General features: G+C 72.8%; 57 protein-coding genes (2 of these 57 running past the window's edge). 35 read left to right on the forward strand and 22 right to left on the reverse strand.

The annotated features are described in order from the left end of the window. Positions 1-497, forward strand: the 3' portion of a protein-coding gene (locus tag TPA0908_RS21760; protein WP_107155555.1) for a hypothetical protein. The gene continues 157 nt to the left of window position 1, outside the view; 497 of the gene's 654 nt are visible here — the last part of the coding sequence; the start codon falls outside the window, past its left edge; its stop codon occupies positions 495-497. Positions 498-551: 54 nt separating this feature from the next. On the opposite strand, the gene TPA0908_RS21765 is transcribed toward TPA0908_RS21760, so the two are convergent. Together TPA0908_RS21765 and TPA0908_RS21770 are read right to left on the reverse strand one after the other, a co-directional pair. Further along, positions 552-743 carry a DUF5703 family protein gene (locus TPA0908_RS21765; RefSeq protein ID WP_107155556.1) on the reverse strand — a complete coding sequence of 64 codons (192 nt, stop codon included), beginning with the start codon at positions 741-743 and terminating at the stop codon, positions 552-554. An 80-nt stretch (positions 744-823) separates the two neighbouring features. Beyond that, positions 824-1795 carry an aldo/keto reductase gene (locus TPA0908_RS21770; protein ID WP_107155557.1) on the reverse strand — a complete coding sequence of 324 codons (972 nt, stop codon included), beginning with the start codon at positions 1793-1795 and terminating at the stop codon, positions 824-826. Between the two features lie 162 nt (positions 1796-1957). Between TPA0908_RS21770 and TPA0908_RS21775 the strand changes: the two genes are divergently transcribed. Both TPA0908_RS21775 and TPA0908_RS21780 read left to right on the forward strand, forming a co-directional pair. After that, complete coding sequence (locus TPA0908_RS21775) at positions 1958-3010, forward strand: LLM class F420-dependent oxidoreductase (RefSeq protein WP_281940710.1); 1053 nt, start codon at positions 1958-1960, stop codon at positions 3008-3010. Continuing rightward, positions 3007-3843, forward strand: a complete 837-nt coding sequence (locus TPA0908_RS21780; RefSeq protein ID WP_281940712.1) for an undecaprenyl-diphosphate phosphatase — start codon at positions 3007-3009, stop codon at positions 3841-3843. Before TPA0908_RS21775 ends, TPA0908_RS21780 begins: the two co-directional genes overlap by 4 nt. A 54-nt stretch (positions 3844-3897) precedes the next feature. Here TPA0908_RS21780 and TPA0908_RS21785 read toward each other — a convergent pair whose 3' ends face one another. Continuing rightward, entirely contained in the window at positions 3898-4479 is a 582-nt protein-coding gene (locus tag TPA0908_RS21785) for a hypothetical protein (protein WP_281940715.1), read from the reverse strand. A 412-nt stretch (positions 4480-4891) separates the two neighbouring features. Here TPA0908_RS21785 and TPA0908_RS21790 point away from each other — a divergent pair, with 412 nt between their 5' ends. The 4 genes from TPA0908_RS21790 (at position 4892) to mshC (ending at position 8413) form a co-directional block, all read left to right on the forward strand. Further along, on the forward strand, positions 4892-5605 hold the full coding sequence (locus TPA0908_RS21790) for a histidine phosphatase family protein (protein ID WP_281940716.1): 714 nt from the start codon (positions 4892-4894) through the stop codon (positions 5603-5605). A 96-nt stretch (positions 5606-5701) separates the two neighbouring features. Beyond that, complete coding sequence (locus TPA0908_RS21795) at positions 5702-6292, forward strand: DUF3090 domain-containing protein (RefSeq protein WP_281940717.1); 591 nt, start codon at positions 5702-5704, stop codon at positions 6290-6292. Then, positions 6289-7107, forward strand: a complete 819-nt coding sequence (locus TPA0908_RS21800; RefSeq protein WP_281940718.1) for an SCO1664 family protein — start codon at positions 6289-6291, stop codon at positions 7105-7107. The genes TPA0908_RS21795 and TPA0908_RS21800 overlap by 4 nt, the downstream gene beginning before the upstream one ends. A 67-nt stretch (positions 7108-7174) precedes the next feature. Next, on the forward strand, positions 7175-8413 hold the full coding sequence (mshC, locus tag TPA0908_RS21805; protein ID WP_281940719.1) for a cysteine--1-D-myo-inosityl 2-amino-2-deoxy-alpha-D-glucopyranoside ligase: 1239 nt from the start codon (positions 7175-7177) through the stop codon (positions 8411-8413). A gap of 69 nt (positions 8414-8482) precedes the next feature. Here the strand turns inward: mshC and TPA0908_RS21810 are convergent, their stop codons facing one another. Together TPA0908_RS21810 and TPA0908_RS21815 are read right to left on the reverse strand one after the other, a co-directional pair. Further along, positions 8483-9274 carry a GntR family transcriptional regulator gene (locus tag TPA0908_RS21810; protein WP_281940721.1) on the reverse strand — a complete coding sequence of 264 codons (792 nt, stop codon included), beginning with the start codon at positions 9272-9274 and terminating at the stop codon, positions 8483-8485. Positions 9275-9388: 114 nt separating this feature from the next. Beyond that, on the reverse strand, positions 9389-10258 hold the full coding sequence (locus TPA0908_RS21815) for a PAC2 family protein (RefSeq protein ID WP_030504102.1): 870 nt from the start codon (positions 10256-10258) through the stop codon (positions 9389-9391). Positions 10259-10510: 252 nt separating this feature from the next. Here TPA0908_RS21815 and metH point away from each other — a divergent pair, with 252 nt between their 5' ends. After that, positions 10511-14014: a methionine synthase gene (gene metH / locus TPA0908_RS21820; RefSeq protein WP_374709254.1), complete on the forward strand. Its 3504-nt coding sequence runs from the start codon at positions 10511-10513 to the stop codon at positions 14012-14014. Positions 14015-14139: 125 nt separating this feature from the next. Here the strand turns inward: metH and TPA0908_RS21825 are convergent, their stop codons facing one another. Further along, a complete protein-coding gene (locus tag TPA0908_RS21825) occupies positions 14140-15753 on the reverse strand; it encodes a cellulose binding domain-containing protein (protein WP_281940724.1) in 1614 nt (537 codons plus the stop codon). Positions 15754-16240: 487 nt separating this feature from the next. On the opposite strand from TPA0908_RS21825, the gene TPA0908_RS21830 reads away from it, so the two are divergent. Beyond that, a complete protein-coding gene (locus TPA0908_RS21830; protein WP_281940725.1) occupies positions 16241-17743 on the forward strand; it encodes an FAD-binding oxidoreductase in 1503 nt (500 codons plus the stop codon). Positions 17744-17766: 23 nt separating this feature from the next. Here the strand turns inward: TPA0908_RS21830 and TPA0908_RS21835 are convergent, their stop codons facing one another. After that, a complete protein-coding gene (locus TPA0908_RS21835) occupies positions 17767-18522 on the reverse strand; it encodes a helix-turn-helix domain-containing protein (protein WP_281940727.1) in 756 nt (251 codons plus the stop codon). Between the two features lie 203 nt (positions 18523-18725). On the opposite strand from TPA0908_RS21835, the gene TPA0908_RS21840 reads away from it, so the two are divergent. Then, entirely contained in the window at positions 18726-19421 is a 696-nt protein-coding gene (locus tag TPA0908_RS21840; RefSeq protein ID WP_308447840.1) for a DUF4097 family beta strand repeat-containing protein, read from the forward strand. A 32-nt stretch (positions 19422-19453) separates the two neighbouring features. Further along, complete coding sequence (locus TPA0908_RS21845; protein WP_281940729.1) at positions 19454-20278, forward strand: alpha/beta fold hydrolase; 825 nt, start codon at positions 19454-19456, stop codon at positions 20276-20278. A gap of 65 nt (positions 20279-20343) precedes the next feature. Here TPA0908_RS21845 and TPA0908_RS21850 read toward each other — a convergent pair whose 3' ends face one another. The 3 genes from TPA0908_RS21850 to TPA0908_RS21860 form a co-directional block, all read right to left on the reverse strand. After that, positions 20344-21252, reverse strand: a complete 909-nt coding sequence (locus TPA0908_RS21850) for an alpha/beta hydrolase family protein (RefSeq protein WP_281940732.1) — start codon at positions 21250-21252, stop codon at positions 20344-20346. 5 nt (positions 21253-21257) lie between these two features. After that, positions 21258-21593 (reverse strand): YnfA family protein, encoded by a 336-nt coding sequence (locus TPA0908_RS21855; RefSeq protein WP_281940733.1) that lies wholly within the window; start codon positions 21591-21593, stop codon positions 21258-21260. Between the two features lie 140 nt (positions 21594-21733). Then, a complete protein-coding gene (locus TPA0908_RS21860; RefSeq protein WP_281940735.1) occupies positions 21734-22393 on the reverse strand; it encodes an HNH endonuclease family protein in 660 nt (219 codons plus the stop codon). A 261-nt stretch (positions 22394-22654) separates the two neighbouring features. Here TPA0908_RS21860 and TPA0908_RS21865 point away from each other — a divergent pair, with 261 nt between their 5' ends. Continuing rightward, a complete protein-coding gene (locus TPA0908_RS21865) occupies positions 22655-22834 on the forward strand; it encodes a hypothetical protein (protein ID WP_281940737.1) in 180 nt (59 codons plus the stop codon). 4 nt (positions 22835-22838) lie between these two features. Here the strand turns inward: TPA0908_RS21865 and TPA0908_RS21870 are convergent, their stop codons facing one another. Then, the gene (locus TPA0908_RS21870; RefSeq protein ID WP_281940739.1) at positions 22839-23255 is read right to left on the reverse strand and encodes a hypothetical protein; all 417 of its coding nucleotides are present in this window, start codon (positions 23253-23255) and stop codon (positions 22839-22841) included. A gap of 56 nt (positions 23256-23311) precedes the next feature. Here TPA0908_RS21870 and TPA0908_RS21875 point away from each other — a divergent pair, with 56 nt between their 5' ends. From TPA0908_RS21875 to TPA0908_RS21885, 3 genes are all read left to right on the forward strand, one after another. Beyond that, positions 23312-23809, forward strand: coding sequence for a hypothetical protein (locus TPA0908_RS21875; protein ID WP_281940741.1), 498 nt, complete (start codon positions 23312-23314; stop codon positions 23807-23809). 85 nt (positions 23810-23894) lie between these two features. Beyond that, complete coding sequence (locus TPA0908_RS21880) at positions 23895-24644, forward strand: neutral zinc metallopeptidase (protein WP_281940743.1); 750 nt, start codon at positions 23895-23897, stop codon at positions 24642-24644. Between the two features lie 114 nt (positions 24645-24758). Continuing rightward, positions 24759-25397 carry an HAD family hydrolase gene (locus TPA0908_RS21885; RefSeq protein ID WP_281940745.1) on the forward strand — a complete coding sequence of 213 codons (639 nt, stop codon included), beginning with the start codon at positions 24759-24761 and terminating at the stop codon, positions 25395-25397. A 52-nt stretch (positions 25398-25449) separates the two neighbouring features. On the opposite strand, the gene TPA0908_RS21890 is transcribed toward TPA0908_RS21885, so the two are convergent. The 4 genes from TPA0908_RS21890 to TPA0908_RS21905 all read right to left on the reverse strand — a co-directional run bounded on the left by TPA0908_RS21890 (position 25450) and on the right by TPA0908_RS21905 (position 30974). Then, the gene (locus tag TPA0908_RS21890; RefSeq protein WP_281940747.1) at positions 25450-27996 is read right to left on the reverse strand and encodes an ABC transporter permease; all 2547 of its coding nucleotides are present in this window, start codon (positions 27994-27996) and stop codon (positions 25450-25452) included. Then, positions 27996-28763 (reverse strand): ABC transporter ATP-binding protein, encoded by a 768-nt coding sequence (locus TPA0908_RS21895; RefSeq protein WP_107155580.1) that lies wholly within the window; start codon positions 28761-28763, stop codon positions 27996-27998. The genes TPA0908_RS21890 and TPA0908_RS21895 overlap by 1 nt, the downstream gene beginning before the upstream one ends. A gap of 257 nt (positions 28764-29020) precedes the next feature. Then, entirely contained in the window at positions 29021-29704 is a 684-nt protein-coding gene (locus tag TPA0908_RS21900) for a response regulator (protein ID WP_107155581.1), read from the reverse strand. A 352-nt stretch (positions 29705-30056) separates the two neighbouring features. Beyond that, on the reverse strand, positions 30057-30974 hold the full coding sequence (locus TPA0908_RS21905; protein ID WP_281940752.1) for a RecB family exonuclease: 918 nt from the start codon (positions 30972-30974) through the stop codon (positions 30057-30059). Between the two features lie 82 nt (positions 30975-31056). Between TPA0908_RS21905 and TPA0908_RS21910 the strand changes: the two genes are divergently transcribed. The 3 genes from TPA0908_RS21910 (at position 31057) to TPA0908_RS21920 (ending at position 33862) form a co-directional block, all read left to right on the forward strand. Continuing rightward, entirely contained in the window at positions 31057-32199 is a 1143-nt protein-coding gene (locus TPA0908_RS21910; protein WP_374709238.1) for a M50 family metallopeptidase, read from the forward strand. Next, a complete protein-coding gene (locus TPA0908_RS21915) occupies positions 32196-33140 on the forward strand; it encodes a tRNA (adenine-N1)-methyltransferase (protein ID WP_281940755.1) in 945 nt (314 codons plus the stop codon). The genes TPA0908_RS21910 and TPA0908_RS21915 overlap by 4 nt, the downstream gene beginning before the upstream one ends. A 149-nt stretch (positions 33141-33289) precedes the next feature. Next, positions 33290-33862 carry a hypothetical protein gene (locus TPA0908_RS21920; RefSeq protein WP_281940757.1) on the forward strand — a complete coding sequence of 191 codons (573 nt, stop codon included), beginning with the start codon at positions 33290-33292 and terminating at the stop codon, positions 33860-33862. A gap of 130 nt (positions 33863-33992) precedes the next feature. Here TPA0908_RS21920 and TPA0908_RS21925 read toward each other — a convergent pair whose 3' ends face one another. Further along, positions 33993-34286 carry a ferredoxin gene (locus TPA0908_RS21925; protein ID WP_107155586.1) on the reverse strand — a complete coding sequence of 98 codons (294 nt, stop codon included), beginning with the start codon at positions 34284-34286 and terminating at the stop codon, positions 33993-33995. A 176-nt stretch (positions 34287-34462) separates the two neighbouring features. On the opposite strand from TPA0908_RS21925, the gene arc reads away from it, so the two are divergent. From arc to TPA0908_RS21965, 8 genes are all read left to right on the forward strand, one after another. After that, entirely contained in the window at positions 34463-36244 is a 1782-nt protein-coding gene (gene arc, locus TPA0908_RS21930) for a proteasome ATPase (protein WP_107155587.1), read from the forward strand. A gap of 141 nt (positions 36245-36385) precedes the next feature. Next, complete coding sequence (dop, locus tag TPA0908_RS21935; protein ID WP_357303636.1) at positions 36386-37903, forward strand: depupylase/deamidase Dop; 1518 nt, start codon at positions 36386-36388, stop codon at positions 37901-37903. A 106-nt stretch (positions 37904-38009) separates the two neighbouring features. Continuing rightward, positions 38010-38216 carry a ubiquitin-like protein Pup gene (locus TPA0908_RS21940; RefSeq protein WP_073836803.1) on the forward strand — a complete coding sequence of 69 codons (207 nt, stop codon included), beginning with the start codon at positions 38010-38012 and terminating at the stop codon, positions 38214-38216. Between the two features lie 5 nt (positions 38217-38221). Next, positions 38222-38890 carry an endonuclease VII domain-containing protein gene (locus TPA0908_RS21945; protein ID WP_281940761.1) on the forward strand — a complete coding sequence of 223 codons (669 nt, stop codon included), beginning with the start codon at positions 38222-38224 and terminating at the stop codon, positions 38888-38890. Beyond that, entirely contained in the window at positions 38809-39648 is an 840-nt protein-coding gene (prcB, locus tag TPA0908_RS21950; protein ID WP_199199544.1) for a proteasome subunit beta, read from the forward strand. Before TPA0908_RS21945 ends, prcB begins: the two co-directional genes overlap by 82 nt. Positions 39649-39711: 63 nt before the next feature. Beyond that, the gene (gene prcA / locus TPA0908_RS21955) at positions 39712-40545 is read left to right on the forward strand and encodes a proteasome subunit alpha (protein WP_281940763.1); all 834 of its coding nucleotides are present in this window, start codon (positions 39712-39714) and stop codon (positions 40543-40545) included. Between the two features lie 123 nt (positions 40546-40668). Beyond that, positions 40669-42027 (forward strand): Pup--protein ligase, encoded by a 1359-nt coding sequence (pafA, locus tag TPA0908_RS21960; RefSeq protein WP_107155591.1) that lies wholly within the window; start codon positions 40669-40671, stop codon positions 42025-42027. A 60-nt stretch (positions 42028-42087) separates the two neighbouring features. Further along, positions 42088-42312, forward strand: a complete 225-nt coding sequence (locus TPA0908_RS21965) for a hypothetical protein (protein WP_281940766.1) — start codon at positions 42088-42090, stop codon at positions 42310-42312. Positions 42313-42332: 20 nt separating this feature from the next. Here TPA0908_RS21965 and TPA0908_RS21970 read toward each other — a convergent pair whose 3' ends face one another. Beyond that, positions 42333-43418, reverse strand: a complete 1086-nt coding sequence (locus TPA0908_RS21970) for a DUF3866 family protein (RefSeq protein WP_281940768.1) — start codon at positions 43416-43418, stop codon at positions 42333-42335. A 44-nt stretch (positions 43419-43462) separates the two neighbouring features. Then, a complete protein-coding gene (locus tag TPA0908_RS21975) occupies positions 43463-44452 on the reverse strand; it encodes a cation diffusion facilitator family transporter (RefSeq protein ID WP_281940770.1) in 990 nt (329 codons plus the stop codon). A gap of 126 nt (positions 44453-44578) precedes the next feature. On the opposite strand from TPA0908_RS21975, the gene TPA0908_RS21980 reads away from it, so the two are divergent. The 5 genes from TPA0908_RS21980 (at position 44579) to tatC (ending at position 48325) form a co-directional block, all read left to right on the forward strand. Then, positions 44579-45577 carry a helix-turn-helix transcriptional regulator gene (locus TPA0908_RS21980; protein ID WP_281940772.1) on the forward strand — a complete coding sequence of 333 codons (999 nt, stop codon included), beginning with the start codon at positions 44579-44581 and terminating at the stop codon, positions 45575-45577. Beyond that, positions 45574-46584 carry a helix-turn-helix transcriptional regulator gene (locus tag TPA0908_RS21985; protein WP_281940773.1) on the forward strand — a complete coding sequence of 337 codons (1011 nt, stop codon included), beginning with the start codon at positions 45574-45576 and terminating at the stop codon, positions 46582-46584. The genes TPA0908_RS21980 and TPA0908_RS21985 overlap by 4 nt, the downstream gene beginning before the upstream one ends. Positions 46585-46599: 15 nt before the next feature. Then, positions 46600-46842, forward strand: coding sequence for a hypothetical protein (locus TPA0908_RS21990; RefSeq protein ID WP_374709255.1), 243 nt, complete (start codon positions 46600-46602; stop codon positions 46840-46842). A 188-nt stretch (positions 46843-47030) separates the two neighbouring features. Next, entirely contained in the window at positions 47031-47351 is a 321-nt protein-coding gene (gene tatA, locus TPA0908_RS21995; protein ID WP_281940775.1) for a Sec-independent protein translocase subunit TatA, read from the forward strand. A 20-nt stretch (positions 47352-47371) separates the two neighbouring features. Then, positions 47372-48325: a twin-arginine translocase subunit TatC gene (gene tatC / locus TPA0908_RS22000; protein ID WP_281940776.1), complete on the forward strand. Its 954-nt coding sequence runs from the start codon at positions 47372-47374 to the stop codon at positions 48323-48325. Positions 48326-48405: 80 nt separating this feature from the next. On the opposite strand, the gene TPA0908_RS22005 is transcribed toward tatC, so the two are convergent. Further along, positions 48406-49290 carry an ABC transporter substrate-binding protein gene (locus TPA0908_RS22005; protein WP_281940778.1) on the reverse strand — a complete coding sequence of 295 codons (885 nt, stop codon included), beginning with the start codon at positions 49288-49290 and terminating at the stop codon, positions 48406-48408. 151 nt (positions 49291-49441) lie between these two features. Here TPA0908_RS22005 and TPA0908_RS22010 point away from each other — a divergent pair, with 151 nt between their 5' ends. Together TPA0908_RS22010 and TPA0908_RS22015 are read left to right on the forward strand one after the other, a co-directional pair. Further along, the gene (locus TPA0908_RS22010) at positions 49442-50140 is read left to right on the forward strand and encodes a hypothetical protein (RefSeq protein ID WP_281940779.1); all 699 of its coding nucleotides are present in this window, start codon (positions 49442-49444) and stop codon (positions 50138-50140) included. Positions 50141-50243: 103 nt separating this feature from the next. Then, positions 50244-50894 (forward strand): fasciclin domain-containing protein, encoded by a 651-nt coding sequence (locus TPA0908_RS22015; protein WP_107155602.1) that lies wholly within the window; start codon positions 50244-50246, stop codon positions 50892-50894. 56 nt (positions 50895-50950) lie between these two features. Here TPA0908_RS22015 and TPA0908_RS22020 read toward each other — a convergent pair whose 3' ends face one another. Further along, entirely contained in the window at positions 50951-51697 is a 747-nt protein-coding gene (locus tag TPA0908_RS22020) for a hypothetical protein (protein ID WP_281940780.1), read from the reverse strand. A gap of 95 nt (positions 51698-51792) precedes the next feature. Between TPA0908_RS22020 and TPA0908_RS22025 the strand changes: the two genes are divergently transcribed. After that, positions 51793-52719: a diacylglycerol kinase gene (locus TPA0908_RS22025; RefSeq protein WP_281940781.1), complete on the forward strand. Its 927-nt coding sequence runs from the start codon at positions 51793-51795 to the stop codon at positions 52717-52719. Here the strand turns inward: TPA0908_RS22025 and TPA0908_RS22030 are convergent. Both TPA0908_RS22030 and TPA0908_RS22035 read right to left on the reverse strand, forming a co-directional pair. Further along, positions 52682-53608: an EamA family transporter gene (locus TPA0908_RS22030; protein WP_281940782.1), complete on the reverse strand. Its 927-nt coding sequence runs from the start codon at positions 53606-53608 to the stop codon at positions 52682-52684. The genes TPA0908_RS22025 and TPA0908_RS22030 overlap by 38 nt on opposite strands. A gap of 99 nt (positions 53609-53707) precedes the next feature. Next, positions 53708-54472: an HAD family hydrolase gene (locus tag TPA0908_RS22035; RefSeq protein WP_281940783.1), complete on the reverse strand. Its 765-nt coding sequence runs from the start codon at positions 54470-54472 to the stop codon at positions 53708-53710. An 86-nt stretch (positions 54473-54558) separates the two neighbouring features. Here TPA0908_RS22035 and TPA0908_RS22040 point away from each other — a divergent pair, with 86 nt between their 5' ends. Continuing rightward, a protein-coding gene (locus TPA0908_RS22040) for a DEAD/DEAH box helicase (RefSeq protein WP_281940785.1) crosses the window boundary here: on the forward strand, positions 54559-56392 show its 5' portion. 947 nt of this gene lie beyond the right edge of the window; the window shows 1834 of its 2781 coding nt (coding positions 1-1834); the start codon lies at positions 54559-54561; its stop codon lies off the right edge, out of view.

Raw genomic sequence — 56392 nt, forward strand, 5'->3', positions numbered from 1 at the left:
ACGAGCAGTTGCTCGACGCGTTCGGCGAGGTGACGCCCTGGGACGTCGAGTCGATCGACCCGGACGAGGCCGACGAGCGCTTCGGCGCGGTCGAGGGCGGCGAGCCCACCGACCCGCACCCCCGGGTGATCTCGGTGCGGCAGCGCCGCGACTACCGGGTCCCCAGCGTCGCCGCGCTGCTCCGGGTCGCCGAGGCGGCCCGCCGGGAGGGCACCCCGGAGGAGGACGAGCCGGCGCCGGTCGAGGGCGTCGGCGAGGCGGTGCTGGAGCTGTTGCAGAGCGGCGACGGCTCGCTGTCCGCGCTCGACGTGCCGGAACTGGAGCCGCTCGACGGCGTGGTCATGGTCAGCGAGGTCGGCACCCCGGTCGACCTGGAGTCGTTCGACGACGACGACCCGGTCGGCCCGTTCCAGCCGGCCGTCGACGACCGGCTGGTCGGCCGGCTCGACGAGCACCCGTTCCTGGAGGTCGACGAGGAGCACGACCACGCCCACTAGGCCGTGCTCGCCCCGGGGCCGCACCGCACGGCGTGGCCCCGGGGACGGCCCGGCTCAGTACGACAGGCCGGGCTGTGGCTTGTTCACCACCCGGCGTCGCAGCATCACCTGCCGGGTGCCGTCCCGGTAGAGCCGCACCCGGGCCAACTCCCAACCGGAGAACTCCGCCTGGATCGCCAGTTGCGCCGCGGCGGTCAACCGATCGACATTCGAAGGCAACCGCAGCGGCGCGTACTCGTAGTCCATGACATCCATGCTGCCCAGCCCGGCGGCGCTCCGCCACCCCCGGACGGTGACCCCGGTCGCCCCGCCGCCGCCCCGACCGGTCAGCCGTCGCGCTCCGGATACCCGATCGGCACCGCGGAGACGTCGTCCAACGCCGTGACGATCTCGTCCGGCAGCGTCATCCGTTCCACCTGGAGCGCGCCGAGGAGCTGCCCGACCGTGCGGGCGCCGAGGATCGGCGCGGTCACGCCCGGTCGGTCCCGGATCCAGGCCAGCGCCACCTCCAGCGGCGACACGCCGAGCCCGCCGGCGGCGATCGCCACCGCCTCCACGATGCTGGAGCAGCGGGGCTCCAGGTACCTGCCGACGAACCGGTCGAAGTGCGGCGACACCGCCCGCGAGTCCGCCGGGCGGCCGTTGCGGTACTTGCCGGTGAGCACCCCCCGGCCCAGCGGCGACCAGGGCAGCACGCCGAGGCCCATCTCGGCGCAGGCCGGCAGCACCTCGCGCTCGATGCCGCGCTCCAGTAGCGAATACTCCACCTGGGCGGCGACCACCGGGGCGCGCCCCGGCCAGGCGGCCTGCCAGGCGGCGGCCCGGGCGGTCTGCCAGCCGGAGAAGTTCGACACGCCGACGTACCGGGCCCGGCCGCTGGAGACCGCGTGGTCCAGCGCGGCGAGCGTCTCCTCCAGCGGCGTGTCCGGGTCGTACCCGTGCGCCTGCCACAGGTCCACGTGGTCGGTGCCGAGCCGGCGCAGCGACGCGTCGAGCGTGCGCAGCAGGTGCCCGCGCGAGCCGTCCCGGCGTCGGCCGCTGCCCGGCCGCAGCCCCGCCTTGGTGGCGATGAGCAGCTCGTCGCGGTCCACCAGGCTGCCCAGCAGGGAGCCGATCACCGACTCGGCGTCGCCGTCGGCGAACACGTCGGCGGTGTCGACGAGGTTGCCGCCCGCGTCGAGGTAGCTCTTCAGCTGGGCGGCCGCGTCGTCGGCGTCGGTGTCCCGTCCCCAGGTCATGGTGCCGAGCGCGAGCCGCGAAACCGCCAGCCCGCTTCGGCCGAGCGGTCGCTGTTGCATGCGTGAACCTTATTTCGAAGCCGGCGTCACGGATATCCTCGCCGCAGTCAACTTCCCGCGCGACCGCAACCGGGTGTGACGTGTTCGGGCGAGCCGGTCGTCGGTGGCCCCAGCGGCATTGCGTAACCTGATGCGACCTGTGGTGCGGACGGTGGGAGGATCATGCGACTCGGGCTCAGCCTCGGATACCAGACGGCGTGGAGCACGCCCGCCGATCACCTGGCGCTCGCCCAGGAGGCGGACCGCCTCGGCTACTCGGTGGTGTGGGCCGCGGAGGCGTACGGCTCCGACTCGCCGAGCATGCTGGCCTGGATGGCCGGGCAGACGGAGCGGATCGACCTCGGCTCCGCGGTCATGCAGATCCCGGGCCGCACCCCGGCGATGACCGCGATGACCGCGACCACCATCGACGCGCTCTCCGGCGGCCGGTTCCGGCTCGGCCTGGGCGTCTCCGGCCCGCAGGTCTCCGAGGGCTGGCACGGCGTGCGGTTCGCCAAGCCGCTGGCCCGCACCCGGGAGTACGTCGACATCGTCAAGCTCGCGGTGGCCCGCAAGGAGGTCGCCTACGACGGCGAGCACTACACGCTGCCGCTGCCGGACGGGCCGGGCAAGGCGCTGCGGCTGGGCTTCCATCCGCCGCGCGCGCACATCCCGATCTACCTGGCCGCGGTCGGCCCGAAGAACCTGGAGCTGGCCGGCGAGATCGCCGACGGCTGGCTGGCCGTCTTCTACGCCCCGGAGTTCGCCGAGGAGCAGCTCGCCTCGGTCCGGGCCGGGCGGGCCGCCGCCGGCAAGGAGCTGGCCGGCTTCGACGTGGTGCCGTCCGTGCCGGTGGTGGTCGGTGACGACGTCTCCACCTGCGCCGAGCTGGTCCGCTGGTACGCCGCGCTCTACGTGGGCGGGATGGGCAGCCGGAAGCAGAACTTCTACAACCAGCTCGCCACGAGGATGGGCTACGGCGACGCGGCCCGCGAGGTGCAGGATCTCTACCTGGCCAAGCGGCAGCGGGACGCCGCCGCCGCGGTGCCGATCGAGTTCATCGACCGGACGTCGCTGCTCGGCCCGAAGGAGCGCATCGCCGAGCGGATGCGGGAGTACGCCGCCGCCGGCGTGACCACGCTGTCGGTGACGCTGTTCGTGGCCGACCGGGACAGCGGCGTGCAGACGCTGCGTACCGTCGCCGAGGCCCTCGACCTGTCCGGGGTCGGCGAGTGACCTGGATCGAGGCCATCGTCCTGGGCGTCGTCCAGGGGCTGACGGAGTTCCTGCCGGTGTCGTCCTCCGGCCACCTGCGGATCACCTCGGCGATCTTCTTCGGCCGCGACGCGGGCGCGTCGTTCACCGCGGTGACCCAGCTCGGCACCGAGGCCGCGGTGCTGATCTACTTCTTCAAGGACATCTGGCGGATCGTCCGGACCTGGTGCCTGGGCCTGGTGGACCGTTCGGTGCGCTCCAGCCTCGACTACCGGATGGGCTGGTACGTCATCGTCGGCACGATCCCGATCGGGATCCTCGGGCTGCTCTTCAAGGACCAGATCCGCACCGCCGGCCGCAACCTCTACCTCATCTCCTTCACGTTGATCTTCTTCGCCCTGGTGCTCGCGTTCGCCGAGTACTGGGGGCGGCAGACCCGCACGCTGGAGAACTTCCGGATGCGTGACGGCGTCGCGATGGGGCTGGGGCAGGCGATGGCGCTCATTCCCGGCGTCTCCCGGTCCGGCGGCACACTGACCGTCGGCCTGTTCCTCAACCTCACCCGGGAGACCGCGGCCCGCTACTCGTTCCTGCTGGCCATTCCCGCCGTGGTGATCTCCGGCGTGTTCAGCCTGCCGGACGTCTTCGAGCCGTCCGCGCCGGGCACCGCCGCGCCGAGCGTCGCCCAGATGGCGGTGGCCACGCTGATCGCGTTCGCCATCGGGTACGCGGCCATCGCCTGGCTGCTGCGCTACGTCGCGCACCACACGCTCTACCTCTTCGTGATCTACCGGGTGGCGCTCGGCACGCTGGTGCTCTGCCTGCTGCTCACCGGCACGATCAGCGCCACCTGATCCCGACGGACGCCGAAGGCCGGCACCCCACCCGGGGTGCCGGCCTTCGCGGTGTCAGCTGTTCCAGTGCTCGGCGACGAGGTCGGCGGCCTGCTGCTCCCACTGCGCGTAGTGGTCGGGGTAGGCGCTGACCTGGACGGTCTGCGCGGCCCGGGTCAGCGGCATGTCCTGCCAGCCGTCGACCTGCTTGAGGCCCTTGAGGAAGGCCAGGGTGGCGTACTCGGGGTCGGTGATCTGCTCGACCGTGCCCCACCCGGAGGACGGGCGCTGCTGGAACAGGCCCTGCGAGTCGTGGTCGTTGCGGTCGCCGAGGTGGCCGAGGTTCTCCAGCTTCGACTCCTGCAGGGCGGTGGCGATGGAGACGACCGCGGCGCGCTCGTCCATGCCGGCCTTCTTGGTGGCGGCGATGATCGCCTTGACGTTGGCGGTCTGCTCGTCGTCGAGGTCGATGCGGGACTGGGCGCCCTGCACGCCGTGCGGGATGAGCGCGGCGGTGTCGAGCTTCGTCTGCACGGCCACGGCGCTCTCGCGCGGGGTGGGCGTGGTGTCCTGGTGGTTCAGCGGGCCGGCGGCGAGGCCACCGGCGACGGTCAGACCGGCGATACCGAGGATGCTCTTGCGCAGCATGGTGTTCATGGGGGCTCCGTTCGGGGGTCGACGCACCGGGCGGGGTGCGTGGCACCGTCAGGCGCTCGTCTCGGGGGATCCGGCCGGGCCACGGGGCGGGGGCCTCGTCGTGGCTGCCGAACCGGGTGCAACGACCGGCGCCCCACCGTCATTCCCGGGGTCTGCCCGGGGGCGGGATAGCTGCGCGGCCGTTCACCCGGTTACAACGCCGCCCACCCCCCGCCGATTCCGCCCGGCGGGTGTCACCCACCACCCCCGAATCGGACACCCACCCCAAACGGCCCGTCCGCCCCGGTGACCATGGGGTTGGCGGCGTGCGGTGTCCGTTTCGTCACCGTCAACCTCATGATCACCGCAGCGGCGACGTCGGGTGGGGGGTGCGCGGTGGCGGGTCCGCTGTCGGGGGTGGGCACGGCCTAGGGTGGTCAGCGTGGCGACCCTTCTGCTCTTGCGACACGGCCGGACGACCGCGAACGCCGACGGCGGCCTGGCCGGCCGGCAACCGGTCGAGCTGGACGACACCGGCCGGGCCCAGGCCGCGGCCGTCGGCGGGCGCCTCGCCGGGTTGCCGCTCGCGGCGGTGGTGAGCAGCCCGCTGATCCGCTGCCGGCAGACCCTCGACCTGGCGTTGCCCGGCGTCGAGCCGGTGGTCGAGGAGGGCCTGATCGAGTGCGGCTACGGCGCCTGGGAGGGGCAGGCCCTGAAGAAGCTGGCGAAGGAGCCGCTCTGGCCGGTGGTGCAGCAGCACCCCAGCGCCGCCGCCTTCCCGGAGGGCGAGTCGATGGCGGCGATGTCCGCGCGGGCGGTCGCGGCGGTGCGGGCGTGGGACGCGCGCGTCACGGCGGAGCACGGGCCCGAGGCGGTCTGGCTGGCGTGCAGCCACGGCGACGTGATCAAGGCGATCGTGGCCGACGCGCTCGGCGTACACCTGGATCTCTTCCAACGGATCGTGGCCGACCCGGCGTCGGTCACGGCGATCCGCTACACGCCGCTGCGGCCGTTCCTGGTACGGCTCAACGACACCGGCGGCGACCTGTCGACGCTGGTCCCGCCGCCGCGCAAGCGGCGCCGGCGGGCGGTGCGGGCGACCGAGTCGGACGCGGCGGTGGGCGGCGGCGCGGGGGCGGCGCGGTGAGCCGGCCGGCCGCGGCGGCCCGGCGTGTTGCGCTCTGGGCGGATTCGGCGTCGGTGGGCTGCGCGGTGCTTCCGCGCTCCGGATAGGGTCGTGGGTATGACGCACCAGGTGCACGCGTTCGAGCCGCCGGAGCGGTTCGTCGCCGGAACGGTCGGCCCGCCTGGGGAGCGCACCTTCTTCCTCCAGGCGCGTGGCGGCGGCCGGCTGGTCAGCGTCGCGCTGGAGAAGGTCCAGGTGTCGCTGCTCGCCGAGAAGCTGGAGGAGCTGCTCTCCGAGGCGCAACGCCGGTTCGGGGTGAAGCTGCCGGAGGCCGCTCCGGTGGTGCTGGGCGACAACGAACCGCTCGACACCCCGGTCGACGAGGAGTTCCGGGTCGGCACGCTCGGCCTGGCGTTCGACGTGGACACCGCCACCGTGGTGATCGAGGCGATCGCCGTGGGCGAGGCGGAGACCGAGGTCGAGCTGGGCGACGCGGAGACCGACGAGGTCGAGATCGACGAGGAGCCGGACGAGCCCGACGACGACCTCGACCGGCTCCGGGTGCGGCTGACCCCCGAGGCGACCCGCGAGTTCATCGAGCGCGCCAAGCGGGTGGTCAACGCCGGCCGGCCGCCCTGCCCGCTCTGCGGCCAGCCGCTCGACCCGGCCGGTCACCTCTGCCCCCGGCACAACGGCTATCACCGGTGACCTCGTCGGAACTGCAACCCCGACAGGACGCCGCGCAGGCGCTGCGGCTGCTGGCCGACGGCGAGCTGACCCTGGAGGGGCGGCTGGTCGACGCCTCCAACGCCACGCTGCGCGGCGCGGTCGCGCTCGGCGAGACCACCGCGCACTGTGTCTACAAGCCGGTCCGCGGCGAGCGCCCGCTCTGGGACTTCCCGGACGGTACGCTCGCCGGCCGGGAGGTGGCCGCCTACCTGGTCTCCCGCGCCACCGGGTGGGACCTGGTGCCGCCGACCGTGCTGCGCGACGGCCCGTTCGGCCCCGGCTCCTGTCAGCTCTGGATCGACGAGCCGGCGGACGCCGAGCCGCTTGTCGGCTTCGTCCCGGCCGAGTCGGTGCCGCCGCGTTGGTTCCCGATCGCCGCGGCCCGGGACGACGACGGGGCGGCGTACGCGCTGGCGCACGCCGACGACCCGCGGCTGGCCCGGCTGGCCGTGCTCGACGCGGTGATCAACAACGCCGACCGCAAGGGCGGGCACGTGCTCGTCGGCGCCGACGACCGCATCTACGGCGTGGACCACGGCGTCAGCTTCCACGTCGAGGAGAAGCTGCGCACGGTGCTCTGGGGCTGGGCGGGTCGCCTGCTCCCACCGGACGCGGTGGAGATGCTCGACGCGCTGGCCGGCCGGCTCGACGGCGCGCTCGGCGAGGAGCTGGCCGAGCACCTCACGCTCGGCGAGGTCGCGGCGGTCGCGGCCCGGGTGGAGCGCCTGCGGGCCGACGGCCGGTTCCCGCTGCCGCGGGAGGAGTGGCCGGCCATGCCCTGGCCGCCGATGTGAACCGGTGTCGCGTTGATCACCCGAGGGGCGGCACCCGAGCGCCTGACGGATCGTTAGGCTGGCGGTCATGGAGTCTTGGACGGGACACGAGGTGCCACGGCTGCCCGGTGAAGGCGTGCCGCTGAGGTTGTACGACTCGGCGCGGCAGGGCGTCCACCCCTCCCGGCCGGACGGCGTCGCCACCCTGTACGTCTGCGGCATCACCCCGTACGACGCCACCCACCTCGGGCACGCCGCCACCATGATCACGTTCGATCTGGTGCAGCGGATGTGGCGCGACGCCGGCCTGACCGTGCGGTACGTGCAGAACGTCACCGACATCGACGACCCGCTGCTGGAGCGCGCCGAGCGCGACGGCGAGGACTGGAAGGTCCTGGCCATGCGGGAGACGGCGCTGTTCCGCGAGGACATGGAGTCGCTGCGCATCATCCCGCCGGCGCACTACGTCGGCGCGGTCGAGTCGATCCCGGACATCGCCGACCGGGTGCTCGTGCTGCTCAAGGACGGCGCGGCCTACCGGCTCGACGACGGCACCGGCGACGTCTACTTCGACATCTCCGCCACCGGCACGTTCGGCTACGAGTCCAACCTGTCCCGGGCGCAGATGCGGGAGATCTTCCCGGAGCGTGGCGGCGACCCGGACCGCGCCGGCAAGCGGGACCCGCTCGACCCGCTGCTGTGGCGCGGCGCCCGCGAGGGCGAGCCGTCCTGGCCCGGTGGCGACCTCGGCCCCGGCCGTCCCGGCTGGCACATCGAGTGCGCCGTCATCGCGCTGAACCTGCTCGGCGACCGGATCTCCGTGCAGGGCGGCGGCAACGACCTGATCTTCCCGCACCACGAGTGCTCCGCGGCGCACGCCGAGCGGCTGACCGGCGCGGCGCCGTTCGCCGACCACTACGTGCACGCCGGCATGATCGGCCTGGACGGCGAGAAGATGTCGAAGTCCAAGGGCAACCTGGTCTTCGTGTCCCGGCTGCGCGCCGACCGGGTCGACCCGATGGCGGTGCGGCTGGCCCTGCTCGCCGGGCACTACCGCACCGACCGGTCCTGGACCGACGAGCTGCTCGTCGAGGCGCACGAGCGGCTGGACCGCTGGCGGCGGGCCGCCGCCGCGCCGTCCGGCCCGTCGGGCGAGGCTTCCCTGGCCGGGGTACGCGAGCGCCTCGCCGACGACCTCGACACACCGGGCGCGCTGGCCGCGGCCGACGCCTGGGCCACCCAGACGCTGGCCGGCGCCGCCGACGATCCGTCCGCCCCCGCCCTGTTCGCCGACGCGCTCGACGCCCTCCTCGGCATCCGCGTGTAAGGAAGGGCCCCCGGTTAACGCCTCCGGTAGAGAGGGGGCCCCTTCTCACCACCTCACCGGCGGGGCGGATCAGCCGAGGACGAGACCCGGGTCGGGGCTGGGGTCGGGGGCCGGGGCGGGGATCTTGTACTCCTCGGTGAGCGTGGTCATCGGGCCCGGCCAGGTGGCCTGGGCGACCTCGATCGGTTTGCGCCGCTCGTCGTACGCGACGTGCAGCAGGTGCAGCACCGGCGTGTCCGGGCGGATCTGGAGGATCTCCGCCTCCTCCCGGCTGGGCTGGCGGGCGCTGATGGTGTCCGTCGCGGTGACGTAGCGGCGGCCGGTGGCCTCTTCGGCCTCCTGGTAGAGCGGCCGACCGAACGCCTCGGCCCGTTCCAGTGAGCTGCCGGCGGTGTCGGCGGGCAGGAACCAGGACGCGCCGACCTCGACCGGGGAGTCCTCGGTGCGGACCAGGTGCCGCCGGCAGAGCAGCTCGGTGCCGTCGGCGACGCCGAACGCGTCGGCGACCTCCGGCGGGGCGGCGGCGCGACCGACGGAGACGAGCTGCTGGCGGTACCGGGCGGCCAGGTCGGTGTGGTAGCCGCGGAAGCCGCCGTACCGGCCCCGGGCCAGGCGGTTGAGCCGGCGGCGGGTGCCCCGGACGTACGTGCCGGAGCCTGGTTTGGTGATCAGGATGCCCTCGACCCGGAGCTGGTCGACGGCGCGCTGGACGGTCTGCTTGGCCACGCCGAACAGCTCGGCGATGGCCGGGATGGACGGCAGCCGCTCGCCCGGCGCCCAGTCGCCGCGGCGCACCCGGTCCTTGAGCTGCGCGGCGATCTGCCGGTGCGGGAACTCGGCCGCGCCGGGGTTGATCTGCATGTCCGCCTCCTCAGAACAGCTAGGTTCCTAGGATGCCCTAGCGGACGTGACGCCGCCACCCCGAACACGCGAGAAGGCCGGGCCCACGGGGGACCCGGCCTTCGAACGAACCAGCTACCAGGAACCCGCGGTGGGCCCGGCGGAACCGCCCCGACGGCGCAGGTACTTCTCGAACTCCTGCGCGATCTCGTCCCCGGTCAACGGCGTGATGCCCGCGTCGCCGACGCGTTCCTCCAGCTCGCGGACGTACTCACCGAGCTCGGCGTCCTGCTCGGCGGCGCTGCGCACCCGCTGCTCCCACTCGGCCGCCTCCTCGGCCAGGTCGGCCATCGGCACCGGCAGGTCGAGCACCTCCTCGACGCGGTGCAGCAGCGCCAGCGTCGCCTTCGGGCAGGGCGGGTTGTTGGCGTAGTGCGGCACGTGCACCCAGAACGACACCGCGTCGACCTCGGCGCGGGTGCACGCGTCGTGCAACACCCCGACGATGCCGGTCGGCCCGTCGTAGCGGGTGGGAGTGAGCTGGTAGCGCTTGGCCGCGTCGGCGTCGGACGCGCTGCCGCTGATCGGCAGCGGCCGGGTGTACGGCACGTCGGCCAGCAACGCGCCGAGCAGCACCACCCGCTCGACCTCCAGGCTGTGGCAGATCTCCAGCACCTGCTCGCAGAACGTGCGCCAGCGCATGCTCGGCTCGATGCCGCGGATCAGCACCACGTCCCGCTCGGTGCCCTCCGGGCTGGCCACCATGAACCGGGTGGTGGGCCACTCGACCCGGCGGGTCTCCCCGTCGGCCATGGTGATGGTCGGCCGGCTCACCTGGAAGTCGTAGAAGTCCTCCGGGTCCAACTCGGTCACCTGCCGGGCCTGCCAGACCTGTTCGAGGTGCTCCACGGCGGCGGTGGAGGCGTCCGCGGCGTCGTTCCAGCCCTCGAAGGCCGCGATCGCGACCGGTGAGCGGAGTACCGGCAGCCCGTCGAACTCGGTCACGCCGTCACCTCACCCTGCTCGTCGGGAGCGGTGCCGCCCCGTCGCACGGTCGCGTCCCTGATGTCCTTCACGTCCGCCAGCCTACGTGTCGCCGCTGGAGCCGGCCCGTCGGCCGCGCCGGTCACTCGGCCGGACCACCCGGCCGAACCGGATGAAAGGTACGCGGTGATCCGGCCGACATTATGTGGGATGGCGTGATGGGAGTGACCGTGGCGTCGCTCGGCGCACTAACCTGACCGGGTGGCTACTTCGTTGCGCGACCTGCTGGCGGACCGGATCCTCATCGCCGACGGGGCCATGGGGACGATGCTCCAGGCCGCCGACCTCACCATCGACGACTTCGACGGCCTCGAGGGCTGCAACGAGATCCTTAACGTCACCCGGCCGGACGTGGTCCGCGGCGTGCACGAGGCGTACCTGGCGGCCGGCGCGGACTGCGTGGAGACCAACACGTTCGGCGCGAACCTGCCGAACCTCGCCGAGTACGGCATCGCCGAGCGCATCCGGGAGCTGTCCGAGGCCGCCGCGCGGATCGCCCGTGAGGCCGCCGACGCGTACACCACGCCGGAGCGGCCCCGGTTCGTGCTCGGCTCGATGGGCCCCGGCACCAAGCTGCCCACGCTGGGGCACGCCAGCTACGCCTCGCTGCGCGACGCGTACCAGGAGAACGCCGCCGGTCTGATCGCCGGCGGGGCCGACGCGTTGATCATCGAGACCTGTCAGGACCTGCTCCAGGTCAAGGCCGCGGTGGTCGGCTCGAAGCGGGCCCGCGACGCGGCCGGCCGGGACGTGCCGATCATCTGCCAGGTGGCCGTGGAGACCACCGGCACCATGCTGCTGGGCAGCGAGATCGGCGCGGCGCTGACCGCGATCGAGCCGCTCGGCGTCGACCTGATCGGCCTCAACTGCTCCACCGGCCCGGCCGAGATGGGCGAGCACCTTCGCTACCTGTCCCGGCACTCACGCATCCCGGTGTCCGTGATGCCGAACGCCGGACTGCCGGTGCTGACCGCCGACGGGGCGTACTTCCCGCTCGGCCCGGAGGAGATGGCCGACGCGCTGGAGCAGTTCGTCGACGACTACGGCGTGGGCCTGATCGGCGGTTGCTGCGGCACCACGCCGGAGCACATCCGGGTGCTGGTGGAGCGGCTCGGCGGGCGGCGCCCCTCGGCCCGGGCGCCGGAGCCGGAGGCGGGCGTCTCCTCGATCTACCACCACGTGCCGTTCGCGCAGGACGCCAGCGTCCTGATGGTGGGGGAGCGGACCAACGCCAACGGCTCGAAGGCGTTCCGCGAGGCGATGCTCGCCGCCGACTGGCAGGCCTGTGTGGAGATCGCCCGCAACCAGGCCCGCGACGGTTCCCACCTGCTCGACCTCTGCGTCGACTACGTCGGCCGGGACGGCACGCAGGACATGCGGGAGCTGGCCGGCCGGTTCGCCACCGCGTCCACGCTGCCGATCGTGCTGGACTCCACCGAGCCGGCGGTGATCGAGGCCGGGCTGGAGATGCTCGGCGGCCGGTGTGTGGTCAACTCCGTCAACTTCGAGGACGGCGACGGCCCCGACTCCCGCTACGCGCGGGTCATGCCGGTGGTGCGGGAGCACGGCGCCGCCGTGGTGGCGCTGCTCATCGACGAGGAGGGCCAGGCGCGTACCCGGGAGTGGAAGGTCCGGGTGGCCAGCCGGCTGATCGACGACCTGACCGGCCGCTGGGGGATGCGCCGGGAGGACATCCTCATCGACGCGCTGACGTTCCCGATCGCCACCGGGCAGGAGGAGACGCGCCGTGACGGCATCGAGACGATCGAGGCGATCCGGGAGATCGTCGCCCGCTATCCGGGGGTGAACTTCACCGCCGGCATCTCGAACGTCTCGTTCGGGCTCAACCCGGCGGCCCGGCAGGTGCTCAACTCGGTGTTCCTGCACGAGTGCGTCCAGGCCGGTCTGAGTTCGGCCATCGTGCACGCCAGCAAGATCCTGCCGATGTCGCGGATCCCGGACGAGCAGCGCGAGGTGGCGCTGGACCTGGTCTACGACCGCCGGCGCGAGGGTTACGACCCGGTGCAGCGGTTCATCGAGGTGTTCGAGGGCGTCGACGCCGCGTCGGCGCGCGCCACCCGGGCCGAGGAGTTGGCCGCGCTGCCGTTGGAGGAGCGGCTCAAGCGGCGGATCATCGACGGCGAGCGCAACGGCCTGGAGGCCGACCTGGACACCGCGATGGCCGAGGGTCGCACGCCGCTGTCCATCATCAACGACCTGCTGCTGGACGGCATGAAGGTGGTCGGCGAGCTGTTCGGCTCGGGCCAGATGCAGTTGCCGTTCGTGCTCCAGTCCGCCGAGGTGATGAAGACCGCGGTGGCCTACCTGGAGCCGCACATGGAGAAGGCCGACGACGACGGCAAGGGCCGGATCGTGCTCGCCACGGTGAAGGGCGACGTGCACGACATCGGCAAGAACCTGGTCGACATCATCCTGTCCAACAACGGCTACGACGTGGTCAACATCGGCATCAAGCAGCCGATCAACGCGATCCTCGACGCGGCCGAGGAGCACCGGGCCGACGCCATCGGCATGTCCGGGCTGCTGGTCAAGAGCACGGTCATCATGAAGGAGAACCTGGCCGAGATGGCGTCGCGCGGCGTCGCCGAGCGTTGGCCGGTGCTGCTCGGCGGGGCGGCGCTGACCCGGGCGTACGTCGAGGACGACCTGCGGTCGATCTACCCGGGGCAGGTGCACTACGCCCGGGACGCGTTCGAGGGTCTGTCGCTGATGGACCGGGTGATGACGGCCAAGCGGGGCGGCGCGCCGGTGGTGGACCCGGAGCGGGAGGCCGCGCTGGCGGCCCGCCGGGAGCGCCGGGAGCGGCAGCGCGCGCAGGTGCGCGAGGCGCTGCCCGAGCTGGACGACGCCTCGGTGCGCTCGGACGTGGCGGTGCAGGTGGCGGTGCCCACGCCGCCGTTCCTCGGCACCCGGGTGGTCAAGGGTGTGCCGCTGGCCGACTACGCGGCGCTGCTCGACGAGCGGGCCACGTTCCTGGGGCAGTGGGGGCTGCGCGGCGCCCGGGGCGGCACGGGCCCGACGTACGAGGAGCTGGTGGAGACCGAGGGTCGGCCCCGCTTGCGCTACTGGCTGGATCGGCTGATCGCCGACCAGGTGTTGGAGGCGGCCGTGGTGTACGGCTACTTCCCGGCGTACTCCGAGGGCAACGACCTGGTGGTGCTGGACGAGAACGGGCACAGCGAGCGGGCCCGGTTCTCCTTCCCCCGGCAGCGGCAGGAGCGTCGGTTGTGCCTGGCGGACTTCTTCCGCCCGAAGGGCGACCAGTTGGACGTGGTGGCGTTGCAGTTGGTCACCGTGGGGCAGCCGATCAGCGAGTACACGGCGAAGATGTTCGCCGCCAACGAGTACCGCGACTACCTGGAGGTGCACGGCCTGTCGGTGCAGCTCACCGAGGCGCTGGCGGAATACTGGCACCGGCGGGTCCGGTCGGAGCTGGTGCTGCCGGGCGGCGGCACGGTCGCCGACGACGACCCGGCCGACCTGGCCGGCCTGCTGCGCAACGACTACCGCGGCTGCCGGTACGCGTTCGGCTATCCGGCCTGCCCGGACCTGGAGGACCGGGCGAAGGTGGTGCAGTTGCTCGGCGCGGGGCGGATCGGCGTGCAGTTGTCGGAGGAGTTCCAGCTCGTGCCGGAGCAGGCCACCGACGCGATCGTGGTGCACCACCCGGAGGCGAACTACTTCAACGCCAAATAGGGTTCGCGCCCTTGTCCTTGATCCACTCCGCCTCGCCGGAGAAGGGTGTGGCCCCTCCGTCGCCGGAGGGGCCACACCCGGTTCTGGTCAATCTTCAGGGGTGGGGTGGCCCTGCGCCGTAACGGTCAGACGACCGTGCAGGCGATGCCGTTGAGGGTGAAGGCGGTCGGCTCAGTGGTGTTGCCGCTGGTGTTGGCCTGGAAGCCGATGTTGATGGTGGCCCCGGGGGCGATCGCGGCGTTGTAGTCGACGTTGCGGGCGCTCACCTGGCCGCTGGACGGCGAATAGGTGGCACCCCAGCCCGAGGTGATCGACTGGCCCGAGGGCAGGTTGAAGGCCAACGTCCATCCGTTGATCGCCGAGGTGCCGGTGTTGGTGATGTCGATGCTGGCCGTGAAGCCGGAGCCCCAGGAGTTCATCGTGTAGGCGACCCGGGGACCGGTACCCCCACCCGGGGTCGGGGTGACGGTGGGCGTGGGGGTCGGGCTGGGGGGCGGCGTGCCGTTCACGCTGGTCACGAAGGTCGTGATGCTCCGGGCGGGCAGTGTGACGGTGAGGGAGCCGTTCGACATGGTGAGCGCGCCCTGGGGTGCGACGGTCCGGCTCGCGTCGGTCAGCCAGTTCGAGACGCTGCCGGTAGCGGTGGTGCCCGACAGGGTGAACTGCTGGCTCACCGAGGAGGTGTTCTTGTTGACGGCGACGATGACGACGGTGTTGCCGCCCCGGTACGCCGAGACGTAGACGTTCGATGCCGGGTTCGCCGTCGCGTCGATCCGGGTGTACCCGGGCCGGACGAACCGGGCGAAGTGCGCCATCATCGCGCCACGCTTGCTGACCTGGCCGTCCTCCCGCATGGGGCCGTAGCTGCGCCGCAGATACCACCAGACGTACGCCTGGAACTCGGCGTCCACCATGGCGCGGTGGATGTGCTCGCCCACATCGAGCGCCTCGGGCCAGGCGTCGCCCGAGTTGGTGTTGCTGTTCGGGTAGTAGACCTCGGTCATCCACAGCTCTTTGCCCGCACCCTTCTGCTTGAAGAGGGGGTACGGGAAGTTCGAGTACGACGTCCCGTAGAGGTGGGCCCCGATGATGTCAACGTTGGCCAGCGCCGTGGGGTCGTTGAGAATCGGGTCGGACATGGACTTGATGTACTGGAACGATTCGGGTGCCATGACCCGAGTGCTGATCGAGCCGGCGTTCTCCCGCAAGAACTTGACCATCTCGGCGGAGGTCCACCACGTCCAGTCGTGTGCGTAGTCTGGCTCGTTCTGCACGGAGATGCTGTACAGGGGCACCCCGTTGTTGCGCATGTACGTGGTGAAGTCGTTGAGGTGCTGCGCATAGGCGGCGTACGAGCTGTAGCGGAGCCGCTTCGCGTTGGTCTGGCTGCCGCGGGTGAAGGTCTCGATCATGCTGGCGGGCGGGTTCCACGGCGAGGCGAAGACGGTCACCCCGAGTTCGGCTGCGCGCTTCGCCGTCGCGAGGTCACGGCCGAAGTCAGCCGAGCTCTCGCCGACCGGAATCCGCAGAATGGAGAAGCCCAGCCGACCCTCGCCGGTGCCGAACGCCGTTTCCCGCTGGGCGGCCGTCAGGTCGCCGATCCAGGCCGCGTGGGCCATGGCGCCGTAACCCTTGATCGTCTGCCGCTGCGCCGACAGGTTGATGGTCGCCGGCGCGGCCGAGGCTCCGGTGGCTCCCAGCAGCGTGGTCGCCGCTGCCGAGACCGGTACGGCCCCCATGGTTATCAGGACGGCTCTCCGGCTCAGCATTCGCCGCTCGCCGTTGACCGGCCTGTTCTGGTCGTGCGTCATTGTGCGCCCTCCTGGCTGGTGGTGATACGCGCGTGCACCGGTCCTGTCCGGACCGGGTCGGCACCGCCCCTCCAGCGTCGCCCTGGGGACTGCCCTTGACCCCGGCGTCAATGACCCGTCGGCCCTCATCGACTGACGTCGCTGTTAGCGTTAACGGGTCGTTAGTTTAGATTCCGGCCCAATGCGGGTCAAGCGCACGGCGGGTCACTGTGCAGGTGAACAGACGCCCGTTTCGATTCCGGTCACGACTGGACTGCCTGGCCGGGGCGCGCGGCCCTCGATCCCTGACCGGGATGGTCACCCGGACGTGTTTTGGTGCTCTCTTCCGGCTATGTGAAGAAGTGTCCGGTCTTAACGTGAGGTCGCATGCCGGCAAGGGCCCGAAGCCCGTCGGCCCGTCCGAAAGGCGACGACCATGCCCGACATTTCGCGACGCACGTTGCTCCAGGCCACCGCCGCCGTCGGCGCCGGGGCGGTCGTCGCACCGGCCGTGCTCGGCGGGCCCGCCCAGGCGGTCACCGGCACCGACGGCTCCGGGGCGCCCGTCTGGGCCGAGTGCCCGCCGGCGCAGCTGACCGGCCGCATCGTGCGGTTCGGCGACCCCGACTATCCGACCGCGAGCCTCGGCTGGGACGAGCTGTTCGTCCGCAACCCGCTGGTCATCGTGTTCGCGCAGAACACCCAGGACGTGGTGAACGCGCTCGCCTGGTCGCGGCAGAACAACGTCGCGCTGCGGGTACGCAGCGGCCGGCACAGCCTTGAGGGCTGGTCGAACGTGGACAACGGCATCGTGATCGACGTCAGTGAGCTGAAGTCTGCCGACATCAACCCGGCCACGCTCACCGCGCGCGTCGGCGCCGGGCTCAACCAGTTGGAGGCGGTCACCGCGCTCGCCCAGCGGGGCCTCGCGGTGACGACCGGTACGGAGGGCAGCGTGGGCCTGTCCGGGGCGACCCTGGGCGGGGGTTTCGGCTTCCTGACCCGCTGGCTCGGCATGGCCTGCGACAACCTGATCGGGGCGGAGATCGTCGTCGCGTCCGGGGCGAACGGCGCGAAGGCGATCGAGGTGGATCTGCGGAACCGCCGGGACCTGCTCTGGGCGTTGCGCGGGGCGGGTAACGGCAACTTCGGCATCGTCACCTCGCTGACCTACCGGGTGGCCCCGCTGCGCGGCGTCGCCTACCTCCAGGCGACCTGGTCCGGTCTCGACGACCTGCGGGGCGTCTTCGACCGGTGGCAGCGCACCGCGCCGTTCACCGACGTCCGCCTCGGCTCCCAGCTGGAGATCCACAGGTCGCAGATCCTGCTGTTCGGCGTGCTCGTCGAGGGCACCGAGGCGGAGGTGCGGAGGCTGCTGGAGCCGGTCCTGTCGGTCGGCGTCCCGCAGGTCACGGTGCAGATCGGCGGGTGGGGCGACATCTATGCCGGGTTCCAGGTTCCGACCCAGGACGAGCCCGCGAACTGGAAGTTCTTCTCCCAGTTCACCCGCCGGCCGTTCCCGCCCGAGGCGATCGAGACCATCCGCTCCTTCATGGCGGTCGCGCCGACCGATGCCAGCAACTTCTTCACCCAGGCGTTCGGTGTCGGCGCGCAGGCGAAGCAGCCGGTCGGCGGCTCGGCGTTCCCGCACCGCGACGCGATCTTCTACTCCGAGCCCGGCGCGGGCTGGGGGACCCGGGGCGTGCCGGACAGCGGCGACGCCCTCACCCCGGCGGCCCAGGCGTGGATCGCCGAGTTCAGCCAGGCGTTGCGCCCCTACGTCGACGGCGCCTACGTCAACGTGCCGAACATCGGCATGCAGGAGTGGGAGACCGCGTACTGGGGGCCGAACGTCGAGCGCCTCCGCAGGATCAAGGCGATGTACGACCCGCACAACGTCTTCCAGTACGAGCAGAGCATCCCGCCCGCGTCGTGCTGAGCTGGTGCGGTGTGGACACCGCACTAGCCGCGTGCGGGCCCGTCGTCCGGCATGCCCTCCCCGGAGGCCCGGGGCGCGGTGCGGAGGATGTCGCGGGCCTGTTCGGCGGCGCGGGTGATGCTCTCGCTGATGAAGTCGAGGAAGCGGGCGATGTTCTCCAGTCGGGCGGCGGCCGGGGTGTCGGGTCCGAGCAGGGCGACGCCCCGGCGGGCGACGGCGACGAGGTGGTCGTTGGCCCGTGCGCTGGCGATCGTCGCCTGGTAGAAGAGGTCGTCGTCGACGACGTAGCGCTCCCGGCGACTGTCGTCGCGTTCCCGCCGGACCAGGCTCTGCCCCGCCAGGAAGGTGATCGCCTTGGAGACCGAGGCGGGGCTGACCTGGAGGTGCCGGGTGAGGTCGGCCGCGGTGAGACTGCCCTCGTCGCTGGTGAACAGGCAGGTCAGGACCCGGGCCGCCATCGTGGGCAGGCCCGAGGCCATGAGAACGGTGGTCAGCGTCTCCTCGTACTCGGTCATGGCCTCGGCGTCGCGCCCCCGCGGCTGGGGGAGTGACCCCGCCCCGCGGGAGCTGGCGGTCGTGCGCCGCCGGGCGCGACGTTCGGTGGCGCGGTGGGCCAGCTCGGCGCGGTAGGCGGTGGGGCCGCCGTTGCGCATCACCTCGCGGGTGATCGTGGAGGTCGGCCGGTCGAGGCGTCGGGCGATCTCCGCGTAGGCGAGGCTCTCGGCCAGCCCGGCCGCGATCCGTTGGCGTTCCTGCTGGGTGAGTCTGCCCCCCGGCACCGTGATCTCCTCCCGTCCGGCCGTGTCCGCTGGGCAGCATAGCGTTCACCACCAGCCTATTGCAACGAACGTCGGTTGCGGTGTTGCGTTAATTCCAGGTCCGTTGCAACGATTGCACTCACTTGAGCTGGACAAATACAGCTTGGATGCAACGAGGTTGTTGCCGTGTAATAGAAAGCAACGTAGCGTTTCCGGTGTTGGAAATGAGCAACGGAAACCCCTGGGAGAGCTCGATGCAGACGTTCGCCACCCCCGCCCCGATCGCCGCCGTCCTGGACGTCCCCGCCGGTCGCATCCAGGTCATCGCGGCGGACCGCGCCGACACCACGGTCGAGGTCCGACCCGCCGACGCCGCCAAGGGGCGTGACGCCCGGACCGCCGAGCAGGCGGTGGTCAGCTACGCCGACGGCGTCCTGCGGATCCACGTCCCCGAGCCCACCAACCGGATCCTCGGCGCCCCCGGCTCCGTCGAGGTCACCGTGCGGCTGCCTGCCGGCTCCCGCGTCCAGGCCAGGTCCGGCGCCGTCGAGGTACGCGGCGTCGGCCGCCTCGGTGACGTCACCGTCGACGGCGCGTACCGGCAGGTCAAGCTCGACGAGGCCGCCAGCGTGCGCCTGACCGCGACCGACGGCGACGTCGAGATCGGCCGGCTCACCGGCGCCGCGGAGATCAGCACCGCCCGGGGCGACATCCGGATCGCCGAGGCGCTACGCGGCACGCTCGTGCTCCGCACCCGCTCCGGCGACATCACCGTCGCCGCCGCCAGCGGCGTCCCGGCCACCCTGGACGCCGGCACCGACCACGGCCGCGTCAGCAACGCCCTGCGCAACGACGGTGCCGCCGCGCTCGACATCCGCGCCACCACCTCGCACGGCGACATCACCGCCCGCAGCCTCTGAATCCGACCGACCCCACCCCCGCAGGAGAAGACATGACGACGAACATCACCCCCGCGACCGGCTCGACGTGGAGTGGCATGGTGCCGGTCGACGACACCGCCCTGGCGGTCACCGACACCGGCGGCGCCGGCCTCCCCGTGCTCTACCTCAACGGCCAGTTCGCCACCCAGGGCTACTGGCGGCGGGTCGTCGCGGGCCTGGGCGACGGGTGGCGGCACATCACCTACGACGAACGGGCGCGCGGCCGGTCGAAGCGGTCGGCGGACTACTCCTTCGACGCCGCCGTTCGCGACGTCGACGCCGTGCTCGCCGCCCGGGGCGTGGACCGGGCGCTGCTGGTGGGCTGGTCCTACGGTGCCGTCGTCGGCGCGCACTGGGCCGAGCGCAACCCCGACCGCGCGATCGGCGCGGTCCTGGTCGACGGCGCGTTTCCCTACGACTGGCTCGACGAGGCCATGGAACAGCGGATCCGGAAGCTGTTCAGGCGGCTGGGCTGGGTCACGCCGCTGCTGCGCCCCACCGGCCTGACGCCGCGGATGACCGCCGCGCAGCAGGCCGAGAGCAACATCGAGCTCGGCCGGCTGTCCCGGGAACGCGAACTCGGCCCGGTGCTCGACCGGATCACCGTCCCGGTGCGGTACGTGGTCGCGTCGGGCACGTCGCTGGGCAGCCGCGGCGACGAGCAGGAACGGATCCGCGCCGGACTCGACGCGGTGACCGCCCGCAACCCGCACATCCGGGTCAGCGCGAAGGTCGCCAGCAACCACGGCGCATTGCTCAAGAAGGACGCGCCCGCCATCGTCGCGGCGGTCCGCGAGGTCGCCGCCCTCGACGACGCGGCGACGACCGACCGGTGACGAGCGACCGTGATGGTGGCGGCGGCGGGTCGGACGGCGGTCGCCGCCACCATCACGATCAGCGGTCAGGCGCGGAGTCGGCGCTGGAGCCAGGTCACGACCAGCTCGTCGAAGCCGGGCGCCCGCGCGCCCCGTACCCGGATGCCGTGGTCGGCGTCCGGGAACACCACGATCGTGTGGTCGGCGTGCCCGGCGTCGCCGAGGATCCGGTCCAGGGCGCGCACGCTGGCCCCGACCGGGACCTGCACGTCGTCGGCGCCGAAGACCGCCAGCAACGGGCAGCGCAGGGCGGCGAGCGCCGGCTCCGGGTCGTGGTCGGCGATGCCGGCGAGGAAGGCGATCGACGCGGGCGAGGTGCCGGCGAGCAACGCGTACCAGGGCGCCTCGTGCCATCGGGCCTGCGCGGCGTGCACAGCGGCCGGATCGTCGCCGGCCCGGACCCGATCGATCTGCTCGTGCAACAGCGCCAGCGCCTGACGGGCGTCGTCGACGGTGAAGCCCGTCGCGGTGAGTTGGCGACGCAGCCGGTACTCCTCCTGCGCCACCACGCCGACGCCGGGACCTGACACGCTCACCACCGCGGCGACGGCAGCAGGGGAGAGGGACGCGGCGAGCGGCGCCACCCATCCACCCTGGCTGCCGCCGATCAACGCGACGGCGTCCGCGTGCACGTCCGGCCGCTTCCGCAGCGCGTTCACCCCGGCCAGGGTCTCGCCGGCCCGGTCGGTCAGCCTCTGCCGGGTCCAGTCGCCGGTGGACGTTCCGGAGCCGGGCTTGTCGTAGGCGAGGCTGGCGAAGCCGGCGGCGGCCAGCCGGGTCTGCCAGTCCCGCTGGTCACGTCCGCCGGGCCCGGAGCCCTCGACGAAGACCACCGCCGGGTACGGCCCCGGCCAGGGCGGCCGGACCAGGTCGCCGACCAGCACGTCGTCGCCGTGGCGGAACGACAGCTCCTCGGTCTCCGGAAGGAACAGCACCGCGGTCAGCTCGCGCGCGGCGCGTACATGATGATCGCGACGCCGACCAGGCAGATGGTCGCGCCGGCGAGGTCGTAGCGGTCGGGCCGGAACTTGTCGACGAGCATCCCCCAGGCCAGCGACCCGGCGACGAAGACACCGCCGTAGGCGGCGAGGATGCGCCCGAAGTTCGGGTCGGGCTGGAACGTGGCCACGAAGCCGTAGACGCCGAGCGCGATGATCCCGCCCGCGATCCAGAGCAGCCCACGGTTCTCCCGCCAGCCCTGCCAGACCAGCCAGGCGCCGCCGATCTCGGCCAGCGCGGCGACCAGGAACAGCAGGATGGAGCGGGCGACCGTCATACGTCCGACCGTACCGTGGAGATCTTGCCGGGGTGGTCGGCCGGCCAGCGGCCGGCGGTGGTCAGCTCCTCGTGCTCCGCCATCGCCGGCCGTCATTCCAGCGGCCCCGGGCCTTTGCCGGCCCGGGGCGCCGACGGCGGTCAGTACGCGTAGGTGACCGAGATGGTGGCGGCCGGGCAGTTGTTCGCCCAACTGGTCAGCGCGCTCTTCTCCGCGCTGTCCACGGTGAGCCGCCAGCGGATCTTGACGGCCACCCACTCGCCGACGTAGCGGCAGCGGGCCGAGGCGTACGGCGGCAGCCAGGTGGCCGGGTCCTGGTCGCCCTTGGCCTGGTTGACGTTGTCGGTCACCGCGGCCAGGGCGCGCGCGTCCCCCAGGTCGTTCGCGTACGCCTGGCGGCGGCTGGTGGACCAGTTCCGGGCGCCGGAGTCCCAGGCCTCGGCGAGCGGGACCATGTGGTCGATGTCCAGGTCTCCGGTGGCCGTCCAGGTGGCGTTGTCGTAGTAGGAGTACCACCGGCCGCCGGAGAGCGTGCAGGTGCCGCTGATCGTGGGCTTCGTGGTGGCCTCGGCGTAGAGCACCTCGTTGCGGGTGTGGCAGCCGTCGCCGTCGGCGTCGATCCAGTGCGGGAACAGGTCACGGCTGTAGCCGGTGCGGACCTCGGTGGCGACGGACAGGCCGGCGACCGCGGTGGTGAGCGACGCGGAGTAGCCGGCGGCGGGGGCGGGCCGGGCGAGGCCGAGGGTGGCGGCCAGGATCGCGGCGAGGCTGATGGCCGTGGCGCGCAGGTTGCGGGACATGGGACTCCATCCGTACGGGACTGGCGCGAGTGTCCCATCCATATAGACAGATGTGGACGTCATGGTCCAGGTCGATCTCGGTGAACATCGCCTGACCATCGGCGCCGCGCCCCGAGGACGACACGAATTCGACTGTGCCGGCCGGCCCGGCGGGCTACCTTCGCAGAAGGGGTGGCAGCGCCGCGTCCACGCCCGCGCCGTCCGATTGACGCGGTCGAGACGGCCGGTGACGAGCCTGGGGTACGACGAAAGGGGCGCCAGATGGCCGACGAGGTGACGTCGAAGGTGCCGCCCGACCAGGGCCCGGTCCTGGCCGCGCCGGTCAGGTCGACGCCGGCCGGCCCGCCGAGCAGCCTGGACCTGTGGGCCCGCGCCCAGATCCTGCACCGCTGCTTCGGCGACGACGACGGCGAGCCGCACATCATGCGCGGCCTGGACTAGCCGCTCAGCGCACCGCCGCGCCCGCGCGGGCCAGCGCGTCCCGCCAGGACCGGGTGTGGAACGCCGCGGCCCCGTTGAACGCCAGGTCGAGGAAGCCCGGCCCGTCGCCGGAGGGCGGCGTCCGGTGCGCCCAGAACTCGTCCAGCCCGCGCCGCTGGTCGGGGCTGGGCGACGGTGAGATGTCCGACCCCCGCCCGACCACGTCGTACCGCCGGCCGTCGACGGTCAGCAGCAGCGTGCCCAGCCGGGTCAACCGCCCCCGCACCTGGCCGACGGGCGCCGCGAACACCTCCGCGCCGTGCCGGTCCCGGGCGCGCAGCCGGCCCTGGTCGAGCGTCATCAGCACCGGCACGCACCGCCGGCCGTTCCAGAGGCTGCGCCGCCAGTAGACGACGCTGGCGAGCGTCACGTCGGGATCCACGGCCGGGACTGTACCGGGGGCGCTCCACGGTGGCCGGCGGCGGCTACCCTGCCGGCGTGACCCGACGATCATGGTTCCTCGTGCTCGCCGCCGCGCTCGGCGTCGCGCTGCTGACCGCCTGCGGCGGCGTGACCTGGCTGGCCCGCACCGGTGACGGCGAGGAGCGGGACTGCGCGGCACGGGTCGCCGCCGAGGAGGCGAAGGTCCGCACCGACCGGCGGTGGACCGACGCCGACGTGCCGGGCATCGGCGCGTACCCGGAGATCCACTGGCAGGTCGACTATCCGAGCTTCGCCTGCTCCCGCGCGCCCGGCCCGACCGATCGGCGCTACCAGGCGGTGGTGCGGCTGGCACCGGCCGACGCCCGCGCGCTCGCCGCCGCGTACACCTGGACGCCGGTGACCGGCGCGGCGACCGAGGTGTGGCCGGCGCTCGCCGGGTACGTGCCGGCCGGCGTGCGCTGGCACCGCAGCGCCGACCACGACGCGGGCGCCGCCGAGGTGCGCTTCGACCCCGGCGCGGCGCTGCTGCTGATCACCGCCGTCGACACCTGATGAACGTTCGCCGCCGCCGATGCGTGAGAGCCGGTGGATACCGGGGTACTGCGCGGAACACAGGTCGGACAGCCGGGAGGTAGTCGTGGGGGACAGGACGGGACGTCGGCGGCTCGGGCCGCTCGCCGGGCTGGTGGCGGCCGTGGTGGTGGCCGCCGGCTGCATGGGCGGCGGACTCGACCAGGGCGAGCCGCAGCAGCCCGCCCCCGAGCGCAGCGGGCGAGCGGCGTCCCCCGGCGCGGAGACCACCCGGGCCGACGGCACCACCAGCGTCGCCGAGTTCAAGCAGGACTTCTCCGACGCGGTGGCCGGCGCCGAGCAGTACTGGACCACGCAGTTCCGCTCCTCCGGGGAACGCTTCCGGCCGATCCGGCGGGTGGTGGCGTACACCCGGGCCGGCGAGGTGTCCTGCGGCGGGCAGCCGCTGCCGCGCAACAACGCCGTCTACTGCTCGGCCGGCGACTTCATCGCCTACGACGTGAACTGGTCGGTGTCGGCGTTCCGGCAGATCGGCGACGCGTTCCTGTTCTACCTGCTCGGCCACGAGTACGCGCACGGCGTGCAGACCCGGCTCGGCATCCGCTACGACTACACCATCCAGCAGGAGTTGCAGGCCGACTGCATGGCCGGGGCCTACCTGGGCGACAGCGTGCGAGCCGGGACGCTGAAGGTGGAGGACGGCGACCTGGACGAGTTCCGGGAAGGGCTGCTCGCGGTCGGCGACGACCCCGACCAGCCGTGGTTCGCCGAGGGCGCGCACGGCACCGCCGAGCAACGCAGCGAGAAGTTCTTCGCCGGCTACGAGAACTCCCTGAAGGCGTGCGACCTCGGCTGATGCCACAGGTCACCCCGGCCGGCGGCGCCGCCGGCCGGGCCGGGTCCGGCTGGCAGGATCGGTGGGTACGCCCACCGAAGGAGGCCCCCGCTGAGCAGCCCACACCCCGCCGCCGTGCTCTTCGACATGGACGGCACGCTCGTCGACAGCGAGAAGCTGTGGGACGTCGCGTTGCAGGAACTGGCCGCCGTCTACGGCGGCACGCTCTCCGCCGAGGCCCGCCACGCGATCATCGGCACCGCGATGGCCGACTCCATGCGGATCGTGCACGCCGACCTGGGCCAGCCGGAACGCGACCCGCAGGCCAGCGCCGACTGGATCAGCGCGCGGATCCTCGACCTGTTCCGCACCGGGCTGCGCTGGCGTCCCGGCGCGTTGGCGCTGCTGCGCGCCGTCCGGGCCGCCGGCATTCCCACCGCGCTTGTCACCTCCAGCGGCCGGTCCCTGGTCGAGGTCGCGCTGGAGACCTTGGGCCGGGACAGCTTCGACGCGGTGGTCTGCGGCGACGAGGTGGGCGAGGCCAAGCCGCACCCGGAGCCGTACCTGACCGCCGCGCGGCTGCTGGGCGTGCCGATCGAGCGGTGCGTGGCGATCGAGGACTCACCGACCGGCGTGGCGAGCGCGTTGGCCGCCGGCGCGGCGGTGCTGGCCGTACCGGCCGAGGTGCCGCTGCCGCCGACCGACGGCGTACACCAGGTGGAGAGCCTGACCGCGGCGGACCTGGAACTGCTCGCCGCGCTGCTGAACCGGTAAGGAAGGGCCCCTTCTTAACGCCAGGCGTTAAGAAGGGGCCCTTCCTTGCACCTCAGTCGTGGGCGATGGCGCCGAGCACGTTGATCCGCGCGGCCCGGATCGCCGGCAGCACCGCCGCGACCACGCCGATGATCGCGGCCAGCACCAGGAACGTCACCATCTGGCCCCAGGGCAGAACCAGGTCGGTGATGCCCTCGTCCTTGAGCGCCCGGACCACCGCCGCGCCGAGACCGGTGCCGACCACCACGCCGAGCAGCGCGCCGAAGATCGAGATCACCACCGCCTCGACCGTGATCATCCGCATGGTCTGGGCCCGACGCAGGCCGATCGCCCGCAGCAGGCCCAGCTCACGGGTGCGCTCCAGCACCGACAACGCGAGCGTGTTGATGATGCCCAGCACCGCGATCACGATGGCCAGCGCCAACAGGATCTGGATCATCCGCAGCGGCGTGTCGAGCTGGCTGGTCTGCTGCTTGATGAACGCCGCCCGGTCCGCCACCGACACCTCCGGGCTGTCCGCCAGCAGCCGCTCGACCTGCGGCTGCACCGCGCCCACCGAGGTACCCGGGGCGAGCTGCACGAAGCCCTGGATGGGCTGCGGGATGGCGAAGTCGGCGGTCGCCTGCGGCGGCAGCACCACCGGGTTGGTGAGCTGGGAACTTTCGTAGATGCCGCTGACCGTGTACGTGCGGGCCTCGCCGCGGGACAACTGCACCGGCACGGTCGAGCCGACCGACAGGTTGCGGGACTTCGCGGTGTCCGAGCTGAGCAGCATCTGGTCCGGGGCCAGCCGGCTGATGTCACCGGCGGTGGCCTTCGCCCCGAAGATCCGCTCCAGCGCCGCCACGTTGCTCGACGCCGCCACCCAGGTCCGCTCGCCGCCCACCGTGGCCATGTCGCCGTACTCGCCGTCGACCAACTTCACGCCCGGGATCGCGGCGGTCTTCTCCAGCACCGCCGCGTCGAAGCTCGCCGGACGCGGCCCGGCCGAGGCGCCGGAGATCACCAGCTCGGCCTTGATCCGGTCCTCGGCGAGCGCGCTGATGCTGCCCTTCGCCGAGTCCAGGATCACCGTCACGCCGGTCACCAGCGCGATGCCCACCATCAGCGCGGCGGCGGTGATCGCGGTCCGGCGCGGGTTGCGGCCCGAGTTCAACCGGCCCAGCTTGCCCGGCACCGACCAGGAGAAGATCGCGCCGAGCAGCGACACCACCGGCCGGCTGATCACCGGCGTCAGCAGCGCCACCCCGATGAACGCGAACAGCACACCGCCGAGGATGGTCGCCAGCGTGTTGTCGCCGGCGTTGCCGCTGAGGCCGAGGAAGAGCAGCACCGCGCCGACCGTGGTGACCACCGCGCCGCCGACGGTCACCTTGGTCAACGGCCGGTCCGGCGTGGCGACGTCCTGCATCGCGGCGATCGGAGGAATCCGCGCGGCGCGCAGCGCCGGCAGCAGCGCCGCGACCACCGTGATCAGCAGGCCGACCGCGAACGCGCCGATCACCGCCGCCGGCGGCACCCCCAGCCCGGCCAGCGTCAGACCGCCGGCGAGCTTTCCGAACAGGTACGCCAGCAGCGCGCCCACCCCGATGCCGGCGGCCAGGCCGAGCACCGAGGCGATCAGGCCCACCGCGACCGCCTCCAGCACCACCGAGCCGATGACCTGCCGGCCACTGGCCCCGATGGCCCGCATCAGCGCCAGTTCACGCGTGCGCTGGGCCACGATGATCGAGAAGGTGTTGAGGATCAGGAACGTGCCGACCAGCAACGCCACCGCGGCGAACCCGAGGAGGATCTTGTTGAAGAACGACAACCCCTCCTTCAGCCCGGCCGAGGCGTCGTCGGCGAGCTGGTCGCCGGTCTTGACCTCGTAGGCTCCGCCCAGCGCGCCGGACACCTCGTCGCGCAGCGCCTCCGGCGTGGTGCCGTCCGCCCGCGCGGTGACGTTGGAGAACACGTCCGGCTTGCCGAGCATCAACCGCTGCGCGACAGGCGTGGTGAAAGCGACCTCGTTCGCGCCGCCCACGGAGTCCCGGCCACCGCTGTAGCCGAACACGCCGACCAGCGTGAACTCCTTCTTCGGTGACAGGGTCAACACGCCGACCCGGTCACCGACCTTCACGCCGGCCGCCTTCGCCAGCGCGGCGTTGACCACGATCTCGTCGTCGGCCTGCGGGCCGCGCCCCTCGCGCAACGTCACCAGGTCGCTCTCGCCCAGCCAGTTCTCGCCGAGCTGCGGCGGCCCGAACGAGGTGACCACCTTGCCGTTGCCGCCGATCAGCCGCGCGCCGTCGGCCGCCACCACGCCGCGCACGTCCGCCGCGCCCGGCACCGCCTTCACCCGGTCCACGAGCGACGCCGGCACCGGGCCGGCCACCTGCTCGCCCTCGGTCTCGGAGACCTCGACCTTCGGCTTCGCCGCCACGTTCACGTCCACGTCGGCGTAGGCGTCGGCGAAGACCGCGTCGAACGAGCGGCCCAGCGTGTCGGTGAGCACGAACGCGCCGGAGACGAACATGACGCCGAGCACCACCGCCAGCCCGGACAGCAGCAGGCGCAGCTTGCGCGCCAGCAGGCTCTTCAGCGTTGCCCGGAACATCAGTTGCCCACCTCGACCGGCGCGTCCAGCTTCTTCATCGTGTCCAGCACCGTGTCGGCGGTCGGCTCGATCAGCTCCGAGACGATCTGCCCGTCGGCCAGGAAGACCACCCGGTCGGCGTACGCGGCGGCGGTCGGGTCGTGGGTCACCATGACGATCGTCTGGCCGTGCTCGCGTACCGAGCTGCGCAGGAAGTTCAGCACCTCGGCGCCGGACCGGGAGTCCAGGTTGCCGGTCGGCTCGTCCGCGAAGATCACCTCGGGGCGGGCGACAAGCGCCCGCGCGCACGCCACTCGCTGCTGCTGGCCGCCGGAGAGCTGCGCCGGGCGGTGCCCGAGCCGCTCCCGCAGCCCGACCGTGTCGATCACCGTGTCGTACCAGGCCGGGTCGGCCTTGCGGCCGGCGATCGACAGCGGCAGCAGGATGTTCTCCTGCGCGGTGAGCGTGGGCAGCAGGTTGAACTGCTGGAAGATGAAACCGACCTTGTCCCGCCGCAGCTTCGTCAGGCCCGAGTCGTTGAGCCCGGTCACCGTCGTCTCACCGATCATCACGGTGCCCCGGGTCACCGAGTCCAGACCGGCGAGGCAGTGCATCAACGTCGACTTGCCCGAGCCCGACGGCCCCATGATCGCGGTGAACCGGCCGCGTTCGAACTCGGCGCTCACCCCCCGCAGCGCGATGACCTGCGCCTCGCCGCTGCCGTACACCTTCCACACGTCGTTCGCCCGGGCCGCGGCCTGCGCCTGCCGGCCTACCGTCGCGGTCACGTCATCTACCTCTTCCGTCTGGCTTGCTGATCCGCACCGCCCCCGCTGGTCGGTGCGGCAGTTCCATCCTCGGTGCCGCCGGCCCCGGATCCGTCCGACCCCGGGCGGAACCCGTGCCGAATTTCCGGTGAGGGTCGCCCCCCAGGCCGGCTCAGGGTGATCCCTGACCGGCCGGCGACGCCGACGGTAGAACCTCACGCCGCGTCACGGTCAACCCCACGCCGCCGCCGTTGGTCACGGTACGTGAGCGCCGCCACCTATTTCCCGGGCCGCACCAGCCCCGTCTCGTACGCCAGGACCACCGCCTGCACCCGGTCCCGCAGCTTCAACTTGGTCAGCACGTGCCCGACGTGCGTCTTGACCGTGGTCTCGCTGACCGACAGCGCCCGGGCGATCTCGGCGTTCGACAGCCCGCGCGCCACCTGCACCAGCACCTCCCGCTCCCGGTCGGTCAACGGGTCCAGCACCCGCGGCCGGCTGGCCGCCGGATCCGGCAGCACGTCGGCGAAGCGGTCCAACAGCCGGCGCAGGATCCGCGGCGCCACCACCGCCTCCCCGGCCGCCACCGTGCGGATCGCGGTCACCAGGTCCTCCGCCGGCACATCCTTGGCCAGGAAACCGCTCGCCCCGGCGCGCAACGCGCCGACCACGTACTCGTCCAGCTCGAACGTGGTCAGCACCAGCACCCGTACCGGCAGTCGGGCGTCCACGATCGTCCGGGTCGCGGCCACCCCGTCCATCCGCGGCATCCGGATGTCCATCAGCACCACGTCGGGCAGCAGCCGTCGGGACAGCTCCACCGCCTCCACGCCGTCGCCCGCCTCGCCCACGATGTCCAGGTCGTCCTCGACCCCCAGCACCATCCGGAACCCGGCACGCAGCAGCGGCTGGTCGTCGGCGAGCAGGACCCGAACCGGTCGGGGCGCGGCGGCGTCGGTCATCGTCTCCCTCGTCGTGCTGGACGGCGGTCAGCCCGGAACCGGGTCCGCCGGGCCCGGCGGGCGCCGGGCGCACACCCGGAGACCACCGCCGGCGTCGACCGGTCCGCAGGAACCACCGTAGAGGGCGACCGGTTCCCGCACGCCGACGCACCGGATCCCGATCCAATCGCCCCACCCACCCCGCCCCGCGCTCACCCGCCCCGCCCGCTCCACCCACCGCTCTCACGGAAAGCGGGCCCACGAGGTTCCTGGGCGCCCGCTCTCACGGAAAGCGGGCCCATCGAGGTCTTTTGACGCCCGCTTTCCCGGAAAGCGGCCTCATCGGGTGGGGCTCACTCGGCGGGGACGGGCCTCACTCGTCGGCCCCGGGACTGGCCGGCCGGGAACGCGCGTCCACCAGCGGGTCGGGCGCGGCGGCGGCCACCGGGAACGGCGGCGGAGTGCCGCCGAAGGTCGGGCAGAGCGCCTGGTGGCTGCACCAGTCGCAGAGCCGGCTCGGCCGGGGCCGGAAATCCTGCCGCGCGGTGGCCTGCTCGATCGCCCGCCACAGCGCCACCACCGTGCGCTCGAAGCGCACCAGCTCGTCGGCGTCGGGCGCGTAGTCGCAGACCTCGGCGTCCTTGAGGTAGAGCAGACGCAGCACCCGCGGCACCACGCCCCGGGTCCGCCACAGCACCAGCGCGTAGAACTTGAGCTGGAACAGCGCCCGCGCCTCGAACGCCTCGCGCGGCGCGCCGCCGGTCTTGTAGTCGACCACCCGCAGCGCGCCGTCCGGGGCCACGTCGAGCCGGTCGAGATAGCCGCGGATGAGCAGCTCGTCGTCGACCACCGCGGAGATCAACGCCTCGCGCTCGGCCGGCTCCAGCCGGCGCGGGTCCTCCACCGCGAAATAGCCCTCCAGCAGCCCCGCCGCCGAGCGCAGGAACCCCTCCACGCCGGCCGGGTCGTCGTCGGCGAACAGCGTCGCCAGCTCCGGCTCCTCGGTGACCAGCCGGTCCCACTGCGGGGCGACCAGATCGCCGGCCGACTCCGGGGTGCGCGCCGGGGCCGGCAGGTCGAACAGCCGCTCCAGCACGGCGTGCACCAGCGTGCCCCGGGCCTGCTCGACCGTGGGGCGCTCCGGCAGCCGGTCGATGCTGCGGAACCGGTAGAGCAGTGGGCAGGTCTTGAAGTCGGCCGCCCGCGACGGCGACAACGACGCCCGCACCGTGACCGGCGTCGGTGTCGCCGTCGGGTCGCCCTGCGTGTCGATCACCGGTTCCGCCGTCATGCCCGGAAGGTTAGGCCACCGGTGTGACACCGCCACCGTCGCCGTGCCGGACCATGATCTTCAGACGCGTAGCATCGCCGGGGTGGACCAGCGGACCCGACGGCCGCGCCGGCCCGGGCTGAGCCTCGGCCGGGTCTTCGGCGTGCCGCTGCGCGCCGACGCGTCGATGCTGCTGCTCACCGTCGTGGTCACCGTGCTCTACGCGGCGCTGGCCCGCCGCCAGCTCGACCTCGGCCCGCTCGGCGGATACCTGGTCGGCTTCGGCTTCGTCGTCTCGCTGCTCGGCTCCGTGCTGTTGCACGAGCTGGGGCACGCGCTCACCGCCCGCCGGTTCGGCATCGGTGTGCGGGGCATCACGCTGGAACTGCTCGGCGGCTACACCGAGATGGACTCCGACGCCCCCGACCCCCGGACCGAGCTGCTGATCTCCCTGGCCGGCCCGGCCGTGTCCGCGGTGCTCGGCGCCGGCGCGGTCGCCGCCACGCTCACGCTGCCCGCCGGCACCCTCGGCCACCAGCTCGCCTTCCAGCTCGCGGTCAGCAACGTGGTGGTGGCGATCTTCAACAGCCTGCCCGGGCTGCCGCTGGACGGCGGGCGCGCGCTGCGCGCCGCGGTCTGGGCGCTCACCCGGGACCGGCACCGGGGCACCGAGGTGGCCGGCTGGGTCGGCCGGGCCGTGGCGCTGGGCACGCTGGCCCTGGTGGTGGCGCTCACGCTGCGCCGGGCGCTCGCCCCGCTGGCGTTGCCACTGCTCCTGCTGGTCGCGCTGACGCTGTGGCGGGGCGCCGGACAGTCCATCCGGCTGGCCCGCATCGGTCGCCGGCTGCACCTGGTCGACCTCACCCGGCTGGCCCGTCCGCTGCTGCCGGTGCCCACCGGCACCCCGCTGGCCGAGGCGCAGCGCCGCCGCGCCGAGGCGGGCACGCCGGACGCCGCGCTCGCCGTGGTCGACTCCGCCGGCCGGACCGTGGCGCTTGTCGACCCGGCGCGCGCCGCCGCCGTACCCCCGGAACGGCGGCCGTGGCTCGCGGTGGACGAGGTGGCGCGCGGCCTGGCGGCGCTGCCCACCCTGCCGGTCGGCGCGGACGGCGAGCGGGTGCTGGAGACCGTCCGCACCCACCCGGGCGCGCAGTACCTGGTGACGGCAGGCGAAGATGTGGTCGGCGTGCTCCACGTCGCGGACCTCGCCCAGCTCCTCGAACCGAAACGGAAGACGAACACGTGACCGCAGAGAACTCCACCGTCCCGGCGCTGCCCCCGGTCCACCGCGGGCCGTTCCGGATCGGCGACCGGGTCCAGCTCACCGACCCGAAGGGCCGGATGCACACCGTGACGCTGGAGCCCGGCAAGGAGTTCCACACCCACCGCGGCATCCTCAAGCACGACACACTCATCGGCCTGCCCGACGGCAGCGTGGTCACCACCGCCGGCGGCGGGACCGCCTTCCTGGCGCTGCGACCGCTGCTCTCCGACTACGTGCTCTCCATGCCCCGCGGCGCGCAGGTGATCTACCCGAAGGACTCGGCGCAGATCGTCGCGATGGGGGACATCTTCCCCGGCGCCAAGGTGCTGGAGGCCGGCGCCGGCTCCGGCGCGCTGTCCTGCTCGCTGCTGCGCGCCGTCGGCACCGAGGGGGAGCTGCACTCCTTCGAGCTGCGCGACGACTTCGCCCAGATCGCCCGGCGCAACGTCGAGGCGTTCTTCAACGGCCCGCACCCGGCCTGGCGGCTGCACGTGGGCGACGTCGCCGACTGCGCCGAGACCGGCTTCGACCGGATCATCCTCGACATGCTGACCCCGTGGGAGATGCTCGACATGGTCGAGCGGGCGCTGGTCCCCGGCGGCGTGCTGATCGGCTACGTGGCCACCACGCCGCAGCTCTCCGAGCTGGTCGAGGCGCTGCGCGAGCGCGGCGGCTGGACCGAGCCGCGCGCCTGGGAGTCGATGGTCCGCGACTGGCACGCCGAGGGTCTCGCGGTCCGGCCGGACCACCGCATGATCGCGCACACCGCGTTCCTGGTCTCCGCGCGCAAGCTCGCCCCCGGGGTCACCGCGCCGCCGCGCCGGCGCAAGCCCAGCAAGGGCGCCGAGGCGTACGCGCAGCGCCGCGACGCCCTGCGCGCCGCGGCGGCGGCCCGGCCGGCGGAGGAGCCCGACCAGTCCTGACCCCCGCCGCGCGAACCGCCACGGTCGGGCGGATCATGTGTGCCCGTGGGGACGACGACACCGGAGACGGTAAGCATGACAGAGCGGACCGGGACGCGCGGTGGGCGCGTCCGTCCCGGCCCCGGCGGTACCGGTCGACGGGAGGTGGCGTGAGCAGTCCCGGCTACGGCAACGGCGAGATGCCCGCCGTCTTCCCCGACTGGTCGCCCTACGCCGACCTGGAATCGGCCGCCCGGGCTTACCTGCGGGACCCCGACATCGCCCTGGAGGCGCTCGGCGGGGTGCTGCGCGGGGCCTCCGTGCTCGGTTTCACGCTGGAACGCTTCGTCAACGAGGTCAACGGGGTGTGGCAGGAGGTCGTCGTCTGCGACGGCAGCCGGCTGGTGCTGTGGCACGGCGAGGACGTGCCGCCGGGGGAGGGGCCGCCCGGCGCGATGACCTCGTCGCTGCGGGTGGTGCCGGTCTCCACGGTCACCGAAGTCGGCTGCCGGCGCCGGCTCACCCGCGCCGAGGACGGCACGGTCCGGGTCGACAGCATCGACGTGTACCTGCTGCTCAGCTCACTTGACGAGGCGCCGCCGAGCGACGACGCGGCCGGCACCCCGCGGCACGACGCGCTGCGCTTCGGCAAGACGCTCGACGACGGCGGCGCCGGGCAGATCACCCGGCTGGAGGAGTTCGCCCGGCTGGTGGCCTCGGTGGTCGGCCGGCCCATGCTCTGAGCCGGCCCGTGCTCCGAGCGCGGCCCATGCTCTGAAGCCGACCGGGACTCTGAGTCGGTGGCGGGCCCAGGCGGCCCAGGCGGCACGACGCGGGCCGGGGACGGCGTCCCCGGCCCGCGTCAGCCGTGCGTCAGTCCTCGGCCTCCGGGCCGGCCACCTCGACGCCGTCGCTGCCCCGCGTCACGTGGATGCACTCGCCCGGACACTCCTTCGCCGAGTCGATCACCTCGAGGCGCAGGTGCTCCGGCACGTCCACCCGGGCGCCCGGGGCCTGCCGCAGCTCGCCGTCCGGGCCCTTGACGTACGCCAGGCCGTCGACGTCGAACTCGAAGACCTCCGGGGCGTACTGCACACACAGCCCGTCACCCGTGCAGAGGTCCTGGTCGACCCAGACCTGCAACTGGTCGGTCGCGACGTCCGTCACAAGCACCCCCCATGTTCTCCCGTCCCGGACTCCGACGGTACCCGAACGCCCGTACCCGCCCGTCGACCAGCCCTTGGCGATCAAGCTTCGGTGACGAGCGCGTTGCGGAGGACCGAATCGGGCTCATAGCGGCTAGTGTTAGCTCAGAACGTTCAAGCCCCCCGGGGAGGTGGGACGTGGCACGCAGCGACGACGCGGACTCGCGCGCCGCACGGTGGGAAAAGGAAGCCCACGATCTCTCCACGCAGGTCGCGTTCCTGCAAGAGGAACTCGCTCTGGTGCGGCGCAAGTTGACCGAAAGCCCCCGACACGTCCGGCAGCTCGAAGAGCGGCTGGCGGCCACCCAGGCACAGTTGGCGCGGCTGACCGAGAACAACGAGCGGCTCGTGAGCACCCTCAAGGAGGCTCGCGCGCAGATCGTGACGCTCAAGGAGGAGATCGACCGGCTCGCCCAGCCACCCAGTGGCTACGGCGTCTTCCTGGCGAAGCACGACGACGGCACGGTGGACGTGTTCACCGGCGGGCGCAAGCTCCGCGTCGCCGTCTCGCCCTCGCTGGAGACCGACGAGCTGCGCCGTGGGCAGGAGGTCCTGCTCAACGACGCGCTCAACATCGTCGACGCGTTCGGCTTCGAGCGGGTCGGCGAGGTGGTGATGCTCAAGGAGATCCTGGTCGGTCCGGACGGCGCGCCGGGTGACCGGGCGCTGGTGGTCTCCCACTCGGACGAGGAGCGCATCGTGCACCTCGCCGAGACGCTGATCGGCAGCCCGATCCGGGCCGGCGACTCACTCATGATCGAGCCCCGCTCGGCGTACGCGTACGAGCGGATCCCGAAGAGCGAGGTCGAGGAGCTGGTCCTGGAGGAGGTGCCCGACGTCGACTACGAGGACATCGGTGGCCTCCAGGCGCAGATCGAGCAGATCCGCGACGCGGTGGAGCTGCCGTTCCTGCACGCCGACCTGTTCCGCGAGCACCAGCTCCGGCCGCCGAAGGGCATCCTGCTCTACGGTCCGCCCGGCTGTGGCAAGACGCTGATCGCCAAGGCGGTGGCCAACTCGCTCGCCAAGAAGATCGCCGAGCGGTTGGGCAAGGACCGGCACACCAGTTTCTTCCTCAACATCAAGGGTCCCGAGCTGCTCAACAAGTACGTCGGCGAGACCGAGCGGCACATCCGGCTGATCTTCCAGCGCGCCCGGGAGAAGGCCGGCGAGGGCACCCCGGTGATCGTGTTCTTCGACGAGATGGACTCGATCTTCCGTACCCGCGGCTCCGGCGTCTCCTCCGACGTGGAGAACACCATCGTTCCCCAGCTGCTCAGCGAGATCGACGGCGTGGAGGGGCTGGAGAACGTCATCGTCATCGGCGCCTCCAACCGGGAAGACATGATCGACCCGGCGATCCTGCGGCCCGGCCGGCTCGACGTGAAGATCAAGATCGAGCGGCCGGACGCCGAGGCGGCCAAGGACATCTTTACGAAGTACGTCCTGGCCGACCTGCCGTTGCACGCCGACGACCTGGCCGAACACGGCAGCGACCCGCAGGCCACCGTGGCCGCGATGATCGACGCCGTCGTCCTGCGGATGTACTCCGAGACCGAGGAGAACCGCTTCCTCGAGGTCACGTACGCCAACGGCGACAAGGAAGTCCTCTACTTCAAGGACTTCAACTCCGGCGCGATGATCCAGAACATCGTCGACCGGGGCAAGAAGATGGCCATCAAGGAGTTCCTCACCTCCGGGCGCAAGGGGCTGCGGTTGCAGCACCTGCTCGACGCGTGCGTCGACGAGTTCCGGGAGAACGAGGACCTGCCCAACACCACCAACCCGGACGACTGGGCCCGCATCTCCGGCAAGAAGGGCGAGCGGATCGTCTACATCCGCACGCTCGTCTCCGGCGGCAAGGGCACCGAGGCCGGCCGGTCCATCGAGACCGCCAGCAACACCGGCCAGTACCTCTGAGACCGGCCCGACCGGGGCGGCGCCACACCGGCGCCGCCCCGGTCGGTCGTCTCCGAGCGGGACGGCGCGCCACCTACCGTCGATGTGCCGACTACGCTCGACGTGACGGGGACCGGGACGGCGAGCGGAGCGGGCAGGTCGATGAGCGTCAGACGGATCATGGGCACCGAGGTCGAGTACGGCATCTCCGTGCCCGGCCAGGCCGGAGCCAACCCGATGGTCACCTCCTCGCAGGTGGTCAACGCCTACGGGGCGCGACCGGAACTCAACCGGGGCGGACGGGCCCGCTGGGACTACGAGGAGGAGTCGCCACTGCGCGACGCCCGCGGGTTCACCTACTCCGGGGCGGCGTACGACCCGGCCGAGGCGCTCGCCGACGAGGACCTCGGGCTGGCCAACGTGATACTCACCAACGGCGCCCGGCTCTACGTCGACCACGCCCACCCCGAATACTCCACCCCGGAGGTGACCACCCCGCTCGACGTGGTCCGCTGGGACAAGGCGGGCGAGCGGGTGATGGCCGAGGCGGCCCGACGGGCCGCCACCATCCCGGGCACCCACCCGATCCACCTCTACAAGAACAACACCGACAACAAGGGCGCCAGCTACGGCGCCCACGAGAACTACCTGATGCGCCGGCAGACCCCGTTCGCCGACATCGTGGCGTACCTGACGCCGTTCTTCGTGACCCGGCAGATCGTCTGCGGCGCGGGCCGCGTGGGCATCGGCCAGGACGGCGGCCAGAGCGGCTTCCAGATCTCCCAACGTGCTGACTTCTTCGAGGTCGAGGTCGGGCTGGAGACCACGCTCAAGCGGCCCATCATCAACACCCGCGACGAGCCGCACGCGGACGCCGACAAGTACCGCCGCCTGCACGTCATCATCGGCGACGCCAATCTCTCCGAGATCTCCACGTTCCTCAAGGTCGGCACCACGTCGCTGATCCTCGCCATGATCGAGGAGAAGGCGCTCGGCGCCGACCTGGGCATCGCCGACCCGGTGGGTGAGTTGCGCGCGGTCAGCCACGACCCGTCCCTGAAGCACCTCATGCGGATGCGCGACGGTCGCCGGCTGACCGCGCTGGACGTGCAGTGGGCCTACCACGAGCGGGTCCGTTCCTTCGTGGACGAGCGGTACGGCCCCGACGTGGACGCGCAGACCGCCGACGTGCTGGACCGCTGGGAGAGCGTGCTGGACCGGCTCGGCCGCGACGCCTTCGAGTGCGCCGACGAGCTGGACTGGGTGGCCAAGCTGCGGGTGCTGGAGGGCTACCGGGAGCGGGAGAAGCTCGGCTGGGGCTCGCACAAGTTGCAACTGGTCGACCTGCAGTACTCCGACGTGCGGCCGGAGAAGGGCCTCTACCACCGGCTGGTCCAGCGCGGCTCGATGAAGACGCTGCTCACCGACGAGCAGACCCGCACCGCGATGACCGAGCCGCCGGAGGACACCCGGGCCTACTTCCGCGGCCGGTGCCTGGCCCAGTACGCCTCCGAGGTGGTGGCCGCGAGCTGGGACTCGGTCATCTTCGACGTGGGCCGGGAGTCGCTGGTCCGGGTGCCGATGATGGAGCCCGAGCGGGGCACCCGCGCCCACGTCGGCCAGCTCTTCGACAGGTGTGAGAGCGCCAAGGATCTGCTGGAGCTGCTGACCGGCGGCTGAGCCGGTTGCCGGAAGGCCCGTTGCGTGCCGAACCCGGCGCGCGGCGGGCTTTTCGTCGCCCGCGCGAGGTAAGTTGATCGCAGGCGATCGTGGAGGAGGCACCACCATGGCGACGCAAGAGGGTGGTCAGACCCAGTCCGGCAAGTCCCACGAGGAGGTCGAGGAGGTCACCGCGCAGGCCAACCCCGAGGTGGCCGAGCGGCACGCCGAGATCACCGAGGACGTCGACGACCTGCTCGACGAGATCGACTCCGTCCTGGAGGAGAACGCGGAAGAGTTCGTGAGAGGATATGTGCAGAAGGGGGGTCAATGAGGCTTATGTCCGATTTGCCGCAGGCTTCGGACAAGCTCTGCCCCCAGTGTGGTCGGTCGCTGCCGGCGTCGGCGTTTCACCGTAACCGGCGGCGGCCAGATGGCCTGGCCTTCTACTGCAAGACCTGCGCACTCGCGCGCTCGGAGGCGAGCCGCCGTAGGCGCGGGATCACGCCGCAGAAGAAGGCGGCCGTGCCGGTCGCGGACGGCCTGAAGTGGTGCCCCGACTGTGCGCAGATCAAGCCGGTCGACGACTTTCCTCGAACCACCAGCGCGAGCGGTCGCCACAGCTACTGCAAGCCCTGCCACATCGCACGGGGCAACGAGAGCAAGCAGCGGCTCTACGGCGGCAATCGCGAGTACCACCTGCGTCGCCGCTACGGGGTCGGGGAGAAGGAGTTCCAGGAGCTCCTGGCCGAGCAGGGCGGCGTGTGCGCGATCTGTCGGCGTCCCGATCCGGAACATCTGGACCACGATCATCGCACCGGATGGGTCCGCGGGATACTCTGCTTCAACTGCAACGGCGGTCTCGGCCAGTGCAAGGACAACCTCGACACCCTGGCCGGGGCGATCACATACCTGAGAGGAACCACGTGGCAGCGGGTTTTGATCCATCCGGGCGTCTTCCAGATGTGTTCACCAACGCGGGGACGTCCTCCTTCACCACGTTCCTGAGCAAGGCGGCCCCCGAGATGCTGCCGGGTCGTCGGCCGCTGCCGCCCGGCATGGCCGCCGACCTGGCGCCGCACGCGACCACCATCGTGGCGATCGCGGCCGCGAACGGCGTGGTCATGGCCGGCGACCGTCGCGCCACCATGGGCAACCTGATCGCCCAGCGCGACATCGAGAAGGTGCACCCGGCCGACGCGTACTCGCTTGTCGGCATCGCGGGCACGGCGGGCATCGGCATCGAGCTGATGCGACTGTTCCAGGTGGAGCTGGAGCACTACGAGAAGATCGAGGGCGCGATGCTCTCGCTCGACGGCAAGGCCAACCGGCTGGCCTCGATGATCCGGGGCAACCTGGGCGCGGCCATGCAGGGCCTGGCCGTGGTCCCGCTGTTCGCCGGCTTCGACCTGGCCGCGAGCGACCCGGCGCGGGCCGGCCGGATCTTCAGCTTCGACGTGACCGGCGGCCCCTACGAGGAGACCGGTTACGACGCGATCGGCTCCGGTTCGCTGTTCGCCAAGTCCGCGCTGAAGAAGCGCTTCCGGGCCGGCCTGTCGGTCGACGACGCGACGCGGCTGGCCGTCGAGGCGCTCTACGACGCCGCGGACGACGACACCGCCACCGGCGGCCCCGACCTGACCCGGCGGATCTACCCGGTCGTGATGACCGCGACGGCCGAGGGTACCCACCGGCTCACCGACGCCGAGACGGCGGCGATCGCGGAGAGCGTGGTGTCCGGTCGGATGGAGAACCCCGGCGGCTGACCCCGCTCGCACGTCCACCGAGTCAGCAGTCCCGCACCACAGGTACGAAGGAGAACCGCCGCCGTGGCCATGCAGTTCTACGCCTCGCCCGAGCAGATCATGCGCGACCGCTCCGAGTTGGCCCGCAAGGGCATCGCCCGGGGTCGTAGCGCGGTGGTCCTGAGCTACGCCGGCGGGGTGCTCTTCGTCGCCGAGAACCTGTCCAGCACGCTGCACAAGGTCAGCGAGATCTACGACCGGATCGGCTTCGCCGCGGTCGGCCGGTACAACGAGTTCGAGAACCTGCGGCGCGCCGGGGTGCGGATGGCCGACCTCAACGGCCTGAGCTACGACCGGCGCGACGTGACCGGGCTGGCGTTGGCGAACGCGTACGCGCAGACGCTGGGCGCCATCTTCACCGAGCAGTCGAAGCCGTTCGAGGTGGAGATCTGCGTGGCCGAGGTGGCTGCCTCGCCGGACGACGACTCGCTCTACCGGGTGACCTACGACGGCTCGGTCAACGACGAGCCGGGCCGGATGGCGATGGGCGGTCAGGCCGAGGCGATCACCGGGGTGCTGAAGAACGAGCACCGGCCGGAGATGTCGCTGTCGGAGGCGGTACGCGCCGCGATGAAGGCGCTGAGCAGCGTCGGCGGCGAGGGCGGGGCGGCCCGCACGATCGCGGCGAACCAGTTGGAGGTGGCGGTCCTGGACCGGCGCCGGGTGGGCCGGACGTTCCGGCGGATCACCGGCGCGGCGCTGACCGCGTTGCTGGACGGCGACGCGGAGGGTGACGTCGCGCCGGCGCCGGGCCGGGCGAAGACGCCGACCGTGCCGACCGAGGAGGCGAAGAAGCCGACCACGTCGGCGGGTTCGGCCGACCTGGAGGGCAATCGGGAGGACGCGCCCGGCGAGTGACACCGGTTTCCGGACCCCGCCACGTCGCTGAGGTGGCGGGGTTCGTCGTCGTCCGGGGGCCCGGCGTACGCCGCTGACGGCGGGCGCTGCCCATCGAGGGCTCCGGGCGGCTAATGTCTCATCATGGAGCGGCGAATCTTCGGCCTCGAGACCGAGTACGGCGTCACCTGCACCTATCGCGGGCAGCGCCGGCTTTCCCCCGACGAGGTCGCGCGGTACCTGTTCCGACGGGTGGTGTCGTGGGGCCGGTCGAGCAACGTTTTCCTGCGTAACGGAGCCCGTCTCTATCTGGACGTGGGCTCGCATCCGGAATATGCGACGCCGGAGTGCGACTCGGTGACCGATCTGGTGGCGCACGACCGGGCCGGCGAGCGGATCCTGGAGGGGCTGCTCGTCGACGCGGAGAAGCGGCTGCACGACGAGGGCATCGCGGGCGAGATCTACCTGTTCAAGAACAACACCGATTCGGCCGGCAACTCGTACGGCTGCCACGAGAACTACCTGGTGTCCCGGCACGGGGAGTTCGGCCGGCTGGCCGACGTGCTGATTCCGTTCCTGGTCACCCGGCAGTTGATCTGCGGTGCGGGCAAGGTGTTGCAGACGCCGCGCGGCGCGGTCTACTGCCTGTCGCAGCGGGCGGAGCACATCTGGGAGGGCGTCTCCTCGGCGACCACCCGGAGCCGGCCGATCATCAACACCCGGGACGAGCCGCACGCGGACGCGGAGCGCTACCGCCGGCTGCACGTCATCGTCGGCGACTCCAACATGAACGAGGTCACCACGCTGCTGAAGGTCGGCACCGCCGACATCGTGCTGCGGATGATCGAGGCCGGCGTGGTGATGCGGGACCTGACGTTGGAGAACCCGATCCGGGCCATCCGGGAGGTGTCGCACGACATTACCGGCCGGCGCAAGGTCCGGCTGTCCTCCGGCAAGGAGGTCTCGGCGCTGGAGATCCAGCAGGAATACCTCGCGAAGGCGACGGAGTTCGTGGAGCGCCGGGGCGGGGACCAGACCGCGAAGCGGGTGGTGGAACTGTGGGGGCGGGTGCTGCGGGCGGTGGAGACGGGCGATCTGGACCCGGTGGCACGCGAGATCGACTGGGTGAGCAAGCTCAAGCTGATCGAGCGTTACCAGCGCAAGCACGACCTGCCGCTGTCACATCCCCGGGTGGCGCAGATGGATCTGGCCTATCACGACCTGCGCCGTGGCCGGGGGCTGTACGGGTTGCTGGAGCGCCGGGGCGAGGTGGACCGGGTGGCGAACGACCCGGAGATCTTCGAGGCGAAGGAGACGCCGCCGCAGACCACCCGGGCGCGGCTGCGTGGTGAGTTCATCCGGCACGCGCAGGAGAAGCGGCGTGACTTCACCGTCGACTGGGTGCACCTGAAGCTGAACGACCAGGCGCAGCGCACGGTGCTCTGCAAGGACCCGTTCCGCGCGTACGACGAGCGGGTGGAGCGGCTGATCGCCAGCATGTGAGCGCGGCGGCGGCCGGTGCCTTGGTGCCGGCCGCCGCGGCCCCGGTAGGCTGGCCCGGCCATGGACACTTCCGAACCGCAGGGCCGCGAGCGCGGCCAGACCTCCGGCCGCGAGCGGGACGGCGGCGCCGAGAAACTCAACTGGATCGACCGGCGGCGGGAGAAGATCCGCGCCGAGATCGCGCGCAACCGCCGCGGCGACCACAAGGTGCCGACGTGGGCGATGGCGGTCGCGCTGGTGGTGATCGTGGCGGCCTGGATCGGGCTGATCGTCTTCTTCGGCTGAGGCCGGGCCGGCGGGGTGGCTCAGCCGAGCAGGCCGGCGGCGTACCGGCCGGCGGCGGCGGCGGCCACGAAGTAGGCGTGCTCGGCATCGAGGCCGCGGCCCATCGTCGAGAGCCCGACCGGGCTGGCGCGCAGCGCCGCGTCGAGGCCGTCGGTGGGCACGGTGACGACGCGATGCCGGTCCGCGAGTGGTGCCAGCGCCGCCGTCACGTCCGCCGCCAGTTCCGGGTCGAGGCCGTCGGGCACGACCAGCTCCGCGGGGGCCAGCGCGACCCGGCCGTACGCGGTGAGGCTGTGGTGGGAGACGCCGCGGTGCCGGGGGCGGGGATCGGCGTCGGAGATCCGCAGTGAGCCGACCGGGCGTCCGCCCAGCGTGGCGACCGCGTTGACGGCCTCACCGACGGCGACGCCGGAGAAGCCCCAGCGGGTGCCGGTGCCGAGGTTGCCCGGCCCCTGGGCGACGATCGCCAGGTCGGCGTGGAGCACGTGCCGGGCGGCGAGCAGGCCGCTGTGCAGCGTGCTGGCTTCCAGGTCGCCGCCGAACGCCTGGCCGACGCTGACCGTGCCGGCGAGGTGGCCGGCGAGGCCGGCGAGGGTCCGGGAGAACCAGGCGGGCAGCGCGCCGCCGTCGGTGAGCAGGTACGCGACCCGGGCGTGCGGGGCGTCGGCGTGCACGCCGGCCAGGATCGCCGGCAGGGCGGAGTGCAGGTCGGCGGTGACCACCGGCATGCCGTCGACGGACTCGGCGGTGGCCAGCCGGTGGTGGTGCGGGGAGGCTTCCTCGTCGACGCCGAGCAGGATCGGTTGCAGCGGCGTGTAGCGGGCCTTGACGAGGTGCCCGGCGTCGCGGCTGTCGCCGGCCTGCGGCGGGTCGGCGGGGAGCCGGTCGGGCAGCGCGACGACCAGGGCGTAACCGCCGGTGCCGAGGCCCATCAGCAGCGCGCCGGCGTTGAGCAGCACGCGGTCGCCGGGCGCCGGGTCGCCGACCAGCGCCGGGTAGGCCAGGGCCCGCATCCGGGCACCGTCGGGCAGGTCGACGTCGAGTTCCACGGCGCCGGCCCACCGTCGTCGTACCGTCGTGACCGTGCCGGACCGCCATCGCACCATGACCGGCAACCTATCGGCCGGCGGCGGGGCGGGCGACGGCCGGGTCAGGCGTCCTGGTCGACGGGTCGACCGGGTTCGTCCTGGGTGGTCCGGGCGCGCCGGCCGGTGGCGCGGGACCGGGTGGGGTCGAGGAAGACGTACGCGATCTCCGGGAACCGCCCGGTGAGTCGGCGTTCCGCCTCGTCGGCGGCGGCCTCGATCTCTGCGCCGGTGGCGTCGTCGCGGAAGTCGACCTTGGCGGCGACGAGGATGTCCTCCGGGCCGAGGAACATGGTCATCAGCGTGTCGACCCGGTCGACCGTCGGCAGCGCGGCCAGCTCCTGCTCGATCTGCCGGTGGGTGCGTTCCGAGACGGCGCGGCCGACCAGCAGCGAGATGTTGCTGTGGGCCAGGATCGCGGCGACCACCAGCAGCAGCACGCCGATGAGGATGGAGGCGACGCCGTCGTAGAGTTCGTCGCCGGTGAGGTGGGACAGGGTGAGCCCGGCGGCGGCGATGAGCAGGCCGATCAGCGCGGCGCTGTCCTCCAGGAAGACCGCCTTGACCGTGGTGTCGGCGGTGAGCCGCAGGTAGCGGCGGGGAGTGGTGCGCCAGCGCCGGGATTCGCCGCGCACCTGCCGGACGGCCCGGGCCAGCGACACCGACTCGATGGCGAACGAGATCGCCAGCACCACGTACGCGACCAGGTAGTCGCCGGTGTGTTCGTGCACGAGGATGGTGGTGACGCCGTGGGTGATGGCGAAACCGGCGCCGGCCACGAACGTGAACAGCGCGGCGAGGAACGCCCAGACGTAGCTCTCCTTGCCGTACCCGAACGGGTGCCGGGGGTCGGCGGGCCGCGCGCCGCGACGCAGCGCCAGGTAGAGCAGCACCTCGGTGGTGGTGTCGGCGACCGAGTGGGCGGCCTCGGAGAGCATCGCCGCGGAGCCGGAGAGCAGGCCCGCGACCAGCTTGGCGATCGCGATGGCGAGGTTGGCCGCGCCGGCCACCACGACGGTGCCGACGCTCTCGGTCTTGACTTCCGGTTCCGCCATGGGCTCACCCTATGGCCGGTCCGGAGGGGCCGCGCGGTGAGGCGGGAGGGGCCGCTCGGGTGGTGACCGCGCGCCGCGCCCGCGTGGGTGCCCGCGTCGGACGCGCGGGCTGCTAGCGTTCGGTACGTGTCCCGGACCCGTACCGAACGCCTGGTCAACCTGGTGATCTGCCTGCTGTCGACGCGGCGTTTCCTGACCGCCGCCCAGATCGCCGCGACCGTGCCCGGCTACGAGCACGACCCGGACGACGCCAAGGACCACGAGGCGTTCCAGCGCAAGTTCGAGCGCGACAAGGCCGAGCTGCGGGAGCTGGGCGTGCCGCTGGAGACCGGCACGGCAAGCGTCTTCGACGCCGAGCCGGGCTACCGGATCGCCCACCGGGAGTACGCGCTGCCCGACATCCCGCTCGAACCGGACGAGGCCGCCGCGGTGGGCATCGCGGCCCGGCTGTGGCAGCACGCCGGCCTGGCCGCCGCCGCCTCGTCGGGGCTGGCGAAGCTGCGCGCCGCCGGCATCGACGTGGACCCGCAGGCCACCCTGGGTCTGGAGCCGATGGTGACGGTCGACCCGGCGTTCGCGCCGCTGACCGCCGCCGCGCGGGACCGCCGGGAGGTCGCCTTCGACTACCGGGTGCCGGACCGGGACGCGCCGACCCGCCGCCGGGTGCAGCCGTGGGGCGTGGTGTGCTGGCGCGGCCGGTGGTACGTGGTCGGTCACGACCTGGACCGGGCGGCGACCCGCTGCTTCCGGCTCTCCCGGGTCGTCGGCGCGGTCCGGGCGACCGGCGAGCCGGGGGCCTACCAGCCGCCCGCCGGGGTGGACCTGATCAGTCACGTGGCCCGCTGGTCGGGGCCGGTGGAGCGCACCGGCCGGGCGACCGTGCTGGTCACGCCGGGCCGCGCCGCCGGACTGCGCCGCTGGGCGGTGGAGAGCCACGCCGGGCCGGACGGGGACCGGCTGGTGCTGCCGTACGCCGACGCCGAGTTCCTGGCCGGCCAGATCGTCGGGTACGGCCCGGACGTGCGGGTGCTGGAGCCGCCGGAGGTCCGGGAGGCGGTCATCCAACGGTTGAAGGAGGTCGCGGCCCGGCACGACGAGCTGGCGGTGGCCGGGGGTGCCCGGTGACCCGGCCGGCGGCGGCCCGCGCCGGCCGTGCCTCGGCCGACCGGCTGGCCCGGCTGCTGAACCTGGTGCCCTACCTGCTGGCCCGGCCCGGCATCGAGATCGCCGAGGCGGCGCACGACCTCGGCGTGACCGAGCGGCAGCTCCGGGAGGATCTGGAGCTGCTCTGGGTGTGCGGGCTGCCGGGTTACGGCCCCGGTGACCTGATCGACATGGCGTTCGACGGTGACCGGGTGACGATCACCTACGACGCCGGCATCGACCGGCCGCTGCGGCTCACCCCCGACGAGGCGTTGGCCCTGGTGGTGGCGCTGCGGATGCTCGCCGAGACGCCCGGGGTGGCCAACCGGGAGGCGGTGGAGCGGGCCCTGGCGAAGATCGAGAGCGCGGCCGGTGACCTGGGCGGCGCGCCGGTGGAGGTGCTGCTGCCCGGCGACACCGACCGGGTGCGGGAGCTGCGCGCCGCGGTCGAGCGGGGCCGCGCGCTGCGGATCACCTACTACACGCCGGCGCGGGACGAGTCCACCGAACGCACCATCGACCCGTTGCGGATGCTGTCGGTGGGCGGCCGCGCGTACGTGGAGGCGTGGTGCCGCCGCGCCGAGGCGGTCCGGCTGTTCCGGGCCGACCGGATCGACGCGGTCACCGAGCTGCCGGAGCGGGCCGTGGTGCCGCCGCAGGCCCGCCCGCACGACCTGCGGGACGGCGTGTTCCGGCCGTCGGCCGACCTGCCGTTGATCACGCTGCGGATCGGCCGGGGCGAGCGGTGGATCACCGAATACTATCCGTGCGAGCGGGTCGAGGCCGACGGCGAGCAGTGGCTGGTGTCGCTGCGGGTCACCGACCTCGGCTGGGCCCGCCGGTTCGTGCTCGGGCTGGGCCCGGACGCGACCGTGGTGGCCCCGGCCGAGCTGGCCGAGCAGGTCCGCGCGCAGGCGGTCGCCGCGCTGGACGCGTACGCGGTCCCGACCGGCACCGCCGATCCGGCGGCCACCGGCGTCACCCGATAGGCTGACCGCGTGGTGATGTGGATCGTGCTCGGGGTCGTGCTGTTCGCGCTGGTCGTGCTGGCCCTGGCGGTCCGCCCGGTGGTGGCCCGGCTGTCCCGGCTGCGCCGGTCGGCGGTGGCGTTGCAGCGCCGGGCCGTCGAGGCGGAGTCGCTGCGCTCGGCCGCCGAGGAGTTGCAGGCGCGGGCCGAGGCGCTCCAGGAGCGGGCGACCGTCGCGCAGGAGCGGATCACGTTGATCAAGGCCAAGCGCGGGGAGTAGTGATCGACGCGTGCCGTTTCCCACCCGAATGCGCCGGGACGGGTGGTTGACGGGACACTTCGGGTTGGCCGAGACTTCACCGACCGGGTCGGCACCAGCGGGCCCGGCAGGGGTGGCAAGCCGCTGCGACGCACGTACGATGGGCGGCGACCCACCTCACCACCGACACAGAGCGACTGGAGCTTCCCATGGGTGCCCTCAAGCCGTGGCACATCGCCGTACTCGTGGTCGTGCTGATCCTGCTGTTCGGCGCGAAGCGGCTCCCGGACGCGGCCCGCTCGCTGGGCCGTTCGCTGCGGATCATCAAGGCCGAGACGAAGAGCCTGCACGACGACGACCGTGACCTGGCCGAGAAGGCCGACGCGCAGGCCGCCTACCAGCCTCTCCCGCCGCAGCAGCCGGTCCAGGGCCAGCAGCAGTACGCGCAGCCCCAGCAGCAGTATGCTCCGCAGCCGCAGCAGCCGGTCGCCCCGCCGGTCGACCCGGTGCAGCGCGTCCGCGAGAACTGATCCGAAGGGGCCTCATCACCGTGGCCTTCGGGTTGAAGAAGCGCGGGCCGAGCACGTTCGCGCGCGCCGCCGACGGCTCGATGACGCTCATCGAGCACATCCGCGAGCTGCGTAACCGCCTGTTCCGGGCCTCACTGGCGATCCTGTTCGGCTTCGGCTTCGGCGTCTGGCTGTCCGGGCCGGTGATGCACCTGCTGCAGAAGCCCTACTGCGACCTGCCCAAGGCGCGATTGATCAACGGCGACTGCAACTTCGTGCAGCTCGGTCCCGCCGACCTGTTCCTGCTGCAGATGAAGGTCTCCCTCTGGGTCGGCCTGATCATCGCGGCACCGATCTGGCTCTACCAGCTCTGGGCGTTCATCGCGCCTGGCCTGCACCGACACGAGCGGCGCTACGCCTACTTCTTTACCGCCCTGGCGGCGCCGCTGTTCGCGGCCGGTGCGGTGCTGGCGTTCTTCGTCACCTCCAAGGGCCTGGAGTTCCTGCTCGACGTCTCCGGCGGCGGTGACGTCACCACCACGCTCGACATCACCCGCTACATCGGGTTTGTCACCAACCTGATCCTGCTGTTCGGGGTGGCGTTCGAGTTCCCGCTGATCGTGCTGATGCTCAACTTCGTCGGCCTGGCCAGCGCGAAGCGGCTGCTGAGCTGGTGGCGTGTGGCGATCTTCGTGTTCTTCGCGTTCTCCGCGGTGGTCACGCCGACGCCGGACCCGTTCGGCATGACGGCGCTGGCGTTCTGCCTCTCCGCGCTCTACTTCGGCGCGGTGGGGTTGGCGTTCCTCAACGACAAACGGCGTGGACGTGGGCGCGAGGTCTACGCAGGCATCGACGACGACGAGGTGTCGCCGCTGGACCTGTCCGACGAGCCGGTGCCGACCGGCGCCCGGATCGAGGCGTCCGCCCCGGTCGCGGCCCCCGAGCCGGTCGCCGCGCCGGCGCCGATCGAGCGCCGCTACGACGACATGACCTGACCCTTCCGCTCGTCCCGAACGCCGTCCCCGCTGCTCGGGGGCGGCGTTCGCCCGTTGCGGGAGATGGGGTGGATCGGGGCTCAGGCCACCCGGCGGGCGGCGGTGGGGGACAGCGGCGCGACGGCGTCGGGGTGCAGGATCGCGGCGATCGCCTCGGCGCCGTCGACCAGGCGGGGACCGGCCCGCACGATGAGCGCGTCCGCGTCCACCGCCCAGACCTCCGCGCCCGGGAAGTGCCCGGCCACCGCGCCGGCCTGGTCGGCGGCCCCGTCCAGCCGGAAGCCGCACGGCGCGACCAGCACCACCTCCGGCTCGGCGGCACGCAGCTCCGCCCAGGTCGTCGGCGTGGACCGGGCCCCCGCACTGGTGGCCACCGGCTCGCCGCCGGCGACGTCCACCAGGTCCGGGATCCAGTGCCCGGCGCCGAACGGCGGGTCCACCCACTCGACCACGGCGACCCGCCGCCGGGGCCGGCCGGCGACCGCCGACCGGATCGCCGCCAGCCGGGCGCGCAGGCCGTCCACCAGGGCCTCGGCGCGGTCCGGCACCCGGGCCGCCGCGCCCACCGCGCGGATCGTGCCCAGCACGTCGTCGAGCGTGTACGGGTCGAGCGACAGCACCTCCGCCCGCGCGCCGAGATGGTCGACGGCGTCGGCCACCCGGCCGGACGGCAGCGCGCAGACCCGGCACAGGTCCTGGGTGAGGATCAGGTCCGGGTCCAACCCGGCCAGCGCGCCGGCGTGCAACGTGTACAGGTCGTCGCCGGCGGCGACCCGTTCCCGGACGTACGCGTCGATCTCACCGGGGCTCATGCCGCGGGTGTCCCGACCACCCACCACCACCGTGACGCCGGCCCGGTACGACGGCGGCACCTCACACTCGAACGTCACCCCGACCAGGTCGTCGCCGAGGCCCAGCGCGTAGACGATCTCGGTGGCGGACGGGAGCAGGGAGACCAGACGCATGCCGCCCATCATGCCGGGCCGGCGCGCGGCTGCACATTCGAGTCGCCCTCGGGCCTTGCCGCCGCCGCCGGCCCGCTTAGACTCTGCTGACTTCGCCGAGTCCCACGCCCCGTCCCGGTCAGCGCGCTGACCTCCGCTCCGGAGAGCCCCGATGAAAAGCCGTACCGCCGCCGTCCTGACCGTCCTCTGTGCCGCCACCGCGCTGACCGCCTGCGGCGACGACGAGCCCGCGCCGAAGGGCGAGCAGGTCCCGGTGACCGCCACCGACACCAGCTGCGAGGTCACCACCACGCTGTTCACCCCCGGCACGGTGACCTTCACCGTGACCAACCGGGGGCAGCAGGCCACCGGCGTCTACGTCTACGGACGGGAGGGCGACGGCTTCACCAAGGTGATCGCCGAGGTGGCCGACGTGCCGGCGGGCCGCAGCGGCGACCTGCGCGCCACGCTCGCCACCGGCTCCTACGAGGTGGCCTGCAAGCCGGGCCGGCAGGGCGACGGGGTGCGGACCCGGATCACCGTCTCCGACGACGGGAACGTGGCCAGCGCCGCGGCCGAGACCGCGTACGACCGGGCGGTCGCCATCGAGCTGACCGGTGACACGCTCACCGGCGCGGACGGGCTGATCGCCGAGCCCGGCGAGAAGCTCTCGCTGAAGGTGACCAACAAGACCGCCGGTGCCCGGACGCTGTACGTGCTCAATCCGGACGGCAAGCGGATCGCCGAGCTGAAGGCGGAGCCGAACGGCACCGCCGAGACGGTGGTGGCCCTGGGCGCGGCCGGGAACTGGACGCTCAAGGTCAAGGGCGACGGGGTGCCGTCGGTGAGCAGGCGGCTGGTGGTGCGCTGATCGGAGGAGTTGCGACGCGGGTGCATCCATCGGGGACGGTGCGGGCGAAGCAAGGGTCGTGACGACAGTCACGGACCTGGTCGCCTCGACGAAAGGCTCCCCGATGAACATCGCTCGTCTCGCCGCCCGGCTGGCCGTGGGTGCCACGGCCGCGGCGGTGGCCACCGCCGTCGCCGCCGCGCCCGCCCAGGCCGGCGCGAAGCAGCCCGGTACGCGTTCGCTGGCCGCGGTGCTCACCGCCGACAAGAGCGGCTTCGACCGCAACGCGCGGGACTTCGACGTGCTCACCAAGGCGGTCCTGACCGTGTTGGAGGCGAAGCCGAACTCGCCGGTGAAGGTGCTCACCGACGGCACGGTCGCGCTGACCGCGTTCGTGCCGAACGACTACGCGTTCCGCGAGCTGGTCCGCGACATCACCCACGCGCGCACGCTGCCGAGCGAGAAGGCCGCGTTCGACGGGGTCGCCGGCCTGGGTGTGGACACCGTGGAGAACGTGCTGCTCTACCACGTGGTGCCGGGCGCCACGATCGACCGGAAGGCGGCGCTGAAGGCCGACGGCGCGGAGCTGTCGACCGCGCTCGGCGCCTCCGTCGAGGTCGACGTGCGGCACTGCTGGTACGGCAAGCAGGTGCGCCTGGTCGACGCGGACACCAACGACCGTGACGCGCGGGTGGTCCGTTACGACATCAACAAGGGCAACAAGCAGATCGCCCACGCGGTGGACCGGGTGCTGCGCCCGGTCGACCTGCCCTGACAGCGCCCTTCCGACGGCGTCCGGCTCCGTGCCGGGCGCCGTCGTCGTGTCGCCGGTCAGCGGACGGAGTGGCCGAACTGGCTGCTCAACGCCAGCCCGGCGGAACAGCTCAGCTCACCGGGGGCGAGCTGGACGTGGGAGGGCCGCCACGTCTCGGCGGCGCCCGTCGGGCCGACGCGGGCGAGTAGGCAGTCGTACTGGCTGGCCCGCAGCGCCACGCCGACCGTGCCGCCCCGCACAGCGATCTCCTGCCGCACGGCCGGGTCGAGTTCCAGGCCGGCCACGGCGGCACGGACCGCGGCCTCGTCGGGGCCGGACCGGGTGAGCGCCGCCCGGAGCCGGGCGTCGACGCCGGTGAGGGACGGGTCCCGGGGGACCGGCAGCGGGTCGCCGGTGGGGCAGTCGATGTCGTCGTCGCGGTCGTCCCGTTCGGGGCCGAGGTTCAGCCGGAAGCAGACCGGCTCGGTGCCCTCGACCCGCTCGCCCCAGTCGTTGACGCCGACGCCGTGCCCGGTCACCCGCAGCACCAACGTCACCCCGGTCTGCCAGTGCGTCTCGCCGCGCACCTGGAGCACCTCCACCGCCTCCTCCTGCCCGGCGGCGTGCACGAACTCGTCGGCCTGGTAGAGGTGGTCGACATCGAACCGGCTCTCCAGCCGGTCGACCGTCTCGGTCGCGTCGGCGACCGCGCTGTCGTGCCAGGGCGTCTCGCCCGGCCGGTGCGCCCACCACAGCCCGGCGGCCAGCACGAACGGGGCCAGCGCGAACGGGGCGAGGACGGCGATCAGCGTGCGGGAACGCATGGCGCGGAGTATGCCGTACGGTCGTTCGCGCCGCGGCCCCGTCGATCACCGACGTCGGTGTCTCCCCTGGTGGGCGGTGCGCCCGGTGTCGTACCGTGCTCGCCGTGACCGCGCCCGATCATGTTCCGCCCGGCCCGGTGGCCGTGCTCGCCAACCCGACCGCCGCCCGGGGCCGGCACCGGGGCCTGCTGCCGGAGGTCCTGGCGCGCCTCGGTGCCGCCGGCCGCCCTGTGGAGCTGCTGCGCGCGCGTACCGCCGGGGAGGCGGAGGCGGCGTGCCACGCCGCGGTGGCCGGCGGCGCCGGGGCGCTGGTCTCGGTCGGCGGCGACGGCACCGTGCACCGTGCGGTGCAGGCGGTCGCCGGCACGGCGGTGCCGTTCGGGCCGGTCCCGGCCGGCACCGGCAACGACTTCGCGGTGGACACCGGCTACCCGGCCGACCCGCTCGCCGCCGTCGACGTGATCGCCGCCGCGCTGGCCGCCGGCCGGACCCGCCCGGTGGACCTGGCCCGGCTGTCCCGGCCCGGCGACGACGACCGTTGGTTCGGTGCGGTGCTCGCGGCCGGCTTCGACGCGATCGTCAACGAGCGGGCCAACCGGATGCGCTGGCCGCGCGGTCGGCGCCGCTACGACCTGGCGATCCTGGTCGAGCTGGCCCGGCTGCGCCCCCGCCGCTACCGGCTCACCCTCGACGGCGTGCCGCACGAGGTGGACGCGGTGCTGGTCGCGGTCGGCAACGCGGCCAGCTACGGCGGCGGCATGCGGATCTGCCCGGACGCCGACCCGACCGACGGGCTGCTGGACGTGGTGGTGGGCGGTCGCTTCGACAGGCGCACGCTGATGCGGGTCAAGCCCCGCATCTACCGGGGCACCCACGTCACGCACCCGCTGGTGCGGACCTACCGGGCGCGGACGGTGGAGTTGGTCGCCGACGGCATCACCACGTACGTGGACGGCGAGCGGGCGTTCCCGTTGCCGGTGACCGTCACCGCCGTGCCGGCGGCGCTGCGGCTGCTGCGCTGACCACGGCCGGTGGTGGGGCGGCGGCGCGGACCGCGCCCGCGCTCGCGGCCACCACCAGCGCGATGGCGAGCACCTCGACCGGGTGCAGCGCCTGACCGAGCACCAGCCAGCCGGCCAGCGCGGCGATCGCCGGTCCGAGGCTCATCAGCACCGCGAACGTGGCGGTGGGCAGCCGCCGCAGCGCCGCCAGCTCCAGGCTGTACGGCAGCACCGAGGCGAGCAGCGCCAGCCCGGCGCCGAGCCCCAGCACCGCCGGGTGGGTCAGCCGACCGCCCGCGTCGACCAGCCCGATCGGCAGGGTGACAAGCGCCGCCACGGTGAGGGCCAGGGCCAGCCCGTCGGCCCGGGGGAACCGCGCGCCGACCCGGGCCGAGCAGACGATGTACGCCGCCCACATCGTGCCCGCCGCCAGCGCCAGCGCCGCGCCGACGGGGTCCAGCCGGTCGAAGCCGCCCTGCCCGAGCAGGGCGACGCCGGCCAGCGCCAGCCCGGCCCAGCACCACGCGGCGACCCGGCGCGCCCCGACCACGGAGAGAGCCAACGGTCCGAGCACCTCCAGCGTCACGGCCGGCCCGAGCGGGATCCGTTCGATCGCCTGGTAGAAGATCGAGTTCATGCCGGCCAGGGCCAGCCCGAACGCGACCACGGCGGCCCAGTCGCCGCGCCGGTGCCCGCGCAGCCGGGGCCGGCACACGACGAGCATCAGCAGCGCGCCGAGAGTGAGCCGCAGCGTGACCGCCCCGGCCACCCCGGTACGCGGGAACAACGACGCGGCCAGCGCGGAGCCGAACTGCACGGACAACGCCCCACCGAGCACCAGCGCCACCCCACCGAGCCGGCCCGGCGGTAGGGGGTGCCGGGCGGTGCCGCCGCTGACCTCAGCCGGCATGCCGGACATCGGGTCGGGCACGTCGGCCCCGGTGCTCCGCCGGGCGGCCGGCCCGACGCTCCGCCGCGCGGCCAGCTTGACGACCCGACGCGTGGCCGGTCACCGGATGCCGGCCAGGTCGAGCACCGCGCCCAGCCCGTTCGGCCGGCCGGGCTCGGCGCACGGCAGCACCAGCACGCCGCAGCCGGCCGCCACCGCGCCGGCGTCGGCCGGGGTGTCGCCCACCATCAGCGTGTGCTCCGGGTCGACGCCGAGCAGCCCGCAGGCCCGCAGGAAGATGCCCGGGTCCGGCTTGCAGCGCCCCACCTCGTACGACAGCGCGTACGCGTCGACAAGCGCGTCCAGGTCCCAGGCGGTGAAGAGTGGTCGCAGGTCGAAGCCGATGTTGCTGACCACCGCCACCTTGACCCCGGCGGCCCGCAGCGCGCCGAGCACCGGCGCGGTGTCCGGGTACGGCAGCCAGCCCTCGGGCACCAGCACCCGCTCGTAGAGCGCGTCGGCGAGCCCGTCGATGCCGGCGTCGACGGTCTCGGCCAGCCCGGTGTAGGCCTCCCGGTGGGCGTGCGGGTAGAGGTCGCGGTCGGCCCACAGCTCGGCCAGCCGGGGCGGCACCCGGGCCGGCAGCGGACCGCCGGCCCGGCCGGCGGTGAGCAGCCGGTCGGCGAGCGAGGTGGCCTTGATCCGGTCCAGTTCGACCCCGCAGGCGGCCGCGGCGGCGCGCACCCAGGCCAGCGGCTCCTCCACCTGGGCGAGGGTGCCGTGGAAGTCGAAGAGCACCGCCTCCACGGGCCGGCGGGACGGGCTCGGGCGGACGGCGTCGTCGGCGCCGCGCGAGGCGTGGGGCAGTTCGGTACGGTCCGGCACGTCGTGCACCCTACCGACCCGCTCCGACGGCCCTGCCGGACGGCCTTGACCGGTGGTCGTCGGCGGTACCGATTAATCTTGGATGCATGTCGAGCCCCGCCGAGCGGTACGCCGCGGCGCGCCGCCGGGCCGCGCAGGCCTCCGCCTTCCCGGCCCTGGACGAATTCTCCCGCGATCTCGGGTTCGACCTCGACGACTTCCAGCGGGAGGCGTGCGAGGCCCTGGAGCGGGGCAGCGGCGTGCTGGTCTGCGCGCCCACCGGCGCCGGCAAGACGGTGGTGGGCGAGTTCGCCGTGCACCTGGCGCTGCGCGGCACCCCTGGTGGTGACGGGCCGGCGGTGCGGCGCAAGTGCTTCTACACCACGCCGATCAAGGCGCTGTCCAACCAGAAGTACCACGACCTGGTCGACCGCTACGGCGTCGCGCAGGTCGGCCTGCTCACCGGCGACAACGCGATCAACGGGGACGCGCCCGTGGTGGTGATGACCACCGAGGTGCTGCGCAACATGCTCTACGCCGGCTCGGCCACGCTCGAGGGCCTCGCCTACGTGGTGATGGACGAGGTGCACTACCTGGCCGACCGGTTCCGGGGCGGCGTGTGGGAAGAGGTGATCATCCACCTGCCGGAGTCGGTGACCCTGGTCTCGCTGTCGGCCACCGTCTCCAACGCCGAGGAGTTCGCCGACTGGCTGGTCACCGTGCGCGGCGAGACCGCGGTGGTGGTCTCCGAGCACCGGCCGGTGCCGCTCTGGCAGCACATGCTGGTCGGCAAGCGCATGTTCGACCTGTTCCACGACGCCGACGCGGCCCGCAAGCACGACGTCCACCCCGAGCTGCTGCGTCACACCCGGGACACGGTGCGCCGGCTGGAACTGGGTGAGGGACGCAGCGCCGGCCCCGGCGGCGGGCGGCGTGGCCCCCGCTGGCGGGGCCCGATGCGCCCGGACATCGTCGACCGGCTCGACCGGGAGGGGCTGCTCCCGGCCATCCTGTTCATCTTCAGCCGGGCCGGCTGCGACGCCGCCGTGCAGCAGTGCCTCGCCGCCGGGCTGCGGCTGACCTCGCCCGACGAGCGCGCCGAGATCCGCCGCGTGGTCGAGTCCAAGGTCACCGCGATCCCGGGTGAGGACCTGTCCGTGCTGGGCTACTGGGAGTGGCTCGACGGGCTGGAGCGTGGGCTGGCCGCCCACCACGCCGGCATGCTGCCCGCGTTCAAGGAGGTCGTCGAGGAGCTGTTCGTCCGCGGCCTGGTCAAGGCCGTCTTCGCCACCGAGACGCTCGCGCTGGGCATCAACATGCCGGCCCGCTGCGTGGTGCTGGAGCGCCTGGTCAAGTTCAACGGTGAGGCCCACGTCGACCTCACCCCGGGGGAGTACACCCAGCTCACCGGCCGGGCCGGCCGGCGGGGCATCGACGTGGAGGGGCACGCGGTGGTGGTCTGGTCGCCGGAGACCGACCCCCGGCACGTGGCCGGCCTCGCCTCCACCCGCACCTATCCGCTGCGGTCCAGCTTCCGGCCGTCCTACAACATGGCCGTCAACCTGGTCGGCAGCGTCGGCGCGGCGCCCGCCCGGGAGCTGCTGGAGTCCTCGTTCGCCCAGTTCCAGGCGGACCGCTCGGTGGTCGGCCTGGCGCGGCAGGTGCAGCGCAACACCGAGACGATCGAGGCGTACGGCGCGGAGGCGACCTGCCACCAGGGCGACTTCGACGCGTACTTCGCGCTGCGGGTGGCGATCGCCGACCGGGAGCGGGCCATCGCCCGGCAGGGGCAGACCCAGCGCAAGGCGGCGGCCGTCGCGTCGCTGGAGCGGCTGCGGGTCGGTGACGTGATCCGGGTGCCGTCCGGGCGGCGGGCCGGCCTGGCCGTGGTCCTCGACCCGGCGACCGGTGGGTTCGGGGAGCCGCGCCCGCTGGTGCTCA

The sequence above is a fragment of the Micromonospora sp. AKA38 genome (assembly GCF_027925725.1).
Taxonomy (GTDB): Bacteria; Actinomycetota; Actinomycetes; order Mycobacteriales; family Micromonosporaceae; genus Micromonospora.

Coding starts and splice junctions, on each gene's coding strand:
- TPA0908_RS21765 (WP_107155556.1), bottom strand. CDS start 743: ATGGACTACGAGTACGCGCCGCTGCGGTTGCCTTCGAATGTCGATCGG.
- TPA0908_RS21770 (WP_107155557.1), bottom strand. CDS start 1,795: ATGCAACAGCGACCGCTCGGCCGAAGCGGGCTGGCGGTTTCGCGGCTC.
- TPA0908_RS21775 (WP_281940710.1), top strand. CDS start 1,958: ATGCGACTCGGGCTCAGCCTCGGATACCAGACGGCGTGGAGCACGCCC.
- TPA0908_RS21785 (WP_281940715.1), bottom strand. CDS start 4,479: ATGAACACCATGCTGCGCAAGAGCATCCTCGGTATCGCCGGTCTGACC.
- TPA0908_RS21795 (WP_281940717.1), top strand. CDS start 5,702: ATGACGCACCAGGTGCACGCGTTCGAGCCGCCGGAGCGGTTCGTCGCC.
- mshC (WP_281940719.1), top strand. CDS start 7,175: ATGGAGTCTTGGACGGGACACGAGGTGCCACGGCTGCCCGGTGAAGGC.
- TPA0908_RS21810 (WP_281940721.1), bottom strand. CDS start 9,274: ATGCAGATCAACCCCGGCGCGGCCGAGTTCCCGCACCGGCAGATCGCC.
- TPA0908_RS21825 (WP_281940724.1), bottom strand. CDS start 15,753: ATGGGGGCCGTACCGGTCTCGGCAGCGGCGACCACGCTGCTGGGAGCC.
- TPA0908_RS21830 (WP_281940725.1), top strand. CDS start 16,241: ATGCCCGACATTTCGCGACGCACGTTGCTCCAGGCCACCGCCGCCGTC.
- TPA0908_RS21840 (WP_308447840.1), top strand. CDS start 18,726: ATGAGCAACGGAAACCCCTGGGAGAGCTCGATGCAGACGTTCGCCACC.
- TPA0908_RS21845 (WP_281940729.1), top strand. CDS start 19,454: ATGACGACGAACATCACCCCCGCGACCGGCTCGACGTGGAGTGGCATG.
- TPA0908_RS21855 (WP_281940733.1), bottom strand. CDS start 21,593: ATGACGGTCGCCCGCTCCATCCTGCTGTTCCTGGTCGCCGCGCTGGCC.
- TPA0908_RS21860 (WP_281940735.1), bottom strand. CDS start 22,393: ATGTCCCGCAACCTGCGCGCCACGGCCATCAGCCTCGCCGCGATCCTG.
- TPA0908_RS21865 (WP_281940737.1), top strand. CDS start 22,655: ATGGCCGACGAGGTGACGTCGAAGGTGCCGCCCGACCAGGGCCCGGTC.
- TPA0908_RS21890 (WP_281940747.1), bottom strand. CDS start 27,996: ATGTTCCGGGCAACGCTGAAGAGCCTGCTGGCGCGCAAGCTGCGCCTG.
- TPA0908_RS21900 (WP_107155581.1), bottom strand. CDS start 29,704: ATGACCGACGCCGCCGCGCCCCGACCGGTTCGGGTCCTGCTCGCCGAC.
- TPA0908_RS21905 (WP_281940752.1), bottom strand. CDS start 30,974: ATGACGGCGGAACCGGTGATCGACACGCAGGGCGACCCGACGGCGACA.
- dop (WP_357303636.1), top strand. CDS start 36,386: ATGAGCGTCAGACGGATCATGGGCACCGAGGTCGAGTACGGCATCTCC.
- TPA0908_RS21940 (WP_073836803.1), top strand. CDS start 38,010: ATGGCGACGCAAGAGGGTGGTCAGACCCAGTCCGGCAAGTCCCACGAG.
- TPA0908_RS21945 (WP_281940761.1), top strand. CDS start 38,222: ATGTCCGATTTGCCGCAGGCTTCGGACAAGCTCTGCCCCCAGTGTGGT.
- pafA (WP_107155591.1), top strand. CDS start 40,669: ATGGAGCGGCGAATCTTCGGCCTCGAGACCGAGTACGGCGTCACCTGC.
- TPA0908_RS21965 (WP_281940766.1), top strand. CDS start 42,088: ATGGACACTTCCGAACCGCAGGGCCGCGAGCGCGGCCAGACCTCCGGC.
- TPA0908_RS21970 (WP_281940768.1), bottom strand. CDS start 43,418: ATGGTGCGATGGCGGTCCGGCACGGTCACGACGGTACGACGACGGTGG.
- TPA0908_RS21975 (WP_281940770.1), bottom strand. CDS start 44,452: ATGGCGGAACCGGAAGTCAAGACCGAGAGCGTCGGCACCGTCGTGGTG.
- TPA0908_RS21990 (WP_374709255.1), top strand. CDS start 46,600: ATGTGGATCGTGCTCGGGGTCGTGCTGTTCGCGCTGGTCGTGCTGGCC.
- tatA (WP_281940775.1), top strand. CDS start 47,031: ATGGGTGCCCTCAAGCCGTGGCACATCGCCGTACTCGTGGTCGTGCTG.
- TPA0908_RS22005 (WP_281940778.1), bottom strand. CDS start 49,290: ATGCGTCTGGTCTCCCTGCTCCCGTCCGCCACCGAGATCGTCTACGCG.
- TPA0908_RS22010 (WP_281940779.1), top strand. CDS start 49,442: ATGAAAAGCCGTACCGCCGCCGTCCTGACCGTCCTCTGTGCCGCCACC.
- TPA0908_RS22015 (WP_107155602.1), top strand. CDS start 50,244: ATGAACATCGCTCGTCTCGCCGCCCGGCTGGCCGTGGGTGCCACGGCC.
- TPA0908_RS22020 (WP_281940780.1), bottom strand. CDS start 51,697: ATGCGTTCCCGCACGCTGATCGCCGTCCTCGCCCCGTTCGCGCTGGCC.
- TPA0908_RS22030 (WP_281940782.1), bottom strand. CDS start 53,608: ATGCCGGCTGAGGTCAGCGGCGGCACCGCCCGGCACCCCCTACCGCCG.